Source organism: Streptomyces coffeae, from assembly GCF_016741875.1.
Classification (GTDB): Bacteria; Actinomycetota; Actinomycetes; order Streptomycetales; family Streptomycetaceae; genus Streptomyces; species Streptomyces coffeae.
In genome coordinates this window covers 1-55,456 of the sequence record NZ_JAERRF010000041.1, presented here as the reverse complement: position 1 = coordinate 55,456, position 55,456 = coordinate 1, and the positions used below count along the sequence as shown (strand labels likewise).

57 protein-coding genes, 3 pseudogenes and 1 riboswitch (1 of these 61 cut by a window edge) are annotated in these 55,456 nt (G+C 70.8%); of the genes and pseudogenes, 32 read left to right on the top strand and 28 right to left on the bottom strand.

Annotated elements, in window-relative coordinates; all coding sequences use genetic code 11:
- Positions 1-111 carry the final stretch of a carbohydrate ABC transporter permease gene (locus tag JK363_RS37760; RefSeq protein WP_201882560.1) on the top strand. Its footprint begins 789 nt before the window's first position, so only the last 111 of its 900 coding nucleotides appear in the window; its start codon lies beyond the left edge, outside the window; it ends in the stop codon at positions 109-111.
- Here JK363_RS37760 and JK363_RS37755 read toward each other — a convergent pair.
- On the bottom strand, positions 108-341 hold the full coding sequence (locus JK363_RS37755) for a hypothetical protein (RefSeq protein WP_201882559.1): 234 nt from the start codon (positions 339-341) through the stop codon (positions 108-110). The two genes, JK363_RS37760 and JK363_RS37755, sit on opposite strands and share 4 nt — an antisense overlap.
- Before the next feature lie 323 nt (positions 342-664).
- A riboswitch (cyclic di-AMP (ydaO/yuaA leader) is annotated at positions 665-822 on the top strand.
- Positions 823-827: 5 nt separating this feature from the next.
- Here JK363_RS37755 and JK363_RS37750 point away from each other — a divergent pair.
- From JK363_RS37750 to tgmB, 3 genes are all read left to right on the top strand, one after another.
- Positions 828-998, top strand: a complete 171-nt coding sequence (locus tag JK363_RS37750) for a hypothetical protein (RefSeq protein ID WP_201882558.1) — start codon at positions 828-830, stop codon at positions 996-998.
- Between the two features lie 279 nt (positions 999-1,277).
- Positions 1,278-1,469 (top strand): putative ATP-grasp-modified RiPP, encoded by a 192-nt coding sequence (gene tgmA, locus JK363_RS37745; protein WP_201882571.1) that lies wholly within the window; start codon positions 1,278-1,280, stop codon positions 1,467-1,469.
- A gap of 7 nt (positions 1,470-1,476) precedes the next feature.
- The gene (gene tgmB, locus JK363_RS37740) at positions 1,477-2,412 is read left to right on the top strand and encodes an ATP-grasp ribosomal peptide maturase (protein ID WP_201882557.1); all 936 of its coding nucleotides are present in this window, start codon (positions 1,477-1,479) and stop codon (positions 2,410-2,412) included.
- Here the strand turns inward: tgmB and JK363_RS37735 are convergent.
- Together JK363_RS37735 and JK363_RS37730 are read right to left on the bottom strand one after the other, a co-directional pair.
- Complete coding sequence (locus JK363_RS37735; protein WP_201882555.1) at positions 2,336-2,578, bottom strand: DUF397 domain-containing protein; 243 nt, start codon at positions 2,576-2,578, stop codon at positions 2,336-2,338. The two genes, tgmB and JK363_RS37735, sit on opposite strands and share 77 nt — an antisense overlap.
- Positions 2,579-2,581: 3 nt before the next feature.
- A complete protein-coding gene (locus tag JK363_RS37730) occupies positions 2,582-3,463 on the bottom strand; it encodes a helix-turn-helix domain-containing protein (RefSeq protein WP_307822030.1) in 882 nt (293 codons plus the stop codon).
- A 166-nt stretch (positions 3,464-3,629) separates the two neighbouring features.
- Between JK363_RS37730 and JK363_RS37725 the strand changes: the two genes are divergently transcribed.
- The 4 genes from JK363_RS37725 to JK363_RS37710 all read left to right on the top strand — a co-directional run bounded on the left by JK363_RS37725 (position 3,630) and on the right by JK363_RS37710 (position 6,615).
- A complete protein-coding gene (locus JK363_RS37725) occupies positions 3,630-4,082 on the top strand; it encodes an ATP-binding protein (RefSeq protein ID WP_201882554.1) in 453 nt (150 codons plus the stop codon).
- Between the two features lie 219 nt (positions 4,083-4,301).
- Entirely contained in the window at positions 4,302-5,324 is a 1,023-nt protein-coding gene (locus tag JK363_RS37720) for a S1 family peptidase (RefSeq protein ID WP_307822029.1), read from the top strand.
- 269 nt (positions 5,325-5,593) lie between these two features.
- Entirely contained in the window at positions 5,594-5,953 is a 360-nt protein-coding gene (locus tag JK363_RS37715; protein ID WP_443726315.1) for a hypothetical protein, read from the top strand.
- The gene (locus JK363_RS37710) at positions 5,950-6,615 is read left to right on the top strand and encodes a nucleotidyl transferase AbiEii/AbiGii toxin family protein (protein ID WP_201882552.1); all 666 of its coding nucleotides are present in this window, start codon (positions 5,950-5,952) and stop codon (positions 6,613-6,615) included. The genes JK363_RS37715 and JK363_RS37710 overlap by 4 nt, the downstream gene beginning before the upstream one ends.
- A gap of 74 nt (positions 6,616-6,689) precedes the next feature.
- On the opposite strand, the gene JK363_RS37705 is transcribed toward JK363_RS37710, so the two are convergent.
- Together JK363_RS37705 and JK363_RS37700 are read right to left on the bottom strand one after the other, a co-directional pair.
- Positions 6,690-7,181, bottom strand: a complete 492-nt coding sequence (locus tag JK363_RS37705) for a cupin domain-containing protein (RefSeq protein ID WP_201882551.1) — start codon at positions 7,179-7,181, stop codon at positions 6,690-6,692.
- A 30-nt stretch (positions 7,182-7,211) separates the two neighbouring features.
- A pseudogene (locus JK363_RS37700) lies at positions 7,212-7,514 on the bottom strand (DUF4267 domain-containing protein); the annotation flags it as partial.
- A 372-nt stretch (positions 7,515-7,886) separates the two neighbouring features.
- Between JK363_RS37700 and JK363_RS37690 the strand changes: the two are divergent.
- The 4 genes from JK363_RS37690 (at position 7,887) to JK363_RS37675 (ending at position 11,378) form a co-directional block, all read left to right on the top strand.
- Positions 7,887-8,609, top strand: a complete 723-nt coding sequence (locus JK363_RS37690) for a transporter substrate-binding domain-containing protein (RefSeq protein WP_201882550.1) — start codon at positions 7,887-7,889, stop codon at positions 8,607-8,609.
- Between the two features lie 99 nt (positions 8,610-8,708).
- The gene (locus tag JK363_RS37685; protein ID WP_201882549.1) at positions 8,709-9,689 is read left to right on the top strand and encodes an oxidoreductase; all 981 of its coding nucleotides are present in this window, start codon (positions 8,709-8,711) and stop codon (positions 9,687-9,689) included.
- Positions 9,690-9,828: 139 nt separating this feature from the next.
- The gene (locus tag JK363_RS37680; protein ID WP_201882547.1) at positions 9,829-10,338 is read left to right on the top strand and encodes a DinB family protein; all 510 of its coding nucleotides are present in this window, start codon (positions 9,829-9,831) and stop codon (positions 10,336-10,338) included.
- A gap of 194 nt (positions 10,339-10,532) precedes the next feature.
- Positions 10,533-11,378 (top strand): carbohydrate ABC transporter permease, encoded by an 846-nt coding sequence (locus JK363_RS37675; RefSeq protein WP_201882568.1) that lies wholly within the window; start codon positions 10,533-10,535, stop codon positions 11,376-11,378.
- Between the two features lie 22 nt (positions 11,379-11,400).
- Here the strand turns inward: JK363_RS37675 and JK363_RS37670 are convergent, their stop codons facing one another.
- Both JK363_RS37670 and JK363_RS37665 read right to left on the bottom strand, forming a co-directional pair.
- Positions 11,401-12,465, bottom strand: a complete 1,065-nt coding sequence (locus JK363_RS37670; protein WP_201882546.1) for a helix-turn-helix domain-containing protein — start codon at positions 12,463-12,465, stop codon at positions 11,401-11,403.
- 196 nt (positions 12,466-12,661) lie between these two features.
- On the bottom strand, positions 12,662-13,687 hold the full coding sequence (locus JK363_RS37665) for a 6-phosphofructokinase (protein ID WP_201882540.1): 1,026 nt from the start codon (positions 13,685-13,687) through the stop codon (positions 12,662-12,664).
- Positions 13,688-13,898: 211 nt separating this feature from the next.
- Here JK363_RS37665 and pta point away from each other — a divergent pair, with 211 nt between their 5' ends.
- The 3 genes from pta to pyk all read left to right on the top strand — a co-directional run bounded on the left by pta (position 13,899) and on the right by pyk (position 18,658).
- Entirely contained in the window at positions 13,899-16,016 is a 2,118-nt protein-coding gene (pta, locus tag JK363_RS37660) for a phosphate acetyltransferase (RefSeq protein WP_201882538.1), read from the top strand.
- Positions 16,013-17,158 (top strand): acetate kinase, encoded by a 1,146-nt coding sequence (locus JK363_RS37655; protein ID WP_201882537.1) that lies wholly within the window; start codon positions 16,013-16,015, stop codon positions 17,156-17,158. Before pta ends, JK363_RS37655 begins: the two co-directional genes overlap by 4 nt.
- Before the next feature lie 72 nt (positions 17,159-17,230).
- Positions 17,231-18,658 carry a pyruvate kinase gene (pyk, locus tag JK363_RS37650; protein WP_201882536.1) on the top strand — a complete coding sequence of 476 codons (1,428 nt, stop codon included), beginning with the start codon at positions 17,231-17,233 and terminating at the stop codon, positions 18,656-18,658.
- Between the two features lie 63 nt (positions 18,659-18,721).
- Here pyk and JK363_RS45210 read toward each other — a convergent pair whose 3' ends face one another.
- From JK363_RS45210 to JK363_RS37615, 9 genes and pseudogenes are all read right to left on the bottom strand, one after another.
- Positions 18,722-19,171, bottom strand: a complete 450-nt coding sequence (locus tag JK363_RS45210; protein ID WP_504752583.1) for a hypothetical protein — start codon at positions 19,169-19,171, stop codon at positions 18,722-18,724.
- Positions 19,157-19,978 (bottom strand): annotated as a pseudogene (locus JK363_RS45110) (Clp protease N-terminal domain-containing protein); the annotation flags it as partial. The pseudogene JK363_RS45110 and the gene JK363_RS45210, both read right to left, overlap by 15 nt.
- Positions 19,976-20,389 (bottom strand): annotated as a pseudogene (locus tag JK363_RS43350) (Clp protease N-terminal domain-containing protein); the annotation flags it as partial. The pseudogenes JK363_RS43350 and JK363_RS45110, both read right to left, overlap by 3 nt.
- Positions 20,389-21,702 carry a caspase family protein gene (locus JK363_RS37640; RefSeq protein ID WP_201882529.1) on the bottom strand — a complete coding sequence of 438 codons (1,314 nt, stop codon included), beginning with the start codon at positions 21,700-21,702 and terminating at the stop codon, positions 20,389-20,391. The gene JK363_RS37640 and the pseudogene JK363_RS43350, both read right to left, overlap by 1 nt.
- A 3-nt stretch (positions 21,703-21,705) precedes the next feature.
- The gene (locus JK363_RS37635) at positions 21,706-22,050 is read right to left on the bottom strand and encodes an effector-associated constant component EACC1 (RefSeq protein WP_201882527.1); all 345 of its coding nucleotides are present in this window, start codon (positions 22,048-22,050) and stop codon (positions 21,706-21,708) included.
- A 208-nt stretch (positions 22,051-22,258) separates the two neighbouring features.
- Positions 22,259-23,545, bottom strand: coding sequence for a hydrogenase expression protein HypF (locus JK363_RS37630; RefSeq protein ID WP_372444933.1), 1,287 nt, complete (start codon positions 23,543-23,545; stop codon positions 22,259-22,261).
- Positions 23,535-24,062, bottom strand: a complete 528-nt coding sequence (locus JK363_RS37625; RefSeq protein WP_201882525.1) for a DUF6114 domain-containing protein — start codon at positions 24,060-24,062, stop codon at positions 23,535-23,537. The genes JK363_RS37630 and JK363_RS37625 overlap by 11 nt, the downstream gene beginning before the upstream one ends.
- Positions 24,063-24,199: 137 nt before the next feature.
- Positions 24,200-24,817, bottom strand: coding sequence for a DUF6230 family protein (locus tag JK363_RS37620; protein WP_201882524.1), 618 nt, complete (start codon positions 24,815-24,817; stop codon positions 24,200-24,202).
- Positions 24,818-25,379: 562 nt separating this feature from the next.
- Complete coding sequence (locus JK363_RS37615) at positions 25,380-26,351, bottom strand: tetratricopeptide repeat protein (RefSeq protein WP_201882521.1); 972 nt, start codon at positions 26,349-26,351, stop codon at positions 25,380-25,382.
- A gap of 218 nt (positions 26,352-26,569) precedes the next feature.
- Here JK363_RS37615 and JK363_RS37610 point away from each other — a divergent pair, with 218 nt between their 5' ends.
- Positions 26,570-27,253, top strand: coding sequence for a TetR/AcrR family transcriptional regulator (locus JK363_RS37610; protein WP_201882519.1), 684 nt, complete (start codon positions 26,570-26,572; stop codon positions 27,251-27,253).
- Here JK363_RS37610 and icmA read toward each other — a convergent pair.
- The 4 genes from icmA to JK363_RS37590 form a co-directional block, all read right to left on the bottom strand.
- Positions 27,229-28,929 (bottom strand): coenzyme B12-dependent isobutyryl-CoA mutase large subunit, encoded by a 1,701-nt coding sequence (gene icmA / locus JK363_RS37605; RefSeq protein ID WP_201882517.1) that lies wholly within the window; start codon positions 28,927-28,929, stop codon positions 27,229-27,231. The genes JK363_RS37610 and icmA overlap by 25 nt on opposite strands.
- A 178-nt stretch (positions 28,930-29,107) precedes the next feature.
- Entirely contained in the window at positions 29,108-29,446 is a 339-nt protein-coding gene (locus JK363_RS37600) for a DUF3817 domain-containing protein (protein WP_201882515.1), read from the bottom strand.
- A 65-nt stretch (positions 29,447-29,511) separates the two neighbouring features.
- Positions 29,512-30,048: a MarR family winged helix-turn-helix transcriptional regulator gene (locus JK363_RS37595; protein WP_201882514.1), complete on the bottom strand. Its 537-nt coding sequence runs from the start codon at positions 30,046-30,048 to the stop codon at positions 29,512-29,514.
- Positions 30,049-30,091: 43 nt separating this feature from the next.
- Positions 30,092-31,450: an MFS transporter gene (locus JK363_RS37590; RefSeq protein ID WP_201882513.1), complete on the bottom strand. Its 1,359-nt coding sequence runs from the start codon at positions 31,448-31,450 to the stop codon at positions 30,092-30,094.
- 71 nt (positions 31,451-31,521) lie between these two features.
- Here JK363_RS37590 and JK363_RS37585 point away from each other — a divergent pair, with 71 nt between their 5' ends.
- Positions 31,522-32,511, top strand: coding sequence for an ArsR/SmtB family transcription factor (locus JK363_RS37585; protein WP_201882512.1), 990 nt, complete (start codon positions 31,522-31,524; stop codon positions 32,509-32,511).
- 14 nt (positions 32,512-32,525) lie between these two features.
- Here JK363_RS37585 and JK363_RS37580 read toward each other — a convergent pair whose 3' ends face one another.
- Both JK363_RS37580 and JK363_RS37575 read right to left on the bottom strand, forming a co-directional pair.
- On the bottom strand, positions 32,526-32,819 hold the full coding sequence (locus JK363_RS37580; RefSeq protein WP_176180585.1) for an MTH1187 family thiamine-binding protein: 294 nt from the start codon (positions 32,817-32,819) through the stop codon (positions 32,526-32,528).
- Positions 32,816-33,160 (bottom strand): DUF3817 domain-containing protein, encoded by a 345-nt coding sequence (locus JK363_RS37575; RefSeq protein ID WP_201882511.1) that lies wholly within the window; start codon positions 33,158-33,160, stop codon positions 32,816-32,818. Before JK363_RS37575 ends, JK363_RS37580 begins: the two co-directional genes overlap by 4 nt.
- A 163-nt stretch (positions 33,161-33,323) precedes the next feature.
- Between JK363_RS37575 and JK363_RS37570 the strand changes: the two genes are divergently transcribed.
- The 4 genes from JK363_RS37570 to JK363_RS37555 all read left to right on the top strand — a co-directional run bounded on the left by JK363_RS37570 (position 33,324) and on the right by JK363_RS37555 (position 35,860).
- Positions 33,324-33,962 (top strand): AIM24 family protein, encoded by a 639-nt coding sequence (locus JK363_RS37570; protein WP_201882508.1) that lies wholly within the window; start codon positions 33,324-33,326, stop codon positions 33,960-33,962.
- Positions 33,962-34,612: an AIM24 family protein gene (locus JK363_RS37565; protein WP_201882506.1), complete on the top strand. Its 651-nt coding sequence runs from the start codon at positions 33,962-33,964 to the stop codon at positions 34,610-34,612. Before JK363_RS37570 ends, JK363_RS37565 begins: the two co-directional genes overlap by 1 nt.
- The gene (locus JK363_RS37560) at positions 34,609-35,289 is read left to right on the top strand and encodes an AIM24 family protein (RefSeq protein WP_201882504.1); all 681 of its coding nucleotides are present in this window, start codon (positions 34,609-34,611) and stop codon (positions 35,287-35,289) included. The genes JK363_RS37565 and JK363_RS37560 overlap by 4 nt, the downstream gene beginning before the upstream one ends.
- 94 nt (positions 35,290-35,383) lie before the next feature.
- Positions 35,384-35,860: a MarR family winged helix-turn-helix transcriptional regulator gene (locus JK363_RS37555; protein ID WP_201882502.1), complete on the top strand. Its 477-nt coding sequence runs from the start codon at positions 35,384-35,386 to the stop codon at positions 35,858-35,860.
- Between the two features lie 4 nt (positions 35,861-35,864).
- On the opposite strand, the gene JK363_RS37550 is transcribed toward JK363_RS37555, so the two are convergent.
- Positions 35,865-37,295 (bottom strand): sensor histidine kinase, encoded by a 1,431-nt coding sequence (locus tag JK363_RS37550; RefSeq protein ID WP_201882500.1) that lies wholly within the window; start codon positions 37,293-37,295, stop codon positions 35,865-35,867.
- Positions 37,288-37,944 (bottom strand): response regulator transcription factor, encoded by a 657-nt coding sequence (locus tag JK363_RS37545; RefSeq protein ID WP_201882499.1) that lies wholly within the window; start codon positions 37,942-37,944, stop codon positions 37,288-37,290. Before JK363_RS37545 ends, JK363_RS37550 begins: the two co-directional genes overlap by 8 nt.
- 113 nt (positions 37,945-38,057) lie before the next feature.
- On the opposite strand from JK363_RS37545, the gene JK363_RS37540 reads away from it, so the two are divergent.
- Positions 38,058-38,741, top strand: coding sequence for a PepSY domain-containing protein (locus JK363_RS37540; RefSeq protein WP_201882498.1), 684 nt, complete (start codon positions 38,058-38,060; stop codon positions 38,739-38,741).
- A 64-nt stretch (positions 38,742-38,805) separates the two neighbouring features.
- Here the strand turns inward: JK363_RS37540 and meaB are convergent, their stop codons facing one another.
- Together meaB and JK363_RS37530 are read right to left on the bottom strand one after the other, a co-directional pair.
- Positions 38,806-39,765 (bottom strand): methylmalonyl Co-A mutase-associated GTPase MeaB, encoded by a 960-nt coding sequence (meaB, locus tag JK363_RS37535; protein WP_201882497.1) that lies wholly within the window; start codon positions 39,763-39,765, stop codon positions 38,806-38,808.
- Positions 39,766-39,848: 83 nt separating this feature from the next.
- Positions 39,849-41,036: an acetyl-CoA C-acetyltransferase gene (locus tag JK363_RS37530; RefSeq protein ID WP_201882567.1), complete on the bottom strand. Its 1,188-nt coding sequence runs from the start codon at positions 41,034-41,036 to the stop codon at positions 39,849-39,851.
- Between the two features lie 179 nt (positions 41,037-41,215).
- Between JK363_RS37530 and mce the strand changes: the two genes are divergently transcribed.
- From mce to JK363_RS37490, 8 genes are all read left to right on the top strand, one after another.
- Entirely contained in the window at positions 41,216-41,656 is a 441-nt protein-coding gene (gene mce / locus JK363_RS37525) for a methylmalonyl-CoA epimerase (protein ID WP_176180595.1), read from the top strand.
- Positions 41,657-41,869: 213 nt separating this feature from the next.
- Complete coding sequence (gene scy, locus JK363_RS37520; RefSeq protein ID WP_215911638.1) at positions 41,870-45,901, top strand: polarized growth protein Scy; 4,032 nt, start codon at positions 41,870-41,872, stop codon at positions 45,899-45,901.
- 174 nt (positions 45,902-46,075) lie between these two features.
- On the top strand, positions 46,076-47,011 hold the full coding sequence (locus JK363_RS37515) for a coiled-coil domain-containing protein (RefSeq protein ID WP_201882492.1): 936 nt from the start codon (positions 46,076-46,078) through the stop codon (positions 47,009-47,011).
- Positions 47,012-47,329: 318 nt separating this feature from the next.
- Positions 47,330-48,301: an ABC transporter ATP-binding protein gene (locus tag JK363_RS37510; protein WP_201882490.1), complete on the top strand. Its 972-nt coding sequence runs from the start codon at positions 47,330-47,332 to the stop codon at positions 48,299-48,301.
- Between the two features lie 2 nt (positions 48,302-48,303).
- Positions 48,304-49,074, top strand: coding sequence for an ABC transporter permease (locus tag JK363_RS37505; protein ID WP_201882488.1), 771 nt, complete (start codon positions 48,304-48,306; stop codon positions 49,072-49,074).
- Positions 49,075-49,185: 111 nt separating this feature from the next.
- Positions 49,186-50,082: a hypothetical protein gene (locus JK363_RS37500; protein WP_307822028.1), complete on the top strand. Its 897-nt coding sequence runs from the start codon at positions 49,186-49,188 to the stop codon at positions 50,080-50,082.
- An 80-nt stretch (positions 50,083-50,162) separates the two neighbouring features.
- Complete coding sequence (locus tag JK363_RS37495) at positions 50,163-51,368, top strand: ABC transporter ATP-binding protein (RefSeq protein WP_201882487.1); 1,206 nt, start codon at positions 50,163-50,165, stop codon at positions 51,366-51,368.
- Positions 51,365-52,348 (top strand): ABC-2 transporter permease family protein, encoded by a 984-nt coding sequence (locus JK363_RS37490; protein WP_201882485.1) that lies wholly within the window; start codon positions 51,365-51,367, stop codon positions 52,346-52,348. Before JK363_RS37495 ends, JK363_RS37490 begins: the two co-directional genes overlap by 4 nt.
- A 30-nt stretch (positions 52,349-52,378) precedes the next feature.
- Here JK363_RS37490 and JK363_RS37485 read toward each other — a convergent pair whose 3' ends face one another.
- Positions 52,379-52,696: an Rv1322 family protein gene (locus tag JK363_RS37485; protein ID WP_201882478.1), complete on the bottom strand. Its 318-nt coding sequence runs from the start codon at positions 52,694-52,696 to the stop codon at positions 52,379-52,381.
- Positions 52,697-52,935: 239 nt separating this feature from the next.
- Between JK363_RS37485 and JK363_RS37480 the strand changes: the two genes are divergently transcribed.
- Positions 52,936-53,970 carry an LLM class flavin-dependent oxidoreductase gene (locus tag JK363_RS37480; protein WP_201882565.1) on the top strand — a complete coding sequence of 345 codons (1,035 nt, stop codon included), beginning with the start codon at positions 52,936-52,938 and terminating at the stop codon, positions 53,968-53,970.
- 37 nt (positions 53,971-54,007) lie between these two features.
- On the opposite strand, the gene JK363_RS37475 is transcribed toward JK363_RS37480, so the two are convergent.
- Complete coding sequence (locus tag JK363_RS37475; protein ID WP_201882476.1) at positions 54,008-54,400, bottom strand: SCO5389 family protein; 393 nt, start codon at positions 54,398-54,400, stop codon at positions 54,008-54,010.
- Between the two features lie 211 nt (positions 54,401-54,611).
- Between JK363_RS37475 and nucS the strand changes: the two genes are divergently transcribed.
- Entirely contained in the window at positions 54,612-55,274 is a 663-nt protein-coding gene (gene nucS, locus JK363_RS37470; protein WP_201882474.1) for an endonuclease NucS, read from the top strand.
- Positions 55,275-55,456 lie beyond the last annotated feature (182 nt).

Genomic DNA, 55,456 nt, shown 5'->3' with positions numbered 1-55,456 from the left:
GCGTTCAACAAGGCGCTCATCGGCTACGGCACGGCGGTGGCTTTGCTGTTGCTGCTGGTGGGAGCGCTGTTCTCGCTGGTCTACCTGCGGCTGATGAGGGAGGAGGTCTAGAACTCGCCCTTCTTGACCTTGTACAGGTCGATCTCCGGGTTCGCGAAGAGGTGGACGTAGCCGCAGTGCCAGCAGATCAGCCCGGTGGCCGACTCATTCGCCCAGGCGAGGTTCATGAACTCGGCCCCGGTGCTGTTGAGCTTCACCTTGCGGTCCCGGAACAGATCGCCCTTGCAGTACATGCAAGTGATCCACTGGTCCCCGATAGCCGCACGCACGGGCTTGGCCACGCGTTCACCATGCCTTTCCCCAGGTCACCGAACAGCGCACTCGTTCGAACGCGCAACGCGAGGGGTCAGCATAACCGGGCCCCGGCGGCGGAGCATGTGCCGGAAGGAAGGTGATGGCCGACACACAACACACACATCCGGTGTCCCTTTATCAGGTATGTCACCCTTAACCATCCCGAACTCGACGACAACCGTGATGAGTTCACTCGACTCCAGTGTGAAGACCTTGTGCCCGAACACAAGGTCCCTCTAACGTGCTCGGCGTTCGAGAAGCGAACACCACGTTGCCGGGCCGCCGAATCCTGCCCCCCGGCGCGCGGCAGCACGTCATCACACCGTCGGGCAGGAGTGGGGGACCCACTTGCGCCGTACGGGACAGCACGTACCGGACGGCTAGGGGTGAAGCCGTGGAAGCACACGGCCGGGTGTATCTCCAGCCCGAACCCGACAGCTCACCTCGCAGGCGTTCCGGAGTACGGAGCCACCATGATGTCTGCATTCGGACAACACCGCTCCCCATGCCCTCGACGCGCCGCCCGGCCCCTCCTCAGCCGCGTCTCCGCGGCCGGCGCGCCCCTCGTCCTGTCCGACGCCACCGTATGGGGCGCCGTCGACGGCATCGAGGTTCCGACGGACTGGATCAACGCGTTCGGCTGACACCTGCGTATCCGGCTGCGTATCCGGCTGCGTTTCCGGTTTTTCCACGCAGCGAGTGAAGAAGGCCGCGGACTGGTGTGACCTCAGACGCATACCGGGGTCACTCGTCTACGTACGAGCACGCGGCCGATGGCGAGCGATGCCTCCTCGGCCGTGTGGTCGACGGGGGCGGTGGTCGCTGTCGGCTTGGCGGGCCCGGATGTCAGCGCGGCCGTCTGTCGATCAGCGAGCTGAGAACCTGCCGCGCCTTCCGCGCCTTCCGTCGAACAAGAGGACATGATGAAACCTTTCGCGTTGAACTACGCCCGCCCCGCCGCGCCCCCGCCCGTCGTGATCCCTTACGCCTATGACCCCAGACGGCAATGGAACGTCCTGCCCGACGGCCGCCCGGCCACCAGCGACCGCGCCTTGCTGCTGGCCATGGGCACCACCTGCTCCACGGCAGGTTCCAAAACCCACTTCGACGACTGACGGGCCCATGACGGTCCTCATACTGACCTGTGCCGAGGACGTGACCGCGGACATGGTGGTGCTGGCCCTGCACGACCTGGGCGTCCCGGTCGTACGCCTGGACCCTGCCGACCTCCCCGGCCGGATCAGCCTGTCAGCGGAGTACGTCCAGGGCGACTTCCATGGTCACCTGTCGACCGGCGACCGGGTGGTGAGCATGAACGGACTGCGCTCGATATGGGTACGCAGACCCGGTCAACCGGCCGCGCACGCCACCCAGCAGTCCGCATGGCTCACGGCCGAGTCCGCACAAGCCCTGTACGGAACGCTGTACTCAACGGGCACGCGCTGGATGAACCACCCCGTCGCGGCCGAGCAGGCCCGCCGCAAGCCCTGGCAGTTGCATGTCGCCCACCACAGCGGCTTCGCGGTGCCCCCCACACTGATCACCACCTTCCCGCGGATCGCACGCGACTTCGCCGCGCGGCACCGGGACCTCGTCGTGAAGTCGATTTCGGGAGCACACCCCGGTGACCCACCGATGGCACTTCCCACCACCCGTGTCGAGCCGGATGCCGACTTCGCACAGGTGACAGCGGGCCCCACCCTGCTTCAACAGCGTGTACCCAAGCGTGCGGACATCCGGCTGACCTGTGTCGGAGACGAGTTGTTCGCGGCCCGGAAGCTGTCCGACGACAAGGAGGTGGACGGGCGCTTCACCGACGACGGCGCCCTCTGGGCTCCGGCCGGTATACCTGCCCGCATCGCGCAGGCGGTCCGTGCCTACATGTCCCTCACCCAACTCGCCTACGGCGCATTTGATTTCGCCGAGGACCGTGACGGCACGTGGTGGTTCCTCGAGTGCAACCAGAGCGGCCAGTTCGGCTTCATCGAGCTGGAGACCGGCCAGCCCCTCGCCGAGAACGTGGCGGCCTGGCTGGCGGGTCGACCCGCGCCTCGGTAAGGGCGGCTCGGAAGGCCACCCAGGCGGCGGGGCTGAAGCGGAGGACGGGGCCGCGGGGGTTCTTGGAGTCGCGCACGGCGACGGTGTGGGGATGGTTGGTGGCCACCTCCACGCACTCCTCAAAGGGGTCGCTCCGGCTCGACTTACGAAACACGAAAGTTTCCATTGCTCACAGTTCCTTGATGAGCGCTTCGATGAACCCTCGGGAGGCGGACTCGGGGAGAGCACGCTGAGCCGTCTCCTCGAAGATTCTTACGTGCTCGGCAGCACCATCGCCACCCTCAATCCATACATGCGAGTGCGACGACTCCACGTAGACCACATCCATGGCTCCTGGTTCTGCGAAGGAGAGCACGTTGAACGAACCCGACAGCCCCAAAGCGAACCCCGCGCCGAAGGGCAGCACTTGCACGGTGACGTTGGGCCGTTCCGCCCACCCCAGGAGGCTCATCAACTGCTCCCCCAGGACCTCCGGCTCGACCGCCGGAATACGCAATGCCGCCTCAGGAATGACAGCCCAGAGAGAAGGCGGCTCTTCCTCTGCGAAGTGCCGCTGTCTGATCATCCTGGAGGACACGAACTTCTCGGTCTCATCGGGGTGTTCATCTGGCAGCGCCGTGCTTCGAAGCAGCCGTGCGTAGCCCTCGGTTTGAAGCAGTCCCGGAATGAAGGACACCTGCCACGCCTTGATCGCAGTGGCAGCACTCTCCAGCGACACGTACTCCCTCATGGTGCTGGTGAACGGTACGTCGTTCCACCAACCCTTTGCCTTGCGACGTTCGCGATCGATGCGCGCCAACTCCAGCAGAGTGCCGACGGTCGCGGGGTCGCTCGCACCGTACAGATCGCAGAGCGCCCGGATGTCCGGATCGCGTATCGGAACCCAACCGCGTTCCATCTTGGCGACCTTGGTGGTGGAGCCGGTGAGCGCCTTGGCGGCGTGGGTCTGCGTCAAGCCCGCCGCAGTGCGGAGCTTGATCAGTTCGCCGCCGAGCCTGCGTCCCAGAACGGTCGAGGTGCTGTTTCCCTGCATTGGCTGACTTGTCGTCACGCGCACAGTCTGGTGGCACGGGGGCTCGACCCGCAAACCGTTCGAGGGAAATCCTCCAAGAGGAACTTGTGCCCGCTGCGGCGACAGCGCTACGGTCCGTAATGAACCACTCGCACAGGGACGTCAGTTGGCGGCTCCGCACCGCCCTGCCCACTGGAGGAACGCGATGGCCTGCGCGCCCCAAGACCCCCGGATCTCCGACCCCAACGACCCCATCGTCCACGAGTCCCGCGTCGACTACTTCCCGTCCCCGATCAGCGTGACCCGCGCCCGTCAGCACGCCGCGCGCCTCCTGGCCGAGTGGGGGCATCCCGCCCTCGCCGACGACACCGCGCTCATCGTGTCCGAGCTGGCCACCAACGCCGTACGCCACGGCCACGTACCCGGGCGGCTGTTCCGCGTCTACCTCACACTCACCAAGACCCGGCTGCGTATCACCGTCACCGATCCCCGGGGCGAACGCCTGCCGCGCCCGCGTCACCCCTCACCCGACGACCGGCACGGTCGTGGCCTGCTCATCGTCCATGTGCTGGCGGCCCGTTGGGGGGTATGGGAGCGCACCGTCGGCAAGGACATCTGGGCGGAACTGGACCTCGCCGCCCCACCACCCGACCACTGACCCACGGCTGCGCCGAACTGACGCGGTCTGTTCATCGCCCACACGATGGAGGCACCGGTCCGTGCTCTGCCGGATTCTCTTTGTTCCGGTCTCCGAGTTTTCCCCCGTGCACAGGTAGGGCTGCCCACAGGACCGACTGACCTGTCACCCGGATGGTCTGTCTGGCCTGGCACGACGAGGCTGAATGCACAAGATCCACCAAGCAAAAGGGAACCATCTGTGTTCAGATTCAAGCCCCTGGGCCGCCGTACCGTCCGCACCGCCGCCGTCGGCGCCCTCACCGTCGCGGCCTGCACCACCGTGATGGCCGGCAGCGCCACAGCCATCGTCAACGGGTCGGACTCCAGCGAGAGTTACCCCTTCATGGCGGTCATCCCGGAGTCGGCGCCGTCGCAGGGGCTGATCGACGGGAACTGCGGGGCGTCGCTGATCGACCGGCAGTGGGTGCTGACGGCGGCCCACTGCCTCGCGGTCGAGGGCATCGAACTCGACGGCATCGTGCGCATCGGCACCGACCACCGCAAGTCCGGCGGCACCGTCCGCAAGATCGACCGGTCCTTCGTCCACCCCGGCTACGTCAACGGGGACAACAAGGCCGCCAACAAGAACGACATCGCGCTGATACGCCTGGACCGCCCAGTCACCCAGCAGCCCATCAAGATCGCCGACGAGCCAGGGCGGCCCGGCACACCCACCCGGCTCCTGGGCTTCGGCACCACCAGCGACACCAAACTCAACTTCCCCGACCGGCTGCAGGAGCTGAACACCCGCAGGGGCGCCGAGTCCGAATGCGCGCCCGGCTACGCAGACCGCACGCGCCTGTGCACGATCACCACCAAGCCGAAGTCCATGGCCTGCTTCGGCGACTCCGGCGGACCGCAGATCAAGAAGGGCCGGGGCGACCGCTGGGAGCTGATCGGCGTCACCTCCGGGCCCGGCGCCCCGAAGACGCCGTGCTCCGAGGGCCCCGGCCTCTACACCAGCGCACCTGCCTACATGAACTGGATCACCAAGACGATGAAGGCCAACGCCCCCGCGCCCGCGCGGTCCACCGCGCCCCCGGCCGCCGACCAGGGCTCCGGCCTCGCCACGACCGGCACGGCTGACAAGAGCGACGCACTCGCCGAGACCGGCACCAACGACAACACCGCCGCGATCGCCGGTGCGGCCGGCGCCCTGATCATCGCCGGTGGCGGCACCGCCGCCGTCATACACCGCCGCAAGGCCCGCAACGCCGCCTGAGCCGAACCGGCCCTTCAAGGGCGTCGCCCGCCGCCTTGCGGACGTGTCGGCGCCACCGGCACCACCCGCTGGAACAACTCCCATAACTCGCCGAAACAAAACACTCCGTGATCATCGCGGCCGAAGGCCGACGAACACGCCAGATGCAACAACGTTTTAGAGCCTCGTCGGCGCGGTCAGCACTCCCAGGGCCGCCGTGCCGTCGCCGCTGAGCCAGGAGTACTGGCCCGCCGACCCGAGTGCTGCGCCATACTGGTCGCATGCCCGCCATGTCTGCCGCCGAGCCGTCTCCGTCCGCTGCCGAGGTACTGCGAGAGCGCTACGCCCGCAGGCTGCCCGGCTCCCTCGGCGAGCTGGCCGGACCGGCGCACGGCACCGTGCAGCTACCGCTCCACGTGGCCTGGTCGGGGCTGACACGGTTCGATCTTGACCGGCCGCGGTCGCGGATGAGCATGTACCGCACGGTGCTGGCCGAAGGACAGCACGACGACCTGATTGGCCTGCTCAATCAGGACCTCCTGGCCGCCCAATGGCCCGTCCTGCGCACGCTGATCAGCCGCGCCATCCGTGACGTGTGGGAAGCAGCGTTCCCAGAGCTGGCGGCGGCCCGCCCGGCAGCCGCGGCGTGAACCTCAGCCCACTTCACCGTCGGCTCCTCGCCGACGTGCTGGCCATCGGCACCCCCTACCCGCTGGTCATCACCGGCGGATACGCCGTCCAGGCCCACGGCCTGGTCGACCGGCTCAGCCAGGACCTCGACGTCGCCACGGAGAACCCCGCTCCCATGGCGGAGATCACCCGCACCCTCGTCACCGGACTGACCGAGCGCGGCTGGCAGGTCAGCGAGGTCGGCGTGGACCCGCTCTCCGGACGCCTCATCGTGACCGACCCGACCAACGGTGAGGAGTGCGAGGTCGACATCCTCAAAGAGGCCTTCTGGCGACCGCCCACCGCCACCGAATTCGGGCCCGTCCTCGCCCTGGACGACGTCATCGGCACCAAAGTCCGGGCACTGGCCGACCGCGGAGCCGTCCGCGACCTCATCGACGTCCACGCCGCCTCCCACCACCACACCACAGCCGACCTCGAAACCCTCGGCCGCCGCCACGCCCGGGACGAATTCTGTCTGGAGGATCTGCAAGCTCGGCTGACCGGTGCGGAGTGGTACGAGGACGAGGAGTTCCTCGCCTACGGACTCACCGACGCAGACACCGCCACCCTGCGATCCTGGGCACAGGACTGGGCAGACGATCTGGCCCGTCGCCTGCACGAGGACACCACGGACAACTGATCAGCTGTGGGAGGTACCCGCCGGCCAACAGCGCGGTGCCGGTGTCGCTCCGGCGCGCGCCGGGGGCGCCCCCCTCAGTGCCGCTTGTCCCAGACGGCGCTGGTCAGGAAGTGGTTGTCGTAGCGCTCCTGCACCTCGAGGAGTGACTCTCGGCTCAGTTCGCCGAGCGCGATGCGCTGCAAGTGCCGGAAGTATTCGAAGCGTTCGACGCCGGGCGTGATAACGATGAGCAGGTCGGCGCTCGAGCCGGGGACGGCGGCGAAGGCGTGGGGCATCCGCGGGGGCACCACGACCAGGTCGCCCGTGCCGGCCGTGATCACCTCGTCGCCGGCGAGGAATTCGGCCGCGCCGTCGAGTACGTAGAACATTTCGGCGCTCTTCTCGTGGTGGTGCGGGCTCGCTCCGTTCGCACCGTCGCCGAGGGTGACGCGCTGCGTGGACAGGGCACCGCCGGTGCTGCTGCTGTCGGCGAGCAGCCGCACCGTCGTAGGTGCGCGGCCGACCACCTCGGCGTCTGCGGAACGGACGAGCACGGATGAGTCGAACTCCGGGACGATGAGTGACATGTGGGACTCCCTGGCTTCTTGAAACGGGCTTCAGACGGCGAAGAGCAGACCGGCGCTGATGAGGACCGCGACGGCGGTGGTGAAGTGGATGCCGTACGCGACCGCCTTGGTGCCTCCATGGCGCAGCACTATCAGGGTGTCCCCGAGCGGCACCAACGCTACGAGAAGCATGAACCATGCCTCGGCGCGGGCCCCGGCGAATACCAGGAGTGCCAGGCCCATCAGGCCGAAGGTGAGATCCCGCAGGCCCTTGATGGTCAGGTACCCGGGGTCGCCGCCGCTCGGCGCTGCGGGAACGCCGTAGCCGGTGGCGGCCGGGACGGGCTGGAGGAGGCGGAGTGCTGGAACGCGGTTACCACGCGACGCCTGTCGTCAGAAGTCGAATACAGCCAACCGGTCCTCTACAGCCACTTCACGGGCAAGGACGCGATCACGGCGGCGGTCGCGGTGCAGGGTTTCGCCGAACTGCACTGCCGCCGCGCGCACGGGCGCGAACGACGAGCGGGGCGCGCTGGCCGCGGTCGGCGAGGCATACACGGAGTTCGCCCGCAGCGGCCGCCTCCCCGAGAAGGCCCACGACCGCCGACTGACCCTGCTGGTACGCCACTTCGCAGCCTGAGCCTGGCACTGCTCGAAGGGGTAACCCGCGGTGGCGGACGAGCGTTCCTGGCTCCTGGCCTCACCGGGCGACTTACACTCCACACCATGGGGACCATGAACACCGCCGTCACCGACGACCTGGCGCCGCAAGGCGTGCTCCGGGCATCGATCAACCTGGGCAATCCCGTGCTGGCCCAAGGGACTTCGGACGCGCCGTCCGGCATCACCGTGGACATCGCGCGGGAGATCGGTGCGCGGCTGGGGGTGCCGGTGGAGTTCGTGTGCTTCGACGCGGCGCGCAAGTCCTACGAGGCGATGGCGACGGGGCGGGCGGACATCTGCTTTCTGGCCGTCGAGCCCGCGCGGGAGGCGGAGGTGGCCTTCACCGCGCCGTACGTCGTCATCGAGGGCGTGTACGCCGTACCGCAGGGCTCGCCGTTCACCACTGCGGCCGAGGTGGACCGGGACGGGGTGCGGATCGGGGTCAAGCGGGGGTCCGCGTACGACCTGTTCCTCTCGCGCACCCTTCAGCACGCGCGCGTGGTGCGCGGTGCGGAAGGGGTCGAGGTGTTCCGCGCCGAGGGGCTTGAGGTGGCGGCCGGGATCCGGCAGCCGATGACGGGGTATGTGGCAGCGCACCCGGATCTGCGGCTGATCGAGGACCGGTTCATGCAGATCCGTCAGGCGCTCGGCACGACGAAGAGCCGACGGCCGGAGACCGTCCGGTTCCTGCGGGAGCTCATCGAGGAGCTGAAGGCGAACGGCTTCGTGGCCGACGCGCTGCGGCGCGCCGGGCAGGCCGAGGAGCTGGTGGCCCCGGCGGGGTAGGTCCATGCCGGGGCGGGACGCCCCGCACCGGAGTGAACCCGGGTCGCTCCAAGCCCGCGCTTTGCCCTCGCGCGCGCTCCAGGACGTAGTTTCCCCGGCATGACCACACCTCAGCAGCGGATCGGATCGGGTTTCGGGCCCCGGAGCACCACGGACGACGTCCTGCACGGGATCGATCTCTCCGGCCGCACCGCCCTCGTCACCGGCGGCGCGTCCGGCCTCGGTCTTGAGACGACCCGGGCGCTCACGGGCGCGGGAGCGCGGATCGTGGTGGGGGCGCGGCGGGTGGCGGCGGCGCGGGAGGCGGTCGCGCGGGTCGGCGGGGATGTGTCCTCGGTCGAGGAAGTGGACCTCGCCGACCTCGACAGCGTCCGCCGCTTCACCGAGCGGTTCCTCGCCTCCGGCCGCCCGCTCGACATGGTGATCTGCAACGCCGGAATCATGGCCTGCCCGGAGACCCGGGTCGGACCGGGCTGGGAGGCGCAGTTCGCCACCAACCACCTCGGCCACTTCGCGCTCGTCAACCGCCTCTGGCCCGCCATCGCCGCCGGGGGCGCGCGGGGCGGCGGGGCGCGGGTCGTCGTGGTGTCCTCCAACGGACACCAGCTCTCCGACATCCGCTGGGACGATCCGCAGTTCGGGCGCGGCTACGACAAGTGGGCCGCGTACGGGCAGTCGAAGACGGCCAACGCGCTGTTCGCCGTCGGGCTCGATGTCCTGGGCCGGGACACCGGAGTGCGGGCGTTCTCCGTCCACCCCGGCACGATCGCCACCGACCTGGTCCGTCATGTGCCCCAGGAGGAGATGATCGCCGCGGGCTGGATGGATGAACACGGCAATGTGACGGGCGCGTTCAAGACGCCCGAGCAGGGCGCGGCGACCCAGGTGTGGACGGCGACCTCACCGGCGCTGGCGGACCTGGGCGGTGCGTACTGCGAGGACTGCGACATCGCGGAGCGCGCGGGGGAAGGCGAACTGATCGAGGGGGTACGCGACTACGCCACGGACCGGGCGGCCGCGGCCCGGCTCTGGCGGCTGTCGGCCGAGCTGACCGGCGTGGACGCCTTCGCCACGCTCTGAATCACACGCTGAACCACACGCTGAGCCACGCGCTTGTGGCTCAGGCCCCGGTCCTCGCGCCCCGAGCGAAAGTCGGACGACAAGGGCGCCCGGCCGTGATCGTATGCGGCAGAGCCGACCGCGACCGAGGAGCCACCCGATGACCACCGACCACCGCATAGGACCGCCCCACTTCGGCGATGAACGCGAGACCCTGCGCGCCTGCCTGGAGTTCCACCGCGCCACGCTCGCCATGAAGTGCGAGGGGCTCACCGACGAGGAGCTGCGAAGCCGGTCGATGCCGCCCTCGACGCTCTCGCTGCTCGCCCTGGTGCGCCATATGGCCGAGGTGGAACGCGCCTGGTTCCGGCGGACGTTCGAGGACCACGACGCGCCGATGGTGTGGTCGGACACCGTCGACTTCCAGGCCGCGTACGACGCGAGCGAGTCGAGCCGGGCCGAGGCGTTCACCGCGTGGGAGGCGGAGGTCGAGAACTCCCGCCGGATCGAGCGGGCCGCCGCGTCGCTGGATCTGGCCGGTTATCAGCCCCGCTGGGACGAGGAGGTGTCGCTGCGGATGGTGCTGCTGCACGTCCTGCTGGAGTACGCCCGCCACAACGGCCACGCGGACTTCCTGCGCGAGGGCGTCGACGGGGTCACGGGGGCCTGAGATCCGGGCCGGTCCGGCCCGCGCCCTCGTGCGGGTGGCTGCGCCGGTCTTCCGCCCCGCCGGGGCAACCGGTTTCATGGACGGGACGCTGATCGACTGCGCTCACCGCGCGAGGAGGTCCGAGGTTGTCCCTGCTCTCCCGCCCTCATCCGTCGCCCCGCCCCCTCGGGACCGCCGGGCCTTCCCGGTCCCTCATCCCCCTTCGCCTCCCCCGCTGGTCCGCCCGCACCCGCCGCCGGCTCGCCGCCGACACCGCGCTGCTGGCCCTCGCGGCCGCGTTCGTTCTCCCGCTGGCCTGGCTGCTGCTCGCTTCGGTCGACAGCGAGCCCACCCTGCGGGTCTCGGCGCCCGGATCACCCACGCTGGACAACTTCTCGGCGGTGTGGACGGACGAGATCACCTTCACCCCGATGCTCAACAGCCTGCTGCTGTGCGGCGGGGCCACCGTGCTGACCGTCGCGTGCGCCGCGCTCGCCGCGTATCCGCTCTCCCGCTTCCGCTCCCGCCTGGTGCGGCCGTATCTGCTGACGGTGCTGTTCACCACCTGTCTGCCGATCACCGCGATCATGGTCCCGGTCTACGGCCTCTTCGTCCAGGTGGACCTGATCGACACCATGGCGGGCACCGCGCTGTTCCTGGCCGCCTCCCAACTCCCCTTCGCCATCTGGCTGATGAAGAACTTCATGGACGGCGTACCGGTGATTCTGGAGGAGGCCGCCTGGACGGACGGGGCGTCCTGGCTCCAGAGCCTGACCCGGGTGATCCTGCCCCTGATGGGTCCGGGCATCACGGTCGTGATGATCTACAGCTTCATCATGATGTGGGGCAACTTCTTCGTCCCCTTCATGCTGCTCCTCTCCCCCGAGCAACTGCCCGCCTCGGTCTCCATCTTCACCTTCTTCGGCAACCACGGGCAGGTGGTCTACGGCCAGCTCGCCGCCTTCTCCCTCCTCTACTCCACCCCGGTGGTGCTGCTGTACGTACTGATCGCCCGGCGGCTGGGCGGCGGCTTCGCGCTGGGCGGCGCCGTCAAGGGATGAGAGGGATGAGGGAGACGCGGGGTCAGCTCTCCGCCTCGGAGGGCACCCGGTCGAAACGGAACACCTGCCCCGATTCGCCTTCCTGGCACGGGAGTTGGACCACATGGGCCCAGGGATCCTCGGTGCCGCCGGGCAGCGTCAGACAGTAGCCGGTGTGGACCGGCCGCAGCCGGAAACCCCTGGCGGGCCGGTCGACGGGCTCCAGGCGGAACGTCTCGCCCGATCCCCGGGAGGCGCAGAAGTCATCGACAAGAAAGGCCCCCTGGACCTTTCGCCGAGCGACGATGCCCGAGCAGCCGGGGCCGTGTTCGGGGTGGCGGGTGGCGATCCGCCAGGATCCTCCGTCCAGCCGCTCGAGGGAGAAGGCGGGGAAGACGTCCTCGCACGGCACCTGATAGACCCAGGCGGTGCGCTCGCCCTCGCGCTCGGAGAGACACAGCGAGGAGTGGACGGCCCGGATGCGGTACGTCCCCGGGGCGGGCAGCGCGGCGCCGGAGGTCGAGGCCGCTCCGGAGCCCGGTTCCTGCCGTACGCTCTGCTGCCTCTTCTCCGCCGCCGGTCCGTGGTGGGCGCCCCGGGTGCTGACCGCGATGGCCACGGCGGTGGCGGTCAGCGCCAGGACGGAGAGCAGGATCACGGCGCGCGAGCTGCGTAAGGACGACAGGGCGAGCAGGCCCTGCGGCGTCGGGGGAGGTTCCGGCGGCGTGGCGTCCTCGTCGGCCGCCGGGAAACGGACCGCCGCCGGGAAACGGACCGGGGTCATCGCGGCGGTGGCGGGACCGGCGCCGGTGCCGGGCGCGGTACGGGCCGCCAGATCCTGGCGGACCGACAGCCAGACGGTGAGCTCGGCGGACCCGACCCCGCAGGCCCGGACGAACGCGGCCACCAGCTCCTCACGCGGCAGTGTGGCGCGCCCGAGCATGTTGGCGACCGTGCTGCGCGGCAGGACGTCCCCGGCCGCGTCGGCGCGCGCCGCCAACTCCCGGTAGGTCAGGCGCGACCAGTCCTTGAGCGCCCGCATCCGGGCGATGAACTCCTCGGGGCTCCGGGCGTGTTGTGGATCCGGAGCGCTGACGACCTCGGCCATCTGTGGTTCTCCCCCGCCGGTGTGTCCCGGCGCTGTCCGGGACGGGTCCGGGTCGTGTCCCGGACAGGGGACAGCCTTGTTCACTCACGCCGTTTGTTCAAGGGTGAACTTCGTCGACGGGTGAAAAAGGCGCGGCGGCCGTGACCGTCCAACGGGGGTACGGTCACGGCCGCCGTCATACGCCGGAGGCTGAGGCTCAGAAGACCGACTCGGCCTCGTCCATGCGGTCCACCGGAACGGTCTTCAGCGCGGTGACGGCGTTGGCGATCGGCACCATCGCGATGTCCGTGCCGCGCAGCGCCGTCATCATGCCGAAGTCACCGCGGTGCGCGGCCTCGACGGCGTGCCAGCCGAAGCGGGTGGCGAGCACCCGGTCGTACGCGGTGGGGGTGCCGCCGCGCTGCACATGGCCGAGGATCACCGGGCGGGCCTCCTTGCCGAGGCGCCGCTCCAGCTCGGCCGCCAGGCGGTTGCCGATTCCGGCGAACCGCTCGTGGCCGTACTGGTCGATCTCGCCCTTCTGGTACTCCATGGAGCCCTCGGCGGGGTGCGCGCCTTCGGCCACGCAGATGACCGCGAACTTCTTGCCGCGCGAGAAGCGCTCCTCGACCATCTTCACCAGGGCGTCGACCTCGAAGGGCCGCTCCGGCAGACAGATGCCGTGGGCACCGCCGGCCATCCCGGACTCCAGGGCGATCCAGCCCGCGTGCCGTCCCATGACCTCGACGACCATGACGCGCTGATGCGATTCGGCGGTGGTCTTCAGCCGGTCCATGGCCTCGGTGGCCACGCCGACGGCGGTGTCGAAACCGAAGGTGCGGTCGGTGGAGGAGATGTCGTTGTCGATGGTCTTGGGGACGCCGACGATGGGCAGCCCCGCGTCCGAGAGCATCCGGGCGGCGGTGAGGGTGCCCTCGCCGCCGATCGGGATCAGCACGTCGATGCCGTAGTCGCGGGCGTGGTCCCTGGAGGTCTCGCACGCCTCGCGCAGCCGGGCCCGCTCCAGCCGGGAGGAGCCGAGGATGGTGCCCCCGCGGGAGAGGATGCCGGCGACGTCGTCGAGGTCCAGCTTGCGGTGGCGGCCGTCGAGCAGGCCGCGGAAGCCGTCCTCGAACCCGATCACCTCATCACCGTGGCCGGCCACCGCGCGATGGACGACCGACCGGATCACAGCGTTGAGGCCGGGACAGTCGCCGCCTGCGGTGAGAACTCCGATGCGCATCGTGCTGTGTCTCCTGCTCCCTACGGGTAGATCTGAGCCAGTCCGATTGTTTCATGGGCTCGGTGGTGCTGTATCCCTCGCACTGGCGAGCGCCCTAACCACGGCCGCAGGTATTGTCAAGAGGACTGGGCCCTACAATGTGGCCCATTTGCGTCCGAAGGACGCAGACCGGGACAACCCCCGAGGAACGCCGAGGAAACGGAGATCACGCGTGACGCGCAGCGTGTACGTGACCGGGATCGAACGTGGCGACGGACGCCAGGTGGTCGAGCTGGGAGTCATGGAGCTCCTGACCCGCCATGTCGACCGGGTCGGGGTCTTCCGGCCCCTGGTGCACGACGACCCGGACCGCCTCTTCGACCTGCTGCGGGCCCGCTACCGGCTGAGCCAGTCCCCCGCGTCCGCCCTCGGCATGAGCTACGAGGAGGCGGCCGCCCTCCAGGCCGAGCGGGGCTCCGACGAGCTGGTCTCCCGGCTGGTCGGCCGGTTCCACGAGGTGGCCCGGGAGTACGAGTACGTCCTGGTGCTGGGCAGCGACTACGCGGCCACCAGCCTCCCCGACGAGCTGGGGCTCAACGCGCGGCTGGCCAATGAGTTCGGGGCCTCGGTGATCGCCGTCGTGGGCGGGCAGAACCAGACCGCGGAGTCGGTCGGCGCCGAGGCGCACAACGCCTACCGGGCCTATGAGGCACAGGGCTGCGACGTGGTCTCCGTGGTGGTCAACCGGGTCGCCGCCGATGACCGCGCGGCCATCGCCGAGCGGCTGGGCTCCCGGCTGCCGGTCCCCTGCTACGCGCTGCCCGAGGACGCCGCGCTGTCGGCGCCCACCGTCACACAGATCGTCCGCACCCTGGGCGCCGAGGTGCTGCTCGGCGATCACGCCGGACTCTCGAGGGACGTACGGGACTTCGTCTTCGGCGGCGCGATGCTGCCCCGCTTCCTGCCCGCGCTCACCGAGGGCTGTCTGGTGGTGACGCCCGGGGACCGCGCCGATCTGATCGTGGGCGCACTGGCCGCCCACAGCGCGGGCGCCCCGGCCATCGCCGGAGTGCTGCTCACCCTGGACGAGCGGCCGGGCCCGGACATCCTGGCGCTCGCCTCGCGGCTGGCCCCGGGCACCCCGGTGGCGTCGGTGGCGGGCGGGTCCTTCCCGACCGCGGCCGAGCTGTTCGCGATCGAGGGCAAGCTCAACGCGGGCGCGCCGCGCAAGGCGGAGACCGCGCTCGGCCTCTTCGAGCGGCATGTGGACACCGCGGCGCTCACCGAGCGGATCGCGGTGGCCCGCTCCGGCCGGGTCACCCCGATGATGTTCGAGCACGAGCTGATCGAGCGCTCCCGCTCGCACCGCCGCCGGGTCGTCCTCCCCGAGGGCACCGAGGAGCGGGTGCTGCGGGCGGCCGATGTGCTGCTGCGCCGGGATGTGTGCGACCTCACCCTGCTCGGCGAGGAGGACACGGTCCGCAAGCGCGCCGCCGAGCTGGGCATCCAGCTCGCGGACGCCGATGTGGTCGATCCGCAGACCTCCCCGCTGCGGGAGCGCTTCGCCGAGAGCTACGCCGGGCTGCGCGCCCACAAGGGCGTCTCCTACGAGCTGGCGTACGACGTGGTGGCCGATGTCTCCTACTTCGGCACCCTGATGGTGCAGGAGGGGCTGGCCGACGGGATGGTCTCCGGCGCGGTGCACTCCACCGCCGCCACCATCCGGCCCGCGTTCGAGATCATCAAGACCGCGCCGGGCGCCCACATCGTCTCGTCGGTGTTCTTCATGTGCCTGGCCGACCGGGTACTGGTGTACGGCGACTGCGCGGTCAACCCGGACCCCGACGCCGAGCAGCTCGCGGACATCGCCATCCAGTCGGCCACCACCGCCGCCCAGTTCGGGGTGGAGCCGAGGATCGCGATGCTGTCGTACTCCACCGGCACCTCCGGCACCGGCGCGGATGTGGACAAGGTCCGCAAGGCCACCGAGCTGGTGCGCGAGCGCCGCCCCGACCTGCTGGTCGAGGGCCCCATCCAGTACGACGCCGCGGTGGACGCGGCGGTGGCGGCGACCAAGCTGCCCGACTCGGAGGTGGCGGGCAAGGCCACCGTGCTGATCTTCCCGGACCTGAACACCGGCAACAACACCTACAAGGCCGTACAGCGCTCGGCGGGCGCGGTCGCGGTCGGCCCGGTGCTCCAGGGTCTGCGCAAGCCGGTGAACGACCTGTCCCGCGGCGCCCTCGTCCAGGACATCGTCAACACCGTCTCCATCACCGCCATCCAGGCCCAGTCCCCGACGTCCCCGACGTCCCCGACGTCCCCGACACAGAAGGTGCAGTCCGCGTGAACGGCTCCCGCATCCTCGTCCTCAACTCCGGCTCCTCGTCGGTCAAGTACCAGCTCCTGGACATGGCCGACGGCACCCGGCTCGCCTCCGGCATCGTGGAGCGGATCGGGGAGGGCCCGGTCGCCGACCACGCGGCGGCCCTCAAGCAGGTCGCCGACGAGCTGGCCCGGCAGGACCTGGGCCTGGACTCACCGGAGCTGGCGGCGGTCGGCCACCGGGTGGTGCACGGCGGCACCCGGTTCACCGAGCCCGCGCTGATCACCGACGACGTGGTCGAGGAGATCGAGAAGCTGATCCCGCTGGCCCCGCTGCACAACCCGGCCAATGTCACCGGGATCAAGGTGGCCCGGGAGCTGCGCCCGGATCTGCCGCAGGTCGCGGTGTTCGACACGGCGTTCCACTCGACGATGCCGGAGTCCGCCGCGCGCTACGCGATCGACGTGGACACCGCCGACCGGTTCGGGGTGCGCCGCTACGGCTTCCACGGCACCTCGCATGCGTATGTCTCCCGCGCCACCGCGGCCCTGCTGGACCGGCCCGTCTCCGAGGTCAACACCATCGTTCTGCACCTGGGCAACGGGGCCAGCGCCTCGGCCGTGCGCGGCGGGGTGTGCGTGGACACCTCGATGGGGCTCACCCCGCTGGAGGGCCTGGTGATGGGGACCCGCTCGGGCGATCTGGACGCGGCGGCGATCTTCCATCTGGCACGGGTGGGCGGGATGTCCATCGACGAGATCGACACCCTGCTCAACAAGCGCAGCGGGCTGCTCGGGCTGTGCGGGGACAACGACATGCGCGAGATCGGCCGCCGGATGGGCGAGGGCGATCCGGACGCGCAGCTCGCCTTCGACATCTACATCCACCGGCTGCGGAAGTATGTGGGCGCGTACACCGCGGTACTCGGGCGGGTGGACGCCATCGCCTTCACCGCGGGCGTGGGGGAGAACTCCGCGGCGGTCCGGGAGGCGGCGATGCGCGGGCTCACCGCGTTCGGTGTCGAGGTGGACACGGTGCGCAACGCGCTGCGTGGCTCCGGGGCACGGCTGATCTCCGCCGAGTCCAGCCGGGTCGCGGTGGCCGTGGTGCCCACCGATGAAGAGCTGGAGATCGCCAGCCAGACGTTCGACCTGGTCAGCGACTAGCTGTCGTTTTGTTGCCGGTCCTTCTCCGGCCTGAAATATTCCGCTCCGAAACAAACCGATAGGATCAGCCTCATGCGCCGTTCCAAAATCGTCTGCACCCTGGGCCCCGCCGTCGACTCCTACGACCAGCTGAAGTCACTCATCGAGGCCGGGATGAACGTGGCCCGATTCAATATGAGCCACGGGAGTCACGCGGAGCACGAGGAGCGGTACCACCGCGTCCGCAAGGCGTCCGAGGAGACCGGGCACGCGGTGGGTGTGCTGGCCGACCTCCAGGGCCCCAAGATCCGTCTGGAGACCTTCGCCGACGGCCCGGTGGAGCTGGTCCGCGGCGATGAGTTCATCATCACCACCGAGGATGTCCCCGGTGACCGGACCATCTGCGGCACCACCTACAAGGGGCTGCCGGGCGATGTCTCCAAGGGCGACCAGATCCTGATCAACGACGGCAATGTGGAGCTGCGGGTCACCGCGGTCGAGGGCCCGCGGGTGCGGACCATCGTGATCGAGGGCGGGGTGATCTCCGACCACAAGGGGATCAACCTGCCGGGTGCGGCGGTCAATGTCCCGGCGCTGTCCGAGAAGGACATCGAGGACCTGAGGTTCGCCCTGGGCATGGGGTGCGACATGGTCGCGCTGTCCTTCGTCCGGGACGCGGCCGACGTCCGCGATGTGCACCGGGTGATGGACGAGGCCGGCCGCCGCGTGCCGGTCATCGCCAAGGTCGAGAAGCCGCAGGCGGTCGCCAACATGGACGACGTCGTCGCGGCCTTCGACGGGGTGATGGTGGCCCGCGGTGACCTGGCGGTGGAATACCCGCTGGAGAAGGTCCCCATGGTGCAGAAGCGGCTGATCGAGCTGTGCCGCCGGAACGCCAAGCCGGTGATCGTGGCGACCCAGATGATGGAGTCGATGATCACCAACTCCCGTCCCACCCGCGCCGAGGCGTCCGACGTCGCCAACGCGATCCTGGACGGGGCGGACGCGGTCATGCTCTCCGCCGAGTCCTCGGTCGGCTCGTATCCGATCGAGACCGTCAAGACGATGTCCCGGATCGTCCAGGCCGCCGAGCAGGAGCTGCTCTCCCGTGGCCTCCAGCCGCTGGTGCCGGGCAAGAAGCCCCGCACGCAGGGTGGTTCGGTGGCCCGCGCGGCCTGCGAGATCGCCGATTTCCTGGGCGCCAAGTCGCTGGTGGCGTTCACCAAGTCCGGTGACACCGCGCGGCGGCTGTCCCGCTACCGCGCGCAGCAGCCGATCCTGGCCTTCACCACCGACGCCGCCACCCGCAACCAGCTCACGCTGAGCTGGGGCGTGGAGTCCTTCGTGGTGCCCTACGTGGAGAACACCGACGCGATGGTGGACCTGGTCGACGCCGAACTGCTGAAGCTGGGCCGCTACTCCGCGGGCGACACCATGATCATCACTGCTGGTTCGCCCCCCGGTGTCCCCGGCACCACCAACATGGTGCGGGTGCACCACCAGGGCGGCGAGGTCAAGTAGCCCCCCCCCCCCGCAGCGCGGCCGGACTCCTTCGGGGTCCGGCCGTTGTCGTACGGGAGGAGCTCAGCTCATGGCCCAGACATAGCGGTCGTCGTCGAACGCCCGCCCCGCCCCCGGTCCTTCCGCGAACAGCCCGGCGACCACCGCCCCGTCCACCGTCCGGGCGCCGTCGGTCAGCCGGACCCGGGCCCCGGCCTCGTCCAGCACCTCGATGGCCTTGCCCGGCAGCACCTGGTCGGGACGGTGCTGGACCGCGAGGGTGATGGCGGCCTCCAGAGCGTCATCGGTGATCGAGACGCCGTGGTGGCGCTCGTACTCGGGGCGCAGCAGCCGCAGGATGGCCATCATGTCGTCCACGGAGGGCTCATCCACCGGGACCGGCTGGAAGAACGTCTCCAGCGCGGGCCGGTGCGCGGCCGGTTCGACGACGGCGATCACCCGCGCCCCGGACTCCCGCAGCGCGGACAGCGTGTCGGAGCCCTCGCCCAGCTCGGCGTCGTCGAGGAAGAGCACCGTGCTCGCCGGTTCGCGCAGCCGCTCCAGCGCCGTGCCCACCCGCTGGGGGTCGACGGCACACAGCCGCACCCCGGACAGCCCCGCCGGTGCCTCACCACGCGCCAGCCGCTGGGCCAGCCCCATGACGATCGCGGTCCGGCCCACGCCCGGCTCCCCCACCAGCAGGGCGCTGTTGCGGGACTTGCGCATCAGCACCTGCATCACCCGCTGGATCTCCCGCTCGCGCCCGGCCACCGGATCCAGCTGTGACCTCCGCGCGGCCTGGGTCAGATCACGCAGCGCGGTGGGCTCGGGCCGCTCCGCCTCCGGCGGCGGAGGCTTGAGCAGCTGGACGACCCGGTCGCGCAGCGTCCTGCCGCCGTCCTTGCCGAGGACGGTGGTGAGGATCTGGACGGCCAGTCCCTCGCCCTCCCGCACCAGACCCAGCAGCAGATGCTCCGGGCCGACATGGTCATGGCCGAGGGTGAGGGCCTCGCGCAGGGCCAGCTCCAGCACCTTCTTTGCGCGCGGGGTGAACGGGATATGCCCGGTCGGCGCCTCGGCGCCGGGCCCGACGATCTCCACCACCCGGGCGTGCACCAACTCCCGCGACACCGCCAGACTCTCCAGGACCTGGGCGGCGACACCTCCGGCCGCGAACAGGCCCAGCAGCAGATGCTCGGTGCCGATGGAGGTGTGCTTGAGCCCGCGCGCGTCCTCCTGCGCGGACACCACGGCCCGGCGCGCGCGGTCGGTGTAACGCTCGAACTGGTAGCCGGTCGCGGCGGCGGAGGCGGGCGCCGACGGCGATTCACCGGCGCGCACACAGCGGCGCAGCCCCTCCGTATCGGCCCCGAGCGACCGCAGAGCCTGCGCCCCGGTGGCTTCGCCCTCCCGCATCAGCCCGAGCAGAAGGTGCTCGGTGCCGATGTAGTTGTGGCCGAGCTGGAGGGATTCGCGCAGGGCCAGCTCCAGCACCTTCTTGGCGCGCGGGGTGAACGGGATATGGCCGGTGGACGTCACCGTGCCGGGTGGCACGGCCCGCTCCACCTGGCGCCGCAAGGCGTCCCGGTCGATCCCGGCGGCCTCCAGGGCCCGGGTGCCCGGGGTCCCGGTCTCGGCGATCAGACCGAGCAGGATGTGCTCGGTGCCGATGGAAGCGTGCTTGAGCCGCCGGGCCTCCTCCTGGGCCATCACGATGGCGCGCCGCGCCCCGTCGGTGAAGCGCTCGAACATCAACTCACCTCGCCGAGCAGGGCGGACAGATCGCTCAGGGCCCGCCTGGTGTGCGGATGGTCCGCGCCGAGGATCCGCTCGCGGTCGGCGGCCAGTTCGCGTAAGCGCGCCGCCGCCTCGTCCGGCTCCCCGGCCCGCGCCAGGTTGTGGGCCAGCACATGGCGGGTGCGCAGGGTGTGGACGTCGTCGGGGCCGAGCACCCGCCGCCGGTCGATCAGCAGCAGCCGGAGCAGCCTGATGGCCTCCGGACGCCGCCCGGACTCGCCCAGGTTGACGGCGAGGAACTGGCGACTGCGCAGGGTGTCCGGATGGTCGGCGCCGAGCACCGTCACCTGAAGGGCGTGGATCTCCCGCAGCGTCCCGGCCGACTCCGCCGGGGCTCCGGCTCCGCCGAGGCTGTGCGCGAGCCACTGACGGCTGCGCAGCGTCTCCTCGTGGTCGGCGCCCAACAGGTCCTGCTGCTCCGCCAGAAGGGCGCTCAAGCTCTCTGCCGCCTCCTCATACCGCCCGGCCTCGCACAGCGCCACGGCCGCCGCGTGGCGGGCCCGCCGGGCGCGTTCGGCGGTGCGGCCGTGGGCGCGGTTGCGGCCGAGGGCGAGCAGCGCCGCGTTCCGGCTGCCGCGCTGGAGCGGCTCGGGGAGCCCTTCGGCCCGCATGATGTGCTGGAGCCGCAGATACAGCTCCTCGATGCTGAGCAGCGCGGGACCGTCGTTCACCCCCTCACGCAGCAGCCGGAGCAGCCGGCCGGTGAACGCCGTCTTGTCCTCGCCCTCGAGCACCAGGGACACCTCGTCGTCCGGGGACGAGGCCATCACATAGGTGCCCGCGACCTCGATCTGCCCCGCCACGACGGCCTGCGGGGCGGCCATGGTGCCGCTGAGCGCCCGGCCGGAGAAGCAGTTGTCGAGGATGATGACCTTGGAGGCGGCCGGGCTGTCGAGCACCACGTCGCGCAGCTTGCTGTACTCCAGCGAGTCGAACTCGGGGTGGGCCCACTCGCTGTCGGTCAGCGACAGATAGAGCTCATGACGCTTGGCCCCGATCAGACCGTGGCCGACGTAGTACACCAGCAGCAGATCCTCCGCCGCGCGCGCCGCCGTCCGCAGGGCGCGCCCGACCTGCTTGATGTCGCCGACGTCCAGCAGCGTCGTGCAGTGCTCCGGAAGGACCGCGCCGTAGGCGGTGTCGGTGAGGGTGGCGGCCAGGTCCGCCACCGTGCGCCGCACCACCGTCAGATCGGGCAGCTCGGGATCGGTGTACCGGCTCGTGCCGATCAGGACCGCCCGGGAGCGCTCGGGGTCCGGCAACCGCACGCGCTACCCCCGCTCTTCGCGCAGCGCCTGGCGGAGGATCTCCTCCACCGCGGCCTTGCTCACATGCTTCGCCTCGATATCGATATGGCGGCCGTCGGGGGCATGGACGATGATCCGGACCTCCGACCTCCGGGGGTGGTTCAGCCACGCGCGCACCGCCCCCGCCAGCACCGGAAGAAGACCGCCCGCGCCGACCGACACCACCAGCAACTCGCCGAGCGTGCCCATCTGACCGGGCGCCGGGGGTGCCGATCGGGGCCGCACCCGCCCGGCAAGACGTGGTTCACCCCGCAGCCAGTCGGCGAGCGATTCCAGCCCCGCGCCCGGCTGCGCGCCGACCACCGACATCCAGCTTTCCACCCGCTGCCCCCGCTTCCCCCGACGTACTCCCGAGCGACAGGGAGCGCGTTCGTTCGGACACTCCCGGTAATCATAGGCCCCGGTACGCACGAATACGCCCGTGGGCACCAATTCGCAACGGAGTTGGTGCCCACGGGCGTTCCCTCCCGAAAGAGGGTTTTCTGCGGCTCCCGAACGGGTCGGTGTGATCGCGGGGTCAGCCCCCGGTCTTGTACAGGTGCATCCCCGGCACCGTCAGATCGCCGCCGAACTGGCCGGCCTGCGTGACGGTGACCTTGGTGAAGAAGACCTCCGGGAGGTTCAGCGGCGGCGGGCTCTTCGGACTGAAGGTGATCGGGATGATCCCCAGCAGATTGCCCGACAGCTCCTCGGTGTACATCGTCACCGTGCCGTTGCGGATGGTCGAGGTGGAGCCCTCGCGCGCCGCCACATGCGTGGTGGTGCCGGCGGGTCCGACGACCGTCTGGTGCAGGTCCTTGATGTCCACGCCCGAAGCGGTGAACTTGAGGACCTTCTTGACCTTCCCGCCGTACGTCTTGACCTCCACGATCCCCTTGTAGTCCAGACCGTGCAGGCTCAGCAGACTGCTCTTGAGGGTCCAGGGGTCGTCGGGCAGCAGACTGGACGTCGGGTCGGTCTTGGCGTTCTTGTACGCGTCGGCGTCGTACTCCGGGCAGGGGAAGGACTCCTTGCCGTCCTTGCCGCCGGACTCCGAGGCGGACGGAGTGGGCTTGGGCGTGGCCTTCTCGGCCGCGTCCTTGGTGTCCTCGGCCGTCTCCTTCGCCTTGTCGACGGTGTCCTGGGCGCCGTCGCCGACCTTGTCCACCGTGTCCTTGACCGGATCGGCGGGCGTCTCGGACGACGGTGACGAGGACGGAGTGGGCTCGCTGGACTCCGACGGGCTCGGCGAAGCGCTCGGCTCCTCCGACTCCGCGTCGTCCGGCGTGAAGATGTCCTTCAGCTTGTCCCCGACGCCCAGCGGGTCGAGCGGATTCGTGGACTCCGACTCCGACGGGCTCGGCGAGGCGCTCGGCTCCGCGGACTCCTCGTCGTCCGTGGAATCTGAGGACGAACCGGACGGCTCGGGCGTGGGCGTGCTCTTCGACGGGCTCGTCGAGGGGTCCGGCTGCTGGGCCGGGGTGTCTCCCTCGGAGCCGGAGGTGTCCCCGGAACCCTTGGGGTCCTTGGACTCCGCCGAATCCTTCGAGTCCGCCGTGTCCTTGGCGTCCTTGTCCGCCTCGTCGGGCTGGGACACACACGGCCCGGCCTTGTAACGGTCCTCGGGCCGGGGGCTCGCCGAGGCGAGCTGGGGGGTCAGCCCCATGCCCATGAGCACGGCGGTGGGCATGGCGGCCAGCGCTATGGCCTTGCCCGCGGGCACCTGAAGGCGAGTGAGCATCGACTTCCTGGGTGCCGCGTGCCGCGGTCCCGTTCTGGCCCGGCGCGCATTTGCGCCCTCCGGCTGCTCCTCGTCACCCCGCACGGTGCCTCCCATCGGTGGATTCCTGGTCCGGCGCGGAGCCGGCGCCGGCCGGTTCCGGCACGCCGTCACCGTCCTCGTCGTCCTTCGGCGCGGCACCCGACTCCTCGGCCGGCTGCGCCGAGGGAGTCTCGCCCGGTGCCCAGGCGACACTCATCCCGCCGCCGAACAGCGCGAGCAGGAATCCCATCAGGAAGCCGCCGATGTTGGACACCGGCAGCGACACCAGGCCGAGCAGGATCGAGGCGACTCCGGCGAACACCCGTACGGCGGGCTGGAACCACATGGTCAGGCCCAGGATCACCAACAGCACACCGATGATCAGCGACGCGGATCCAGCGGTGGTGGACAGGTTGATGGTGAACCCGCCCGCGCTGAAGTTGTTGTACGGGAAATACATGATCGGCAGCCCGGCCAGCAGGGTCAGCAGCCCTGCCCAGAACGGGCGCTGCCAGCGCCATGCGCGGAAGGACCTCCGCAGGTCGATACGGTCACGCGCCCCCGGCGACTCGGCACTCATTGAAAACAGCTCCCTGGGGCCGGCGATCGGTGCGATCGCGGTGTTGTACAGCGGTACTCGTTGCGCGGCACCTCCGCGCTGCTGGGCGATGCCGGGTGAGGGGCAGCGTCGCGGCCCCTCACCCCCAGCTCAGCGCGTCAGAAGCACTCGTTCTTGCCCTTGCTGACCTTCATCGAAAGGCCGGAGAGCTTGAACGTGCCCGCGCTGGTCGCCCAGGCGGTCTGCTTCACACCGGTGAGCGTGGCCGAGTCGGCCTCCTGGGCGAAGGAACCAGGAAGGGCCTTGTCGCCCTTCTTGATGCCCGGGCCCTTGGTCGAATCGCCCGCCGCGACACCGATGTTGATCCCGCGGAACGTCGCATCCGCGTCCAGCTGGTCGAGGTCGATGAAGAGGTTCTTCGCCTCGACCTGCTTGTCGCCGTTGCCGGCCGACAGCTTCAGCGACACATCGCCGAAGACCGGGACCGGGATCACGACGGACTGGCACAGACCCTTGATCTTGGCGTTCTTGAACGCCGAGACCGCGACCGGGATGTTCTTCCCGCCGTGCTGTGTGTCAAGGGCGCCGTACTGGACGAAGCCCTTACCGTCGAGCCGGTCGGCCGTGACCTTGAACTGCTGGCCGGACACGTTGAACGAAGCCGCGAGCGCACCCTGGGACAGGGCGACGCCGATCGCGGCCGTGGCAGCAACGCTCGGCACCATGACAACGGCGAACCGCTTCCATCTGGTCCCGCCACGAGCCAGAGACTCCATGACTTTCCTCCTTCTCGGACGTACATCTCCGGCCGGGGCCAAGCCCCGGACCTGGGATGGGAGAAGTGCTACGTCCTCGGGAAGGAGAGCGCCCACGTCTCACAGGCGCTTACCGCACCCGCAAACACCGGCGATCACCCCCGAGCGACAACCACTGGCCACGCTTCTCGCGCAACCTCCTGGACAGGCCCTGCCTGTTGGGGCAGAGACCCCCCTGTCCAAGGCCGACGCCACTGCCGCCGGCCTACTCGGTGGGGACCCAACCACGCCGCGGCGCCGACCGGATGCCGGGCTACGGGGGATGGACCGAGCTTGGCCGATCGTGGTCCATTCGGAGCGCGGGCACAAGGGGTTCGTTACTAGCGAGTAACGGACGGATAACCGTCGGGCTGCCGGACGGTCGCGGCCGGGCACACAGTGTCGCCGCCAAGTGACCGGAAAGAGAGGGAGATTTACTCCAACATCGGACAAACCGCGGGGGTGCATTTACTGGCAGTAACAGCGACCGCGTTTACCAAGTTTTGGTAAAGAGCGGTCGCTGTTTTGTTTGAGGAGCCCGAGGTCAGAACAGCACGCGCGCCAACGCACTACGCGCAGTGACCACTCGGGGGTCCTCACCTCCGATCACCTCGAAGAGACCGAGGAGATGGACCCGTGCCTTCTCCCGGTCCTCACCCACCGTCTTCCGCACCGCCTCCACCAAGCGCCCGAAGGCGTCCTCCACATGACCGCCCACCAGGTCGAGATCGGCCGCGGCGATCTGGGCGGAGACATCCGCGGGGCTGTCCGCGGCCGCCTTGCGCACCGTCTGCGCGTCCACTCCCTGAACCCGCTCCAGCAACTCCGCCTGCGCCAGGCCCAGCTTGGCCTCGCTGTTGGCGGGGTCGTCCGAGAGCACATTGCGGTACGCCTGGACGGCACCGCCCAGATCCCCCGCGTCCAGCGCCTCATGGGCCGCGGCGAGCGCGGCGTCGTACGGCGTGGCGGGCTGCTGCGGGACGGGCTGCTCGGCCTCCGCGGCCCCGGCATCGCCTTCAACAGGTGTACCCACAATGCCGAACTGCTGCTCCGCGGCCTGGATCAGCTGGTCCAGCACCTGGCGGATCTGCGCCTCCGGCGCGGCCCCCTGGAACAGGGGCACCGGCTGGCCCGCGATCACCGCGAAGACCGCGGGGATGCCCTGGACACCGAACTGCTGGAACAGCATCTGGTTGGCATCGACGTCGATCTTGGCGAGAACAAAACGCCCCGCATACTCCCCGGCCAGCCGCTCCAGGATCGGACCGAGCTGCTTGCACGGCTCGCACCACTCGGCCCAGAAGTCGATGACGACCGGCACCTCGGTGGAGCGCTGGAGGACGTCCTGCTGAAAACCCGCCTCGTCGACATCGAAGACCAGACGGACGGGCGCGCTCGCGCCCCCGGTGCGCGCCGCCTCGGCCCGCGCCTTCTCCGCCTTCTGCTTCGCTTCTCCGGCCGCCTTCACCGCGGCGAGGTCGACCACTCCACTCATGGACATGTTCCGTGGCTGCATGGTCCTATCCTCCCCTCTTCACGCGGTGAATGGAAAAGCGCATCAAACCGGCCCGCCGGCTCCCCAACCGGCGCTCATGGTCATCGCTCTTACGCTACGAGCCGTAGCGTAATCGGCCCGGACGTCCGCGTCACCCCCGCCCCCCGCCATCCGGCCCCGTTTGCTGGTGATCTCTCTCACCAGGTCTTCCCCCGTCACCAGTGGGTAAGGTCGCGGACATGAGCACGCCCGCACGCCGCACCGGGCGCCCCCGCAGCGCCGAGGCCGACCGCGCGATCCTCGGCGCCACCCGTGCCGCGCTGGTCGAGCTCGGCTGGGGAAAGCTGACGATGGGCGATGTGGCGGCGCGCGCGGGAGTGGCGAAGACCACCCTCTACCGCCGCTGGGCGGGGAAGAACGAGCTGGTCGTGGACGCGGTGGCGGCCGTCTTCGACGAACATCTGGAGGCGGCCGACCACGGCAGCCTGCGGGCCGACATCGAAGATGTGGTGGTGCGGTTCGCCACCCTGCTGGAGCGCCCCGAGACCAAGACGGCGCTGATGGCCGTGGTCTCCGAGGCCACCCATGACGAGGCGCTGGGGGCCCGGGTGCGCTCGGCCATCGTGGACCGGCAGAAGCGGCTGGTGCTGGTCGGCCGGGAGCGGGCCCAGCTGCGGGGTGAACTGCCGCCGGAGGAGGACCCGGCCGCGGCGGCCCGCAACGCGGACCTGATCTTCGATGTGATCGCGGGCTCGGTGGTGCACCGGCTGCTGGTCAGCGCCGAACCGGTGGACCGGGAGTGGGCCCGTTCCTTCGCCACCGTGCTGCTGCACGGACTGGCGGCGGCGAGCTCCGGCACGGGGACCGCCCCGGCGCCGGAACCCGCCCGGGAACACCGTCAGAAGCCGGCCGGCTCCGTGTAGACCCCCCACTCGTCGCGGAGCGCGTCGCAGATCTCCCCGAGGGTGGCCTCGGCCCGCACCGCCTCCATCATCGGCCCGATCATGTTGCCGCCGTCCCGGGCCGCGGCCAGCATCGCCTTGAGCCCCGCGGCGACCTTGGCCTCGTCCCGCCCGGCCTTGCGGCCGCCCAGCACCCGCACCTGCTCGCGCTCGACCTCATGGCTGACCCGCAGGATCTCCAGATCGCCGGTGACCGAGCCGTGGTGGCAGTTGACGCCGACGACCCTCTTGTCGCCCTTCTCCAGTGCCCGCTGGTACTGGAAGGCGGACTCGGCGATCTCGCCGGTGAACCAGCCGTCCTCGATCCCGCGCAGAATGCCCGAGGTGATCGGTCCGATCGGATGCTGTCCGTCCGGCACCGCCCGGCGGCCGCGCTCCTTGATCTGCTCGAAGATCTTCTCGGCGTCGGCCTCGATCCGGTCGGTCAGCGCCTCGACGTACCAGGAACCGCCCAGCGGATCGGCCACATTGAGGATGCCGGTCTCCTCCATCAGCACCTGCTGGGTGCGCAGCGCGATCTCGGCCGCCTGCTCACTGGGGAGCGCGAGGGTCTCGTCCAGCGCGTTGGTGTGCAGGGAGTTGGTGCCGCCGAGCACCGCGGACAGCGCCTCCACGGCGGTGCGCACCACGTTGTTGTACGGCTGCTGCGCGGTGAGCGAGACCCCGGCGGTCTGGGTGTGGAACCGCAGCCACTGCGCCTTCTCCGACGTCGCCCCGTACACATCGCGCATCCAGCGGGCCCAGATACGGCGGGCGGCGCGGAACTTGGCGATCTCCTCGAAGAAGTCGATGTGCGCGTCGAAGAAGAAGGAGAGACCGGGCGCGAAGACATTCACATCGAGCCCGCGGGAGAGCCCCAGTTCGACGTAGCCGAAGCCGTCGGCGAGGGTGTACGCCAGCTCCTGCGCGGCCGTGGCCCCGGCCTCGCGGATGTGGTAGCCGGAGACGGAGAGCGGCTTGTAGGCGGGGATGCCGTGCGCGCAGTACTCCATCAGATCGCCGATCAGGCGCAGATGGGGCTCGGGCGGGAAGAGCCACTCCTTCTGGGCGATGTACTCCTTGAAGATGTCGGTCTGAAGGGTGCCGTTGAGCCGTGAGATGTCCACGCCCTGGCGCTCGGCGGCCACCAGGTACATACAGAAGACGGGGACGGCCGGGCCGCTGATCGTCATCGAGGTGGTGACAGCGCCGAGCGGGATGTCCTTGAAGAGGATCTCCATGTCGGCGGCGGAGTCGATGGCGACACCGCAGTGGCCCACCTCGCCGAGCGAGCGCGGATCGTCGGAGTCCCGGCCCATCAGGGTCGGCATGTCGAAGGCGACCGACAGACCGCCGCCGCCCGCCTCCAGGATCATCTTGTAGCGCTCATTGGTCTGCTCGGCGTTGCCGAACCCGGCGAACTGGCGGATGGTCCACGCCCGGCCGCGGTAGCCGGTGGGATACAGACCGCGGGTGTACGGGAACTCCCCGGGCCAGCCGATCCGCTCGAACCCTTCCACGGTGTCGCCCGCGGCGGGTCCGTAGACCGGCTCGACGGCGTCGCCCGAGAGCGTGGTGAAGTCGGCATCGCGCTTGCGTGCCGCGTCGTACCGGGCCTGCCAGCGACGGCGGCCTGCCTCAATGCCTTCGGCGTCCATGGCTCAAATTTACTAGGACGTCCAAGTAATTCTCAACGGCTGACCGCCCGGTGCAGGCCGATCGAGTGGTCTGCCGGACCGTTCTCGCAGGTCAGCGGTCCGGCAGAAACCGGCAGAAAATCGGGACACGGAGCCCCGGCAGACCGGGGCGGGCTCGATGCCGGCTCGGTGCGAAGCCTTACGCCTGAGCGGGCTCCGGCCGGGCGTCGGCGACCAGCGGGGCCACCTCGCGGTACACCGCGCGCTCGACGAAGAAGACCGCGGTCGGCACGGTGCCCGCCAGCAGCACCCAGGCCAGCTTGCCGAACGGCCACTTCGCCTTGGAGCCCAGGTCGAAGGCGAAGACCAGGTAGAGGACGTAGAGCCAGCCATGGGCGATACCGACCATGGTCACGAAACCGGCGGCGCCGTCCACGTCCAGCAGGTACTTGGCGACCATGCCGATCGTCAGCAGGATCAGCAGCACGCCGGTGACATAGGCCATCACCCGGTAGCGGGTCAGGACGCTTCGTTTCATGGCACTGAGCGTAACCGTGCGTTCCGGGGCGATCTTCGCCGCCCCCGCCTCGGCCGGGACGGACCCTAGTCCTCCCCCTCGGCCCCGTGCCCGGCCTCGTTCTCGAAGTCCTCCGCCGCGACCCGCAGCGGCCGCAGCATGGCGAAGATCCGGCCGCACTCCTCGGCGTCGTAGACCCCGAGTCCGAAGTCCATCGCCATCAGGTCGCGGGTGGCCGACTCCACCACCTCGCGTCCCCGGTCGGTGATCGAGGCGAGGGTGCCGCGGCCGTCGTTGGGGTTCGGCCGCTTGGCCACCAGACCGGACTTGACCAGGCGGTCCACCGTGTTGGTGACCGAGGTCGGGTGGACCATCAGCCGCTCGCCGATCTTCGACATCGGCAGCTCACCGGCCTGGGAGAAGGTGAGCAGCACCAGCGCCTCATAGCGGGCGAAGGTCAGTCCGTACGGCTTGACGACCGCGTCGACCTGGCCGAGCAGAATCTGCTGGGCCCGCATGATCGAGGTGATCGCGGCCATGGACGGCACGGACCCCCATCGCTGCTTCCAGAGTTCGTCGGCGCGGGCGATCGGGTCGAACGGCAGGCTGAGCGGCTTCGGCACATCCCCGACCCTACCGGCCGGTCATATCGTGGTCAGCCCCATCTCAAAGTTCGGTCCACTCCGTTCCGGGCCCGGTGCGCTCCGTCCCGCGGGCGCCGCGCCGCACCTCCAGCGCCACCAGGGCCGAGCAGACCGCCCCCAGCCCGCCCGACACCGCGGCGACCGTGGTCACCGGCGCGAACTCGGCCGCCGCCCCGGAGACCGCCATGCCCAGCCCCTGCGAGGTCATCATCCCGGCCGTCAGCACCGTCATCGCCCGGCCCCGCAGCTCCTCCGGTACCGCGGCGAGGAACCACTGGTCCAGGCCCAGGCTGTAGGCGATACCGCAGCCGGTCAGCACCTGGAGGGCCAGCGCCCAGCCGAAGGAGGGGTGGGCGGCGTACCCGAGGGCGGGCAGTGCCGCCGCCACCCCCACCGGCAGCGTCAGCCGGGCCCGCGCCCGCGGTCCGAGAGCCGAGCCCACCAGGACCTCGCTGACGATCGCGCCGACCGGCATCCCGCACATCAGCAGCCCAAGACCGACCGAGCCCAGGCCCAGCCCATCGGAGTACGGCGTCAGCAGAACCTCCGGCATCACCACGAACATCGGCGGCACCCAGGACAGCAGCAGCAGTCCGCGGATCCGGCGGTCGGCGAACAGCCGCCGGACGCCGTGCAGCGAATCGCTCAGCAGCGCCCCACCGTTCTCGTCCGCCCGCCGCCGCGCCGGGCGGGCCCGGGTGCCGAACCGCAGGATCAGCGCCGAGATCACCAGGGCCACCGCCGTGAGGACCAGGACGACGCGCGGCGACACCGTCGCCAGCAGCAGCCCGCCCACCGCGAACCCCGCGAGCTGCGCGCCCTGCGCGGTGATCCGGATGACCGAGCGGCCCAGGACGAAGGCGTCGCCCTCGCCGAGGATGTCGCCGAGCGTGGCCGAGCGGGTGCCGCTGAACACCGGCGAGACGGTGGCGGTCACACAGCGCAGGGCCAGCAGCGCGGCCACCGGCATCCCGGGGATGACCATGGCGGCCACGCACGCGGCGTCCGCCAGGTCGCACACCACCAGCACCCGGCGGGGCGGAAAGCGGTCGGCGACCGAGGACAGCAGGGTGCCGCCGATGGCGTAGGGCAGCATCGCGGTCGCGAAGGTCAGCGCGCTCAGCAGCGGCGAATCGGTCAGCCGGTAGACCAGGACGGACAGCGCGATCCCGCAGACCATCTCGCCCAGCATGGAGATCAGATGCGCCGCGAAGACGGCCCGGAACTCCCGGACCGCGAACACGGCGCGATAGCCAACGCTCCCCGGCGCCCGTCCGGTTCCCGTGTCGCCGCCGGGCGCGAGCTCGGGTCGGGAGGCATGCGCCGCGGCGGGTGACGACGGGACGGGGCCGGTCGTCCCGGGCCCGGGGGGTGTTGACATGGCGTCAGTCTTCCGGGCGCCGGGTGCGGCCTCTAGTGTTTCGTCCCGAGCCGAATCTCCGGGGGTGAGACGTGCCGCTGCATATGCTCTTCGGCGCCAAGGACCTGCTGCGCTGCCGGTTCGCCATCTCGCCGCTGGGCCAGACCCATGAAGCGGTCCGCACCCTGCGGCGACGGGAGCGGCACGGCTATCACCTGCCGTGGCTGCGGCGGATCAGCGAGGCGGCGGACGGGCTCGATCTGTCGGAGCTGTTGCTGCTGATGCCGCGGTACGGCGGCTACACCCCCGATTTCCTCGCGCCCCCGCCGGAGGCGCCGGACGTCTCGTTCGAGGACGAGGTGGCCCGGCTGCGGGCCACCGACCCCGCCACCGCCCGCCATGAGCTGGCCCTCTCGCTGGACTGCACCCCGGGCGCGGCCGACAGCCCGCGCGGCCGGACCATGCTGGACGATCCGGTTGCCACGGTGCGGCGGCTGGCCGATATCACCGAACGCGCCTGGCAGGCCCTGATCGAACCGGACTGGCCACGGCTGCGCACCCTGCTGGAGGCCGATATCGCCTACCGCTCACGGCAGTTGGCCGACGGCGGTCTGGAGCGGCTCTTCCAGGATCTGCGCCCCCGGATGTCCTGGGCCGACCGCACCCTCACGGTCCATATCCCGCACATCCCCACCCAGACCCAGACCCTGGACGGCCGGGGCGTGCTGCTGGTGCCCAGTGTCTTCGTCTGGCCGGATGTGGTGAGCGGCTTCATCCCGCCCTGGCAGCCGACGGTGATCTACCCGGCCCGCGGTGTCGGCGGCCTCTGGCGCGAGCCGGACGCCTCGGCGCCGGACACCCTGGTCCGCCTCCTCGGCGCCAACCGGGCGGCGATCCTGACCGGCCTGGAGGAACCGGCCTCGACAACCGCGCTGGCCCTGCGTCACCGCCTCGCCCCGTCGTCGGTCTCGGCGCATCTGTCCGTACTGCGCGCCGCCGGGCTCCTCACCTCCCGCCGCCAGGGCCACCAGGTCCTCTACGAACGCACCCCGCTGGCCCTGGCCCTGATCTCAGGCGGCTGAGGGGCGGAGCCCCGTCAGGCGGACAGATGGCGCTCCACCGTGTCCACCTTCGAGGTCAGGCCGTCCGTCACGCCCGGCCGGATATCGGCCTTGAGGACCACCGAGACCCGTGGCGCCCGCGCCTCCACCGCCGCGACCGCGCGCTTGACGACGGCCATGACCTCGTCCCACTCGCCCTCGACCGAGGTGAACATCGCGTCCGTACGGTTCGGCAGACCCGACTCCCGGACCACCCGCACCGCGTCCGCGACGTACTCCCCCACGTCCTCACCGACCCCCAGCGGGGTCACGGAGAAGGCGACGATCATGCGTTGACCACACCCTCGCGGCGCGCGCGGGCGGCGATCACGCTCGCCTCGGCCTCCCGCTTCAGCATGCGCTCGGCGAAGAAGCCGCCGGTGGGCAGTACGGCGAGGGCGAAGTAGAGGGCGGCGGTCTGCCACTTCCACTTGGTGCGGTTCCAGGCGTCGGCCCAGAAGACCAGGTAGAGGAGGAAGAGCACGGCGTGCACCCAGCCCATCACCGGCACCCCGTTGAAGTCGGTCGTCCGCTTGAGGACCGAGCAGATCAGCAGCAGCAGGAAGGACACGGCCTCGGGCGCGGACACCAGGCGGAGCCGGCGCAGCGCGGTGGCGGTCTTGAAGTCCACGGGAGCACCTTCGTATGAGGGGGACACGGCCAGGGCTTGTGAACCCATGCACAAGCCCTTGCCACCCATTGTGGCAGCCGCGGCGGCGATCACCGTTCCCGGGGCACCGATCGCCCCGATTGCTCCCTGTCCGTCGGCGTGGGGGACCGATAACGTCGGGTCCGTGGCTCAGTTTCGGCTCCAGGGAAGCAAGGTGCTCGCCGTCGACATGTCGGGCGACACCGTCAAGGCCAAGAACGGCGCGATGGTCGCGTACGAGGGGGAGATGACCTTCAAGAAGAAATCGGGCGGCGGGGAGGGGCTGCGCGGGATGGTGACCCGGCGGCTCACCGGTGAGCAGATGGCCGTCATGGAGGTGAAGGGGCACGGCACGTGCTACTTCGCCGACCGGGCGAGCGAGATCAACCTGGTCTCGCTGCACGGCGAGAAGCTGCATGTCGAGGCCGAGAATCTGCTGTGCACGGACGGCGCGCTGCGCACCGGGACAACCTTCACCGGGCTGCGCGGCTCGGCCCAGGGCAACGGGCTGTTCACCACGACCGTCGAGGGCACCGGCCAGGCGGCGATCCTCTCGGACGGCACGGCGATCGTGCTGCGGGTCACCCCGCAGACCCCGCTCCAGGTCGACCCGGGCGCGTACATAGCCCACACCGGAAACCTCCAGCAGCACTTCCAGTCGGGGGTCACCTTCCGTGCGCTGATAGGCGAGAGCGGGGGCGAGTCGTTCCAGATCCGCTTCGAGGGCGACGGTCTGGTGTACGTCCAGCCGAGCGAGCGCAACACGGTGGGGGGTGATCTCTGATGCCGTTCACGACCCTCACCTCGCGGATGGTGCAGGCCGAAGTCGCTCCCGGCCGGACGCTGTTCAGCCAGCGCGGCGCGATGCTCGGGTACCGCGGGGACGTGCGGTTCACGCCCAGCATCACCGGCGGCCAGGGCGGGGTGATGGGCATGATCGGCCGCCGGATCGCGGGCGAGGCCACTCCGCTGATGACGGTCGAGGGCCAGGGCACCGTGATGTTCGGCCACGGCGGTCACCATGTGGAGGTGATCGATCTGGCCGGGGACACCCTCTATGTGGAGTCGGACCGTCTGCTGGCCTTCGACGGCTCGCTGCGCCAGGGCACGATGTTCATGGGTTCCCAGGGCGGTGTGATGGGGATGGTGCGCGGCCAGGTCACCGGGCAGGGGCTGTTCACCACGACCCTGGAGGGCCATGGCTCCGCGGCGGTCATGGCGCACGGCGGGGTGATCCAGCTGCCGATCAGCACCGGGCGGCCGGTCCATGTCGATCCGCAGGCGTATGTCGCCCACCGGGGTGATGTCCGCAATAAGCTCTCGACGGCCATCGGCTGGCGCGACATGGTGGGCCGCGGCTCGGGCGAGGCGTTCCAGCTCGAGCTGTCCGGCAGCGGCACGGTCTATGTCCAGGCATCGGAGGAGAAGCTGTGAACGGCCCCGTCATCCATGACGCGCACACCCTCCCGGCCGACGACAACATCAATCCGTACGCCTTCAGCGTGGACCTCGACGGCCAGTGGTTCCTCCAGAAGGGGAAGATGGTCGCCTACTACGGGAAGATCGACTTCCAGGGCATCGGGCTCGGCCGGCTGGACCGGCTGATCGCGGGCAGCTTCCACTCCCCGCTGCACGCGGCGGACTGGGTGGTGGCCGAGGGCCGGGGCAAGATGGTGCTCGCGGACCGCGCGTTCGACGTCAACTCCTATGACCTCGACGACGGAAACCTCACCGTCCGCTCCGGCAATCTGCTCGCCTTCGAGCCCTCGCTGGCGCTGAAGCAGTCGATCGTGCCGGGCTTTCTGACCCTGATCGGCACCGGGAAGTTCGTCGCGGCCTCCAACGGTCCCGTGGTCTTCATGGAGCCGCCGCTGCGGGTGGACCCGCAGGCCCTGGTGGGCTGGGCCGACTGCCCCTCCCCCTGCCACCATTACGACCACGCCTATCTGCGGGGGATCGTGGGCGGCGTCCGGGCACACACCGGTCTCGGGGGAACGTCCGGCGAGGAGCACCAGTTCGAGTTCGTGGGGGCGGGGACGGTACTGCTCCAGTCAACGGAGCGGATGATGGACGCGATAGCCGTCGGAGAGACGGGGGGTACCGGTTCGTGAGCACAAGCGTGCGGAGTGTAACGTCGAACAGGTGACCTCTAGCCCGATACATCCATTGGTTCGGAATTCAACTTCTATAGGTAGAATACATCCCATGGAGACCGAAAACGGCACGCGCTGGCTCAGCGACGACGAGCAGCGCGCCTGGCGCACCCATCTGGACGTCAGCAGGCTGCTGACCTACCAGCTCGAACGAGACCTCCAGCCGTTCGGCCTGACCATGAACGACTACGAGATCCTGGTCAACCTCTCGGAGTCGGAGGACCACCGGATGCGGATGAGCGACCTGGCGTCCGCGACCCTCCAGTCCAAGAGCCGTCTCTCCCACCAGATCACCCGGATGGAGAACGCCGGGCTGGTCCGCCGGGAGAACTGCGAGTCGGACCGCCGCGGGCTCTACGCGGTCCTGACCGAGCACGGCTGGGACACCATGCGCAAGGTCGCGCCCCATCATGTCGACTCCGTGCGCAAGCACTTCATCGATCTGCTCAGCTCGGACGCCCTCGACGCGCTGTACGGCTCGCTGGTGCCCGTCGCCGAGCATCTGCGCGCCCAGCGCGGCCGGGCGTAGGACGTCACCGCCCGGGACCGCGCTCCTCGCCCGTCGCCAGCCGGAGTTCGAACAGGGCACCGCCCCCGGGCCCCTCACGCACGGTCAGCGTGCCACCGTGGCGCTCCGCCACGTCCCGCGCGATGGCGAGGCCGAGCCCGGCCCCGCCATCGTCGCGGCTGCGGCCCTCGTCCAGCCGTACGAACCGCTCGAAGATGCGCTCCCGTTCGCCCTCGGGCACCCCGCCGCCGTCGTCGGCCACCGCCAGCACGGCCCGGCCGCCCTCGGTGCGCACCGAGACCCGCACTTCGCCCCGCGCATGCCGCTGGGCGTTGTCGACCAGGTTTCCCAGCACCCGTGAGAGCTGGCCGCGGGAACCGGTCACCTCCGCCGGGGACAGCTCGGTGACCACCGGCACCCGGTCCCCGGTGCGCTGCGACAGCTCCTCGCGCACCATCCCGTCCAGCGCGACCCGCTCGGTCCTGGCGGGCCGCTCCCCGGCGTCCAGCCGGGCCAGCAGCAGCAGATCGGCGGCCAGCCGCTGGAGCCGCACCACGTCCTCCACCGCGCCCTCCACATCCAGCAATTCCGGATGGGCGGCGCCCACCTCCAGCTGGGTACGGAGGGAGGCCACCGGGGAGCGCAGCTCATGGGAGGCGTCCGCGACAAACGCCCGCTGCCGCTCGACCGACGCCTCCAGCGCCGCGAGCGTCTCGTTGGTCGTCCGGGCCAGTGCCGCCACCTCGTCGTGCGAGCCGGGCTCCGGCACCCGCCGGGACAGATCGGTGCTGGCGGTGATGGCGGCCATCTCCCGGCGGATCCCCTCCACCGGCCGCAGCGCGCGCCGGGTCACCAGCCAGGTCACCCCGGCCACGACCAGCAGCAGCAACGGCAGTCCGATCAGCATCGCCTGCCGCACGGTGCCCACCGCGCCCTGCTCGGTGGCCAGCGGGGCGCCCGCGTAGACGGTGACGTCCTCGCCGCGGGCGTCGGTGACCTCCACGGCCGCCCAGTGGTACTCCTCGGTCTCGCCGTCGATCCGGGCCGTGCCGGAGCTGTACTCCGGCTCCGAGGAGACCTCTCCCGTGTCGCCGCCGTCGGCATCGTCGGCATCGTCGGCATCGGCATCGGAGGGCGCCGCCACCGGCCGCACCGAGGAACTCCCGGTGCCCGTCACGGCCTCGAGGTCGTCGCTGACCGCCAGGACCCGGTGGTCCTCGTCCACGATCTGCACCGGGGTGTCCTCCCCGAGGTCCAGCTCCCGGTACGCCACCCCGCCGGCGACCTTGGACGCGACCGCGCGGGCGGCGGCCCCGGCGTCGACCTCGGCCCGGTCCACCAGATTGCCCCGCAGCACCACCAGCACCGCGATCCCCGCGGCCACCAGCGCCACCGCCACCACCACCGTCGCGCCCAGCGCGGCCCGCGCCCGTACGGAGCCGAAGACCTTACCCACGGAGCCGGTACCCCGCTCCCCGCACCGTGTCGATCAGCCCCGGGCCCAGCTTGCGGCGCAGGGCGCTGATGTACACCTCGACGATGTTGGGGTCGCCGTCGTAGGCGAAGTCCCAGACGTGCTCCAGGATCTCGGCCTTGGAGACGACGTCCCCCGGCCGCAGCGCCAGATGCTCCAGCACGGAGAACTCCTTGGCGGTCAGCGCGACCTCGCCGCCGTCCCGCTCCACCCGCCGGGCGCCCCGGTCCACCGACAGCGCGCCGACCCGCACCACCGGCGAGGCGGCCGACCCGCGGCGGCGCAGCAGCGCCCGCACCCGCGCCACCAGCACCACATACGAGAACGGCTTGGTCAGATAGTCGTCGGCGCCGGTGTCGAGCCCCTCGGCCTCGTCGTACTCGCCGTCCTTGGCGGTGAGCATCAGGATCGGCACATCGTTTCCGGCCGCCCGGAGCGCACCGCACACGTGGTAGCCGTTCATCCCCGGCAGCATGATGTCGAGGACGATCAGGTCGTACGCGCCCTCCTGCGCGCGGTGCAGTCCCTCGCGCCCGTCGTGCGCCACATCCACGGCGAAGCCCTCCGCCCGCAGCCCCTTGGCCAGCGACACGGCGAGCCGCCGTTCATCCTCAACGATCAGCAAACGCATGCGACCAGCCTCCCAAAGCGAACCTGAAGATCTCTTCAGGTGGCTTCAGCTCAGCTTCAGCATCGCTCCGTGAAGGTGGTGAACGTCCGAACAGCACTCGGGGAGGAACCCTCATGAAGCGCAACATCGTCATCGCCACCGTCGCCGCGGCCGCCCTGATCGGCGGCGGTACGGCCGTCGCCCTGGCGGACAGCGGGACGGGCAGCGCGCGGTCGTCGTCCGCCGGTGCGGCCGGTGCGGCTCCGGCGTCCGGGAAGGTGGCGAGCTACCACTCCGACGACCGGGACGACGCCGACGAGGCGGACCGCGGCCACGAGTCTGTCAGGACCGCCCGGGTGACGCTCTCCGACGCGGCGGCTACGGCCCTGAAGGCCGTGCCGGGCACGCTGTCCTCCATCGACCTGGACGACGACGCCCGCACCGCCGCCTGGGACGCGGAGATCCTGGGCAAGGACGGGAAGTGGCACGAGGTCACCGTGGACGCCTCCAGCGGCACGGTGCTGAACCAGCGCGTGGACCGTGCCGAAACCGACGACGCCAACGACGCCGGTGAGCGCACCACCCTGAAGAAGGCCGAGGTGAGCGCCGTCGAGGCGGCCCGGAAGGCCGCGACGGGCGGCGGCACCGTGACCTCCGTGGACCTCGACGACGACCACGCGCCGACCTGGGAGGTCGAGGTCGTGAAGAACCACAAGGAGCACGACCTGACCGTCGACCCGCAGACCGGCAAGGTCACCCGGACCGCGTCCGACGACGACCGGGACGGCAACGAGGCCGACGACCGCGACGACGACTGACCGGCGGAGGACCACACCACGCTCGTACGGCGGGCCCCGCGCACCGGGGCCCGCCCCCGCGCGTTCACGACCCTTCCGTGACCCCCGCCACCAGTTCGTCGGCGGCCGTGTACGGATCCAGCTCGCCGGCCACGACCCGTTCCGCCAGCGCGCCCAGGCGCCGGTCGCCGTGCAGATCGCCGATGCGCGCGCGCAGCGCCGTCACCGCGATCGTCTCGACCTCACCGGCCGCCCGCCGCATCCGGCGCTCGGCCAGCACACCGTGCTCCTCCATCCACGCGCGGTGCTTCTCCAGCGCCTCGACCACCTCGTCGATGCCCTCGGCGCGCGCCGCCACCGTCTTCACGATCGGCGGCCGCCAGTCGCCCGGCGACCTGGCCTCGCCCAGGCCCAGCATGTGGTTGAGCTCGCGGGCGGTGGCGTCGGCGCCCTCCCGGTCGGCCTTGTTGACCACGTACACATCGCCGATCTCCAGGATCCCGGCCTTGGCCGCCTGGATCCCGTCGCCCATTCCGGGCGCCAGCAGCACCACACTGGTGTCGGCCTGGGCCGCGATCTCCACCTCGGACTGGCCGACGCCCACCGTCTCCACCAGCACCACATCGCATCCGGCCGCATCCAGCACCCGGATGGCCTGCGGTGCGGCCCAGGCGAGCCCGCCCAGATGGCCGCGGGTGGCCATGGAGCGGATGTAGACACCGGGGTCCGAGGCGTGCTCGGACATCCGGACGCGGTCGCCGAGCAGCGCCCCGCCGGAGAACGGCGAGGAGGGGTCCACCGCGAGGACCCCCACCCGCTTGCCGATCCGGCGGTAGGCGGAGACGAGCGCTGAGGTCGAGGTGGACTTGCCGACTCCCGGGGAGCCGGTCAGCCCCACCACATACGCACCCCCGGCCAGCGGAGCCAGCGCCGCCATCACCTCGCGCAACTGCGGCGCATCGCCTTCGATCAGCGAGATCAGCCGGGCGACCGCACGCGGCCGCCCCTGCCGGGCCTGCTCCACCAGGGTGGGCACATCATTCATGGGTGCCGCGCTCCTCAACGCTCGTACCGCCGTATCCGATGGACCGGCGGCGGTTCAGAACCACTCGCCGGCGACCGCCGGGATCACGCCTTCTTCCCGTTCCCGGGCACCCGGATGATCAGCGCGTCGCCCTGACCGCCACCGCCGCACAGCGCCGCCGCGCCCGTACCGCCGCCGCGCCGGCGCAGCTCCAGCGCCAGGTGCAGCACGATCCGAGCGCCGGACATCCCGATCGGATGTCCGAGGGCGATGGCGCCACCGTTCACATTCACCTTTTCGGAGGAAACGCCCAGATCCTTCATTGACTGCACCGCGACCGCGGCGAACGCCTCGTTGATCTCGATCAGATCGAGGTCGTCGACGGTCAGCCCCTCCTTGCCCAGGGCGTGCGCGATGGCGTTGGACGGCTGCGACTGGAGGGAGTTGTCGGGTCCGGCCACATTGCCGTGGGCGCCGATCTCGGCGATCCACTCCAGGCCCAGCTCCTCGGCCTTGGCCTTGCTCATCACCACGACCGCGGCGGCACCGTCGGAGATCTGCGAGGAGGTTCCGGCGGTGATGGTGCCGTCCTTGGCGAAGGCGGGGCGCAGCTTGCCCAGGGACTCGGCGGTGGTCTCCCCGCGGATGCCCTCGTCCTTGGCGAAGACGACCGGCTCACCCTTGCGCTGCGGGATCTCCACGGGGGTGATCTCGGCGTCGAACAGGCCATTCTTCTGGGCGGCGGCGGCCCGCTGGTGGGAGCGGGCGGCGATCTCGTCCTGATCGGGGCGGAGGATGCCCAGCCGGGTGTTGTGCTTCTCGGTGGACTCGCCCATGGCGATGTTCTCGAAGGCGTCGGTGAGCCCGTCGTGGGCCATCGCGTCGAGCATCTCGATGGCGCCGTACTTGTGGCCCTCCCGCGACTTGGGCAGCAGGTGCGGGGCGTTGGTCATGGACTCCTGGCCGCCCGCGACCACCACGTCGAACTCACCCGCGCGGATGAGCTGGTCGGCCAGGGCGATGGCGTCGAGGCCGGAGAGACAGACCTTGTTGACGGTGAGGGCGGGCACGTTCATCGGGATACCGGCCTTCACGGCCGCCTGCCGGGCCGGAATCTGTCCGGCGCCCGCCTGGAGCACCTGCCCCATGATGACGTACTGCACCTGGTCTCCGCCGACCCCGGCCCGGTCCATCGCGGCCTTGATGGCGATGCCCCCCAGGTCGGCGCCGGAGAACGAGCGCAGGCTGCCGAGCAGCCGTCCCATGGGGGTGCGAGCACCCGCCACGATCACAGAGGTGGTCTTGGCGTTACTGGTCGTCGGTGCAGTCATGTGGTGCTTCCCTTCACGAGAAGAAGGAAGTTAACGAGGGTTATCGTCAATGTACTGACCGGTTACCCGCGCGGTCACCGGCCCATCGGTGTGATCGCGCGCACGTTGCGTAACCACCGGGAGGGCGGTGCACTGGTCCCATGCTGACGAGAATCGACCACATCGGGATCGCCTGCTTCGACCTCGACAAGACTGTCGAGTTCTACCGTGCCACGTACGGCTTCGAGGTGTTCCACTCCGAGGTCAACGAGGAGCAGGGCGTGCGCGAGGCCATGCTCAAGATCAACGAGACCTCGGACGGCGGCGCCTCCTACCTCCAGCTCCTGGAGCCGACCAGGGAGGATTCGGCGGTCGGCAAGTGGCTGGCCAAGAACGGCGAGGGGGTCCACCACATCGCCTTCGGCACCGCCGACGTCGACACCGACTCCGAGGACATCCGCGGCAAGGGCGTCCGGGTCCTCTACGAGGAGCCCCGCCGCGGCTCGATGAACTCCCGGATCACCTTCCTGCACCCCAAGGACTGCCACGGGGTGCTCACCGAACTCGTCACCGCGGCACCTCCTTCCGAAGCGGACCACTGAAGCGCACCACTGACCTACCCCTTCCCCGGCCGGTAGAGTGCAGGCTCGGCCGGGGCACGGGAGTCGGAAGGGTTTGGGGTCCGGCCCGGGCTTTGCCGATGATCTGACACCATTTCTTCGGAAGGGCCAGCTCCGCACCGTCCGGCATAGCATGTCGCCGGGCCGGGACCACAAGGAACCGCGAGGGACCGCGAGGTACGGAGTCGGCCGCCAATGCGACCAGGGGACGGATGGGACCGCGCAGTGCGGGGCTACGACCGCTACGAGCCTGACGATCAGCTCTCGAAGTTCGAGGCCGAGATGGAGCGGCTGAAGACCGAGCGGGAGAAGGCCGTCCAGCACGCCGACGACCTCGGCTACCAAGTCGAGGTGCTGCGCGCCAAGCTGCACGAGGCGCGCCGCACTCTGGCGACCCGTCCTGCCTACGACAGCGCCAACCTCGGCTACCAGGCAGAACAGTTGCTGCGCAATGCGCAGATCCAGGCCGACCAGCTGCGCGCGGACGCCGAGCGCGAGCTGCGCGAGACCCGCGCCCAGACCCAGCGGCTGCTCCAGGAGCAGGCCGAGCGGCAGGCCCGGCTCGAAGCCGAGCTGCACGCCGAGGCGGTGGCCCGCCGCCAGCGGCTGGACCAGGAGCTCGCCGAGCGCCGCGCCACCGTCGAGTCGCATGTCAACGAGAACGTCGCCTGGGCCGAGCAGCTGCGCGCCCGGAGCGAGGACCAGGCCCGCCGGCTGCTGGACGAGTCCCGGACCGAGGCCGACCAGTCGCTGTCGGCCGCCCGCGCCGAGGCCCAGCGGCTGGTCGAGCAGGCCCGTCAGCGGCTCGGTTCGGAGGCGGAGTCCGCCCGTTCCGAGGCCGAGGCGATTCTGCGCCGGGCCCGCGCGGACGCCGAGCGGCTGCTCAACGCGGCCGGAGCACAGGCCCAGGAGGCCACCGACCACGCCGAGCAGCTGCGGGCCGGGGCCTCCACCGAGACGGAGGAGGCCCGCCGCCAGGCCGCCGAGCAGACCCGCGCCGCCGAGCAGCGGGCGCAGGAGGCGGAGACGGCGCTGCGCGAGGCGCGCGCCGAGGCGGAGCGGGTCCTCAACGAGGCCAAGGACACGGCGGCCAAGCGGCTTTCGGCCGCCGAGACGGACAACGAGCAGCGCACCCGTACGGCCAGGGCGGAGGTCGCCCGGCTGGTCGGCGAGGCCACCAAGGAGGCCGAGGCGCTGCGGGCGGAGGCCGAGCAGCTGCGGGAGGACGCCCGCGCCGAGGCCGAGCGGATGGTCTCGGAGGCCGGGGACGACGCCCGTGCCCGGGCCGCCGAGGACTCGGCCGCGCAGCTGGCCAAGGCGGCGCGGAGCGCCGAGGAGGTGCTGACCCGCGCCTCGGAGCAGGCGCAGGCCACCACCAAGGCGGCGACCGAGGACGCGGAGCGGATCCGGCGCGAGGCCGAGTCCGAGGCGGACCGGCTGCGCTCGGAGGCGCATGACACCGCCGAGGAGCTCAAGGGCACGGCGAAGGACGACACCAAGGAGTACCGCGCCAAGACCGTCGAGCTCCAGGAGGAGGCACGGCGGCTGCGCGGTGAGGCCGAGCAGCTGCGGTCCGAGGCGGTGGCCGAGGGCGAGCGGATCCGCGCCGAGGCGCGCCGGGAGGCGGTCCAGCAGATCGAGGAGTCGGCCAGCACCGCCGAGGAGCTGCTGACCAAGGCCAAGGAGGACGCGGAGGAGACGCGTTCGGGCGCGACCAGCGAGAGCGAGCGGGTCCGCACCGAGGCCATCGAGCGGGCGAACGCGCTGCGCCGCCAGGCCGACGAGCTGCTGAAGCGGGCCCGGGGCGAGGCGGAGGAGCTGGTGACCTCGGCCGAGGAGCGGGCCGAGGAAGTCCGGTCGGAGGCCACCCGCGCGGCCGAGGAGCTGCGCGAGGAGGCCGAGCGGGCGGCGGAGGACCGCCGGACCACCGCAGAGGCCGAGCTGACCCGGCTGCACCAGGAGGCCGAGCAGCGGCTCGGCTCCGCCGACGAGGCGCTGAGCGAGGCGCACACCGAGGCGGAGCGGCTGCGCCGGGAGACGGCCGAGGAGATCGAGCGGCAGCGCGGGGAGTCCGCGGAGCGGCTGAACGCGCTGCGCCAGCAGGCCGAGGAGCAGGCCGAGCGGCTGCGCGAGGAGGCCGCGGCGGACGCGTCGAACGCGCGCGCCGAGGCCGAGTCGGTGGCCGTGCGGCTGCGCGGCGAGGCCGCCGCGGAGGCGGAGCGGCTGCGCGCCGAGGCACAGGAGACGGCCGACCGGGTGCGGGCGGAGGCCACGAGCGCGGCCGAGCGGATCGGCGCCGAGGCGGCGGAGGCACTGGCCGCGGCCCAGGAGGAGGCGGCCCGCCGCCGCCGTGAGGCCGAAGAGCTGCTGACCGACGCCCGGGACGAGGCCCAGCGGGAGCGGACCCGGGCGCATGAGCAGAGCGAGGAGCTGCTGACCGCGGCCCGCAACCGGGTCTCCGAGGCGCAGACCGAGGCGCAGCGGCTGGTCGAGGAGGCCGAGCAGCGCTCGTCGGACATGGTGGCCGCGGCCGAGCAGACCGCGCAGCAGGTGCGGGATTCGGTCGCCGGGCTGCACGAGCAGGCCGAGGCCGAGATCACCGGGCTGCGTACGGCCGCCGAGCACGCGGCCGAGCGCACCCGCACCGAGGCGCAGGAGGAGGCCGACCGGGTCCGCGCGGACGCCTACGCGGAGCGGGAGCGCGCCTCGCAGGACGCCACCCGGCTGCGGCAGGAGGCGCAGGAGGAGACCGAGGCCGCCAAGTCGCTGGCGGAGCGTACGGTTTCGGAGGCCATCGCCGAGTCGGAGCGGCTGACCACCGAGGCCCGCGAGGACGCGGGGCGGCGCCGTACGGAGGCGGCCGAGCAGGCCGACCGGCTGCTCGCCGAGGCCACCCAGGAGTCCGAGCGGCTGCGCACCGAGGCCGATGAGACGCTCGACGAGGCGCGCCGTGCGGCCAACAAGGCCCGCGCGGAGGCGGCGGAGCAGGCCGACACCCTGGTGAACGGCGCGAGCGACGAGGCGCAGCGGCTGGTGGCCGAGGCCACCGCGCGGTCGCAGGCGATGCGCACCGAGGCGTCGGACGCGCGGGCCACGGCGGAGCAGGACGCGGCGCGTACCCGGGCCCAGGCCCGCGGGGACGCCAACAACATCCGCTCGGAGGCCGCCGCACAGGCCGACCGGTTGGTCGGCGAGGCCGGGAGCGAGGCGGAGCGGCTGGTCAGGGAGGCCACCGCGGAGGCCGAACGGCTGCGCAACGAGGCGGCGGAGACCGTCGGCTCGGCCCAGCAGCACGCCGAGCGCACCCGGGCGGAGGCGGATCGGATCGCGGCCGACGCGGCGGCCGAGGCCGAGCGGATCCGCACCGAGGCGCAGGCCGAGGCGGACCGGGTGGTCGACCGGGCGCGCGAGGACGGCAACAAGCGCCGCTCGGACGCGGCGGAGCAGGCGGACCGGCTGGTCACCGAGTCCGCCGCGGAGGCCGAGCGGCTCACCGCGGAGGCGCAGGAGGCCGCGCTGCGGGCGGCGACCGCGGCCGAGGAGCAGGCGGACACGATGGTGGGCGTGGCCCGCACGGAGGCCGACCGGCTGGTCGCCGCGGCCACCGAGGAGGCCAACGGGCTGGTGGAGAAGGCCCGTACGGACGCGGATGTCATGCTGGGCGAGGCCCGGGGCGACGCCACCGCGATCCGGGAGCGCGCCGAGGAGCTGCGGACGCGGACCGAGTCCGAGGTGGAGGAGCTGCACGAGCGGGCCCGCCGGGAGTCCGCCGAGCAGATGAAGGCCACCGGCGAGCGAGTGGACAAGCTGGTCGCGGCGGCCACCGCGCAGCTGATGAAGGCCGAGGAGAAGGCCAAGTCGCTGGTGTCGGAGGCCAACAGCGAGGCCGGCCGGGTGCGGATCGCGGCGGTGAAGAAGGCCGAGGGTCTGCTGAAGGAGGCCGAGCAGAAGAAGGCCGACGCCACACGGGACGCGGAGCGCGTCCGGACCGAGGCCACGGCCGAGGCGAAGGAGATGGTGGACGAGGGCAAGCGCGAGCTGGAATTGCTCAAGCGGCGCCGCGAGGACATCAACGCGGAGATCTCCCGTGTCCAGGACGTGCTGGAGGCGTTGGAGTCCTTCGAGGCCCCCGCGTCGGGCGGCGCGGGAGCCAAGGAGAACGGCGGAGTCAAGACGGCGGCAGGTGCGGGTGCGACCAGACCGGGCGGAAAACGTTCCGACGGCTAGCGGCACACGCCGTGTCGTGTCCGAATCATCCCGACGAGTGACAAGCGTTGGCTCTTACTGCCACTCAAAAGGCTGGACATTCTCCAGATCAAACAGACGTTGACTCGATGACACGCCGCTCGGCCCCCTAGGATTCCCTCTATCACCTCACCGGTCTCTTTCGACAGGAACCCCATGAGCGACACTTCCTCCCCCTTCGGCTTCGAGCTCGTGCGGCGTGGATACGACCGCGGTCAGGTGGACGACCGCATTACCAAGCTCGTCGCCGACCGTGACAGTGCACTGGCCCGTATCACCTCCCTGGAAAAGCGCATCGAGGAGCTGCACCTCGAGACGCAGAACGCTCAGGCCCAGATCAACGACGCGGAGCCGTCCTACGCGGGGCTCGGCGCCCGGGTCGAGAAGATCCTCCGTCTCGCCGAGGAGGAGGCCAAGGACCTGCGCGAGGAGGCTCGCCGGGCCGCCGAACAGCACCGTGAGCTCGCCGAGTCGGCGGCCCAGCAGGTGCGCAACGACGCCGAGACGTTCGCCGCCGACCGCAAGGCGAAGGCCGAGGACGAGGGCGCGCGTATCGTCGAGAAGGCGAAGGGCGAGGCGGCCACCCTGCGGCAGGAGGCGCAGAAGGACGCCCAGTCCAAGCGCGAGGAGGCGGACTCCCTCTTCGAGGAGACCCGCGCCAAGGCCGCGCAGGCCGCCGCCGACTTCGAGACGAATCTGGCCAAGCGCCGCGAGCAGTCCGAGCGCGACCTGGCCTCCCGTCAGGCCAAGGCCGAGAAGCGGCTCGCGGAGATCGAGCACCGCGCCGAGCAGCTGCGCCTGGAGGCCGAGAAGCTGCGTACCGACGCGGAGCGCCGGGCCCGCCAGACGGTGGAGACCGCCCAGCGCCAGGCCGAGGACATCGTGGCCGACGCCAACGCCAAGGCGGACCGGATCCGCAGCGAGTCCGAGCGCGAGCTGGCGGCCCTCACCAACCGCCGCGACAGCATCAACGCCCAGCTGACCAACGTCCGCGAGATGCTGGCCACGCTGACCGGCGCGGCGGTGGCCGCGGCGGGCACCCCGGAGGACGAGGCGGTCAGCCGTGGCGTCCCGGCCCAGCAGACCCGGTGACGTCCGGTCACCCGGAGCGTTCCGTGCCCCGTGCCGCACCTCTGCGGCGCGGGGCACGCGCATGAGCACCACCGGCGAGTGAGCCGAAGGGGCGCGACCCTGTCGAAAGGGAGAGCGCGCGGAGGCCCCGAGGCACGAGGGGCCGAGCACGGTCGACCGTCGGCAGGGGCTTCAGCGCCCCGGCGGGGGTACCTCCCAGCGGTAGCTGGGGGAGAACCGAGCCCAAAAATCGGAGGCGAACCGAGCCCAAAAAGGGAACGTACTCCGGGGGGCGGCGGCCCGGTGGCGGGGGTGACGGGCCGCGCTTAGCGTGGCCGCATGATCGAGATCGAGGGGCTGAGCAAGACCTACGGCGACACACCCGCCGTGGACGGTCTCTCCTTCACCGTCCGGCCCGGTGTGGTCACCGGCTTCCTCGGTCCGAACGGCGCGGGCAAGTCCACCACCATGCGGATCGTGCTGGGCCTTGACCATCCGACGTCCGGCCGGGTCCGGATCGACGGACAGCCCTATGAGCGGCTGACGGACCCGCTGCGCCATGTCGGCGCCCTCCTCGACGCCAAGGCCGTACACGGCGGCCGTAGCGCCTTCCACCACCTGCTGTGCCTCGCCCAGAGCAATGGCGTACCGCGCTCCCGGGTCCATGAGGTGCTGGACCTGGTCGGACTCGGCTCGGTCGCCCGCAAACGCTCCAAGGGTTTTTCCCTGGGAATGAGTCAGCGGCTGGGGATCGCGGCCGCGATGCTGGGCGATCCATCGATCCTGATGTTCGACGAACCGGTCAACGGGCTTGATCCGGAGGGCATCCACTGGATCCGGAATCTCATGCGGGATCTGGCGGGCCAGGGTCGGACTGTGTTCGTATCAAGTCATCTGATGAGCGAAATGGCACTCACAGCCGACCATTTGGTCGTCATCGGTCAGGGACGACTTCTCGCCGATACCTCGATGTCCGATTTCATCACCCAGCATTCACGTTCCTATGTCCGATTGCGCTCGCCCGAATACCAGCGGCTGAGCGATGTTCTGGCCGCGGGCGGTATCACGGCGGTTCCCGGCTCCGACGGCTCGTTCGAGGTGGACGACGGCGATCCGGTGCGCCTGGGCCAGCTGATGGCCGACCACCGGCTGGTGCTGCACGAGCTGAGCCGGCAACAGGCGTCCCTGGAGGAGGCGTTCATGCGGCTCACCGCCGGGGCGGTGGAGTACCACGCGCATCCCGCGGGCGCCGATGAGCCCGCCCCCGCCGCCGCCTGGGGCGCCGACTGGCGGCCACGGAAGGAGTCCTGACGATGGCGGTGGTGACCCAGGTGCTGCGCTCGGAATGGACCAAGATCCGCTCGGTGCGCTCGACGGGGTGGACGCTGGGGGTGGCCGCACTGGTCACGGTCGCGCTCGGGGCGTTGATCAGCGCGCTGGTCCGGCATGACTTCGGCAGACTGTCCCCCCACGACAAACGGGTCTTCGACCCGACCTTCGTGAGCTTCGCCGGAACCGGACTCGGCCAGCTCGCGATGATCGTCTTCGGGGTGCTGGTGGTCTCCGGCGAGTACGCCACCGGAATGATCCGCACCTCGCTCGCGGCCGTCCCGCGCCGCGGGGTCCTGTTCTTCGCCAAGGTCACCGTGGCGGCACTGCTCGCCGTGGCGGTGTCCATGCTGACCAGCTTCGCCGCCTTCGCCACCGGCCAGAGCCTGCTGGGCCGGTACGGGACATCGCTGGACGACCCGGGGGTGCTGCGCGCGGTCCTCGGCGGCGGGCTCTACATGACGCTCATCACCGTGTTCTCGATGGCCGTCGCCACGATGCTGCGCAGCCCGCTGCTGTCCCTGGGCGTGCTGATGCCGTTCTTCTTCCTGATCTCGAACATCCTGGCCAATGTGAAGGTGACCCGGAAGTTCGGCGCATATCTGCCGGACCAGGCGGGCCAGCACATCATGCGGGTGATCCCGGACCGCGACGGTGCCCCGTACGGCCCATGGGGCGGCTTCACCATCATGTGTCTGTGGGTGGCCGCCGCCCTGGTGACGGGGTATCTGCTGCTCAAGCGCCGCGACGCCTGAGCGCTCCGCGGGACGTGCCGCGACGTGCCGTCGTTCGTCCGCGGCTGCCTCGTTGCGCCGCTGAGTCCTGACAGGGCCTGACCGAGCGGCGGCCGCGCGTAGGCTCGCGGTGTGACCGACCGCAGCCTCGCCGCCCTGGGCTTCGCCGATGTGCCCGCCCGGCAGCCGCTCAGCTACCCCGGCCGCCCCGTCACCTCCCCCACCCTGCTCACCGGCGGTGAGCTGTGGCCCCTGGACCCCGCGGCGGGACGGCTGGGCAGCTGGCCGGTGGCCGGCCCGGACGGGCGCCGCGTCCCGCTCGACGCCGAACTGGCCCGGCTCGGGGTGCCGACGGCCGGGGCGCGCACCCCGGTCATCGCCGTCGGCTCCAACGCCTCCCCCGCCCAGCTGCACCACAAGCTGTCCCGGCCGGACGCCCCATACGCGGTGCCGATGGTCCCGGTGGATGTCACCGGGATCGCGGTCGGCTGCTCGGCGCACATCGGGCGCTACGGCTATGTCGCCTCCGCGCCGTACCCCGCTCCACAGGCGTGCACACCGCTGGTCGTCAGCTGGCTCGACGCCGGACAGCTCGCGGCCGTGGACGCCACCGAGTACCCCAACTACCGGCGGGTGCTGCTGCCCGGCACGGACTTCCCGATGGTGCTGCCGTCCGGCGAGCGGCTGGGCGGCGCGTATGTGTACGCCGGGGTGCGCGGGGTGCTGCGGAACCCGGACGCGACGGCGCCGCTGCCCGGAGGCGGCGACCAGAGCGCGCTGCTGACCCGGCTGCTGGCCGCCTCCGCCCGGCTGCGCGCCCTGCTCGGCCCCGATCCGCGCTCCTGGGTCGGGCGCGCGGGCGCCGATCCCGCGGTGCGGGAGGCGGGCACCCGCGCCTTCCGGGACGAGGGCTGGGCGCTGCCGCAGGACGCGTTCGGGCGCTACGCCGAGGACGCCGGGGCCGCCAGGAACGGGGATCACGGGCCCCCCGGGGCTCGTGATTACGATGCGCTCTCAATCCTCCCGTGAGAGGAACCGTCAACACGCCGCTAAGCTCCTAACCCTCACGGGGGCTCGCGCCCCGGACCCATTTGCACGAGGGGCGGAGAATGATCGAGGCAGTCGGCCTGACGAAGCGCTACGGCGCCAAGACGGCCGTGTACAACTTGTCGTTCCAGGTGAGGCCCGGTGCCGTCACCGGCTTCCTGGGACCCAACGGATCCGGCAAGTCGACGACGATGCGCATGATCCTGGGGCTCGACGAGCCCACCGCCGGGCAGGTCACCGTGGGTGGCTACCCGTTCCGCCGCCTCCCCAACGCGCCACGCCAGGTGGGTGCCCTGCTCGACGCCAAGGCGGTGCACGGCGGCCGCAGTGCGCGCCAGCACCTGATGTGCCTGGCCCAGCTGTCCGGTATCCCGGCCCGCCGGGTGGACGAGGTACTGGGCGTGGTCGGCCTCCAGAGCGTGGCCCGCAAGCGGTCCAAGGGCTTCTCGCTCGGTATGGGCCAGCGCCTGGGCATCGCCGCCGCGCTGCTCGGCGACCCGCAGGTGCTGCTCTTCGACGAGCCGGTCAACGGTCTGGACCCCGAGGGCATCCTGTGGGTCCGCAACCTGATGAAGCAGCTGGCCTCCGAGGGCCGCACCGTCTTCGTCTCCAGTCACCTCATGAGCGAGATGGCGCTCACCGCCGACCATCTGATCGTCATCGGGCGCGGCCAGCTGCTCGCCGATATGAACGTCCGGGACTTCATCTCCTACAACTCGGCGGACTTCGCCCGCGTCCGCACCCCCGACGGCGAACCGGCGCAGCGGGAGAAGCTCACCTCGGCCCTCGGCGAGGCGGGCGGCCAGGTGCTGCCGGAGCAGGACGGCGCGCTGCGGGTGACCGGGCTGCCGCTGCCGCGGATCAGCGAGCTGGCGCACCAGGCGGACGTCCGCCTCTGGGAGCTGTCGCCGCACCAGGCGTCGCTGGAAGAGGCGTACATGCGGATGACCTCGGGCGCGGTGGACTACCGCTCCACCGCGGACCAGCGCGCCGGGCTCATGGAGCCGGTCCCCGGAATGCCGCCGCAGGGCGGTGCGCACGGCTACGCGCCGGGGATGCCGGGCCAGCCCATGGGGCCGGGAGGCTTCCCGCCCGGCACCGTGCTCCCGGGGTACGCCGAGCCGCCCGCGGCACCGCAGGGCCACGCCCCGGCGCCGGGCACCCCGCCCCATGGACAGCAAGCCGCCGCCGCGCCCGCGGCGCCGCCCACCGCGCCCCCGGCCTCCGCTCCTGATATGACCAAGCGCGACAGCGAGGACGCCCGATGACGACCCCCTACCAGCAGCCCCAGTCGGCGCCCGTCCCGCCGCAGACGCCCCCGCAGGCGCCCCCGATGCCCCCGCAGTCGGCACATCCGCAGCAGATGCCCCCGCAGGCGCAGATGCCCCAGCCAAAGATGCCGCAGCCGACGCCGCCGCCCCCCGGGGCCAACCCGTCCCAGCCGTATGCCGCCGTGGGCGCGTACACCTCGCCCATCCCGGTCCGGCGCACCCACTTCGGAGATGCCCTCGCCTCCGAGTGGACCAAGATCAAGTCGGTGCGGTCGACGATCTGGACGCTGAGCGTGATGGTCGCGCTGGTCGTCGGAATCGGGCTGCTGGTCTCCGCGACCACCAGCGACAAGGACTACGTCACCGCTCCCCCGACCCTCCCCGGCTTCGTCGGCACGCTGCTGGGCCAGCTGTGCCTGGTCACGCTGGGCGTGCTCGTGATCTCCTCCGAGTACGGCACCGGGATGATCCGCACCACCTTCACCGCCTGCCCGCAGCGCGCGCGGGTGCTGACCGCCAAGGCGCTGGTCTTCTTCACCCTCTCGTTCGTCACCACGACCGCCGCGCTGGCGCTGGTGGCGTTCGCCAGTACCGGGATGCACAGCGGTCCGGACGTCATGGAGCCCAGCGGTAAGCAGTGGCTGGGCGCGACGGTGGGTGCCGCACTGTACATGTCGCTGCTGGGACTGCTCTCGCTCGCCGTCGGCTCCATGCTGCGGCACTCCGCGGGCGCCATCGCCACGATGCTCGGTGTGGTGCTGCTCCCGTCGATCCTCCCGCCGTTCCTGATGATGTCCGACGGCCTTTTCGACCTGGGCGAGACCATGCAGAAGTACTCCTCGCCCCAGTCGCTGGCCTCGCTGTTCCAGGTCTCCGACGACCTGGGCAACGGTATGGCGCAGCTGGGCCTGGTGGCCGGAGTCACCGGCGCGGCGCTGATCGCCGCCTATTCGCTGCTGGAGAAGCGCGACGTCTGAGGCCCGTTCCGGGCGGCCCGGGTCACGGGCTCAGTACTTCGGTGCGTTACGGGACCGCTGGAGCTTGGCGCTCCGGCGGTCCCGTGCGTTCCAGCACGCCTTGTGCCAGTGGCGGCGGTCGTCGGCCCCCGAATGCTGCTGCCAGGCGACCACATGGGGCACCCCCGGCGGGATCTCCTGGTCGCAGCCGGGGCAGCGGTAGTGCTTGGTGGCGGCGGCGCCGCTGATCTGCCGCACCACCCACTCCTCGTCCTGCCAGCTCTCGGTGCGCTCCAGTCCGAAGCGGTCGGCGCCGTCGCGGCCGACGGGCTTCTCGCCGCCTCGCGGGCGGTTTCGACGTGGAGACACGGTGACACCTCGGCAACTCGACAACTCGGCAACTCGGCGATGCGACACGCTGGACGCTACAGGCTGTGACCAGCCTACGCTTTACGGTCACGCATCCGGAAAGCCGTCGTCCACTGTCACCCTCCGATCATCATGAAAACTTCTTGCCAAGCCGTGCCCTTGGCACGTGTCAGGCGTTAATGCCTTTGAGGGGGTGGGCCCGCGTCCGCGGACGATCCGCGACAAGGAGGCAGATGGCGATGCATGTGGGGGCTTTCATCCTGGCCGCTCAATTCCCGGGCCAGGGACAGCAGGAGGCGCTGCACCGGGCGGTGCGGTCGGCCGAACTGGCGGAGGTGGCGGGGCTGGACGCGGTCTGGCTCGCCGAGCACCACTTCGTTCCGTACGGAGTCTGTCCCTCCGCGGTCACCCTCGCCGCCCATCTGCTGGGCCGCACCCGCACCCTCGGGGTCGGCACGGCGGTGAGCGTGCTGCCCACGGCGCATCCCGTAGCGCTGGGTGAGCAGGCGGCGCTGCTGCATCTGGTCTCCGGTGGCCGGTTCACCCTGGGCGTCGGCCGCGGCGGGCCCTGGGTGGATCTGGAGGTCTTCGGTTCGGGCCTCGAGGCATATGAGCACGGCTTCCCCGAATCACTCGATCTGCTGTTGCGCTGGCTGCGCGAGCCCCGGGTGGGGGCGGACGGAGAGCGGTTCGCCTTCCGTGAGGTGCCGGTGGTGCCGCGTTGCGAGGATCCGCCCGGCGCGCGGGGGTCGGTCTCCCCGCCGGTGGTCGTGGCCTGCACCTCGCCCGGCAGTGTGCGGCTGGCCGCCGAGCGCGGGCTGCCCATGCTCCTCGGTATGCACTGCGGCGACGAGGAGAAGGCCGAGGCGGTCGCGCTGTGGCGGAGCTCCGCGCTCGCCGCGGGCCGTTCACCCGAGGAGGTCGAGGCGGCGGAGCATGTCTCGGCCGGAGTGGTGCAGATCGCGGATGCGCGCCCCGAGGCCGCGGAGACCCTGACCAAGGCGATGCCCGGCTGGTTACGGCAGGGGCTCGGCGCCCATGTCACGGTCGATGGGCGGCAGCGCCGGATGCGTGATCCGGTGGCCTATGCGGAGTTGCTGTGCGAGCTGCATCCGGTCGGTTCGCCGCGGCTGTGCGCCGACCGGCTGGCGGCCACCGCGGAGCGCACCGGAATCCGCCGGTTCGCGCTGCTGGTCGAGGGGTCCGGGGACCTCGCGACCACGGAGGAGAATGTGCGCAGGCTCGGTGGTGAAGTGCTGCCGCTCCTGTGCTGATACACCTCCCCCTGAGGGAGCGGCAGCGGTCATCGCGTCAGCAGTCGCGCAGTTCGGGCGACTGGTTCAGCAACTGCCCCCGAACCGAGGTGAAGCGCGCGAGGCGCTCATCCGCCGACGCGTCCATCGGGAAGACGGCCACCCGGTGACAGTTCTGAAAGGCCAGCCGGACCCCGAAGTGGCGCTGGAGCGCGCCGCGTATCGCGTCACTCGCCAGTGCGCGCAGCAGTTGACCGCGTGCCTGCTCGTCCGGCGGCGGCGTCTGGTTGTCGGCGAACTCCCCGCCGTCCACCTTCAGCTGAGCCACCAGGGAGCTGATCATCTCCCATGCGTAGGGTAGGGAGTTCCGGACGCAGTCGACGAAGTCCGCTTCGTCGACCTCGCCTCGCTCGGCCTGTTCGAGAAGGGCCGGTGAGACGTCGAGCGACATGGGTTCTCCTCTCGCGACCCCGCGGGCGGGGTCTCAGGGATGGGATGGGCGGATGGCGACGCAGCGTACCCGCCCGGCGACCGCCCGCTTCAACGGTAATTCGGCCACTCCACCCGCACCAGGAGAATGGGCACACAACCAGCCATTGCCGAACGGGTCCATCGCCGGACGAATCGCGTGGAGCCACCGCCGTCGAGTAGCGTTGCCGACCATGCGTCTCGTCATCGCCCGGTGCTCCGTGGACTACGCCGGCCGTCTCACCGCCCACCTTCCCTCGGCACCCCGTCTGATCCTCGTCAAGGCCGACGGCAGTGTGTCCATTCACGCGGACGACAGGGCCTACAAACCCCTCAACTGGATGTCTCCGCCGTGCACCCTCAAAGAGGGCGATGACAACGTGTGGACGGTCGTGAACAAAGCGGGGGAAAAGCTCATCATTACCATGGAGGAGGTCCTCCATGACTCGTCGCATGAACTCGGTGTCGATCCGGGCCTGATCAAGGACGGTGTCGAGGCCCATCTCCAGGAGCTGCTGGCCGATCGTATCGAGACACTCGGCGATGGCTGGACTCTTATTCGGCGTGAATACCCCACTGCCATTGGCCCCGTGGACATTCTCTGCCGGGACGCGGACGGCACGACTGTCGCCGTGGAGATCAAACGCCGTGGTGAGATCGACGGTGTCGAGCAGCTCACCCGCTATCTGGAGCTCCTCAACCGGGATCCCCATCTCGCCCCGGTGAAGGGGATTTTCGCCGCCCAGGAGATCAAGCCACAGGCGCGGGTACTGGCCACCGACCGCGGTATCGGCTGTGCGGTCCTCGACTACGACGCGCTGCGCGGTATCGAGGACGACAAGCTCCGTCTCTTCTGACGGCTGTGGGCGGCCGGTGACGGCTGTTCCGACGCTGCCGCCCGCCACACCCACGACTTCCCGCCATCCGACCGCATCCGCGCCCGGCGCGATGCGGTCGCTTCACTCGGCGCGGACACGCGGCCCCGACACTCCTGGGCCCTGTCCGGTGTGTCTTTGAGGAGCAGCCCGACGCCCCTAGG

Excerpts from the sequence above, each read along its gene's own strand:
- nucS (WP_201882474.1), top strand. The coding sequence starts at position 54,612 with ATGCGTCTCGTCATCGCCCGGTGCTCCGTGGACTACGCCGGCCGTCTC.
- scy (WP_215911638.1), top strand. The coding sequence starts at position 41,870 with ATGCGACCAGGGGACGGATGGGACCGCGCAGTGCGGGGCTACGACCGC.
- JK363_RS37715 (WP_443726315.1), top strand. The coding sequence starts at position 5,594 with ATGTCTGCCGCCGAGCCGTCTCCGTCCGCTGCCGAGGTACTGCGAGAG.
- JK363_RS37580 (WP_176180585.1), bottom strand. The coding sequence starts at position 32,819 with ATGATCGTCGCCTTCTCCGTGACCCCGCTGGGGGTCGGTGAGGACGTG.
- JK363_RS37725 (WP_201882554.1), top strand. The coding sequence starts at position 3,630 with ATGGCCTGCGCGCCCCAAGACCCCCGGATCTCCGACCCCAACGACCCC.
- JK363_RS37555 (WP_201882502.1), top strand. The coding sequence starts at position 35,384 with ATGGAGACCGAAAACGGCACGCGCTGGCTCAGCGACGACGAGCAGCGC.
- JK363_RS37505 (WP_201882488.1), top strand. The coding sequence starts at position 48,304 with ATGGCGGTGGTGACCCAGGTGCTGCGCTCGGAATGGACCAAGATCCGC.
- JK363_RS37615 (WP_201882521.1), bottom strand. The coding sequence starts at position 26,351 with ATGCAGCCACGGAACATGTCCATGAGTGGAGTGGTCGACCTCGCCGCG.
- JK363_RS37685 (WP_201882549.1), top strand. The coding sequence starts at position 8,709 with ATGACCACACCTCAGCAGCGGATCGGATCGGGTTTCGGGCCCCGGAGC.
- JK363_RS37545 (WP_201882499.1), bottom strand. The coding sequence starts at position 37,944 with ATGCGTTTGCTGATCGTTGAGGATGAACGGCGGCTCGCCGTGTCGCTG.
- JK363_RS37690 (WP_201882550.1), top strand. The coding sequence starts at position 7,887 with ATGGGGACCATGAACACCGCCGTCACCGACGACCTGGCGCCGCAAGGC.
- mce (WP_176180595.1), top strand. The coding sequence starts at position 41,216 with ATGCTGACGAGAATCGACCACATCGGGATCGCCTGCTTCGACCTCGAC.
- tgmB (WP_201882557.1), top strand. The coding sequence starts at position 1,477 with ATGACGGTCCTCATACTGACCTGTGCCGAGGACGTGACCGCGGACATG.
- JK363_RS37495 (WP_201882487.1), top strand. The coding sequence starts at position 50,163 with ATGATCGAGGCAGTCGGCCTGACGAAGCGCTACGGCGCCAAGACGGCC.
- JK363_RS37625 (WP_201882525.1), bottom strand. The coding sequence starts at position 24,062 with ATGAGTGCCGAGTCGCCGGGGGCGCGTGACCGTATCGACCTGCGGAGG.
- JK363_RS37600 (WP_201882515.1), bottom strand. The coding sequence starts at position 29,446 with ATGAAACGAAGCGTCCTGACCCGCTACCGGGTGATGGCCTATGTCACC.
- JK363_RS37635 (WP_201882527.1), bottom strand. The coding sequence starts at position 22,050 with ATGTCGGTGGTCGGCGCGCAGCCGGGCGCGGGGCTGGAATCGCTCGCC.
- JK363_RS37620 (WP_201882524.1), bottom strand. The coding sequence starts at position 24,817 with ATGGAGTCTCTGGCTCGTGGCGGGACCAGATGGAAGCGGTTCGCCGTT.
- JK363_RS37540 (WP_201882498.1), top strand. The coding sequence starts at position 38,058 with ATGAAGCGCAACATCGTCATCGCCACCGTCGCCGCGGCCGCCCTGATC.
- meaB (WP_201882497.1), bottom strand. The coding sequence starts at position 39,765 with ATGAATGATGTGCCCACCCTGGTGGAGCAGGCCCGGCAGGGGCGGCCG.
- JK363_RS37735 (WP_201882555.1), bottom strand. The coding sequence starts at position 2,578 with ATGGAAACTTTCGTGTTTCGTAAGTCGAGCCGGAGCGACCCCTTTGAG.
- JK363_RS37705 (WP_201882551.1), bottom strand. The coding sequence starts at position 7,181 with ATGTCACTCATCGTCCCGGAGTTCGACTCATCCGTGCTCGTCCGTTCC.
- tgmA (WP_201882571.1), top strand. The coding sequence starts at position 1,278 with ATGAAACCTTTCGCGTTGAACTACGCCCGCCCCGCCGCGCCCCCGCCC.
- JK363_RS37480 (WP_201882565.1), top strand. The coding sequence starts at position 52,936 with ATGCATGTGGGGGCTTTCATCCTGGCCGCTCAATTCCCGGGCCAGGGA.
- JK363_RS37680 (WP_201882547.1), top strand. The coding sequence starts at position 9,829 with ATGACCACCGACCACCGCATAGGACCGCCCCACTTCGGCGATGAACGC.
- pyk (WP_201882536.1), top strand. The coding sequence starts at position 17,231 with ATGCGCCGTTCCAAAATCGTCTGCACCCTGGGCCCCGCCGTCGACTCC.
- JK363_RS37670 (WP_201882546.1), bottom strand. The coding sequence starts at position 12,465 with ATGGCCGAGGTCGTCAGCGCTCCGGATCCACAACACGCCCGGAGCCCC.
- icmA (WP_201882517.1), bottom strand. The coding sequence starts at position 28,929 with ATGGACGCCGAAGGCATTGAGGCAGGCCGCCGTCGCTGGCAGGCCCGG.
- JK363_RS37490 (WP_201882485.1), top strand. The coding sequence starts at position 51,365 with ATGACGACCCCCTACCAGCAGCCCCAGTCGGCGCCCGTCCCGCCGCAG.
- JK363_RS37610 (WP_201882519.1), top strand. The coding sequence starts at position 26,570 with ATGAGCACGCCCGCACGCCGCACCGGGCGCCCCCGCAGCGCCGAGGCC.
- JK363_RS37665 (WP_201882540.1), bottom strand. The coding sequence starts at position 13,687 with ATGCGCATCGGAGTTCTCACCGCAGGCGGCGACTGTCCCGGCCTCAAC.
- JK363_RS37475 (WP_201882476.1), bottom strand. The coding sequence starts at position 54,400 with ATGTCGCTCGACGTCTCACCGGCCCTTCTCGAACAGGCCGAGCGAGGC.
- JK363_RS37510 (WP_201882490.1), top strand. The coding sequence starts at position 47,330 with ATGATCGAGATCGAGGGGCTGAGCAAGACCTACGGCGACACACCCGCC.
- JK363_RS37750 (WP_201882558.1), top strand. The coding sequence starts at position 828 with ATGATGTCTGCATTCGGACAACACCGCTCCCCATGCCCTCGACGCGCC.
- JK363_RS37590 (WP_201882513.1), bottom strand. The coding sequence starts at position 31,450 with ATGTCAACACCCCCCGGGCCCGGGACGACCGGCCCCGTCCCGTCGTCA.
- JK363_RS37515 (WP_201882492.1), top strand. The coding sequence starts at position 46,076 with ATGAGCGACACTTCCTCCCCCTTCGGCTTCGAGCTCGTGCGGCGTGGA.
- JK363_RS37565 (WP_201882506.1), top strand. The coding sequence starts at position 33,962 with ATGCCGTTCACGACCCTCACCTCGCGGATGGTGCAGGCCGAAGTCGCT.